Source organism: Bacillus nitratireducens, assembly GCF_001884135.1.
Taxonomy (GTDB): domain Bacteria; phylum Bacillota; class Bacilli; order Bacillales; family Bacillaceae_G; genus Bacillus_A; species Bacillus_A nitratireducens.
On record NZ_MAOC01000021.1, the window covers coordinates 1 to 57,671 of the forward strand.

Genomic DNA, 57,671 nt, shown 5'->3' on the forward strand with positions numbered 1-57,671 from the left:
GGGAGGACAGTATTCCCTGAAAGAGGCTTATCAGTATATGGAGAGTAAGGGTGTTAAGGGTACGGTTGGAGCTAATAACTTTAAATTTGGAGATAATGCTAAAAATCATTTGAAAAATGTTGAGAATATAAGCACTAAGAAAGGGGTTAGTGGTGGACATAACATGGATGAAATTTACAATATTTTTAAAAATAAGGGTGTTGATGTAGAAGACTTAATTACATATAAAAATCAAATTATTAAATTAAATGGATTTATGAGATAGAATCAAAATACCTAGAAAAGATATGGCTGGAAATATTGCAGAACCTGTTTCGTATAAAAATATTAAGGAGCCTAAAACGATATACGATCCAGCAATGATTAGTGATGATAAGATATATCAGTGGGGAAAAGAAGCAATGCAAAAGGGAACAATAAATGGTAGGCTTGTTGAAGGTACTGCTTCAAATGGATTGAAGTTCAGAGGTTATTTAAATGATACTGGGGAGATAACTAACTTTTCCCAATTCTAGACTGATATTATAAGATACAATATTTATAGGAGGATACAATGAATAGTAATTTTGAATTTATTGAAGATAAAGAGAAAAACGATGAATTGATGTCAATATATTTTAACTTTATAAACGGTAAGTACTTGGAAAGAGCTTTGAGTTTTTTTGTAAAAAAAAGAGGGGTTTGGACAAGAAATAGTATTTGTTCATTTTCAGTCTGATTTAGATGAATTTGATATGTCACAGCTACCTACACCTTTAGATGATAAGCATGTGTTAGTTGAATTAGATTCTCCAGCTGTGGAGTCTGAACAACAAGTGTATTTGGACTTTGAAAATTTTTATAATTATTTGGAAGAACATGTGAAAAAAGAAGTGGAAAAAAATCCAGAAAGAAATGGATTAATGGATTTATTAGTACAAGTTAAGAGTAGCTTAAATTTGTAATATCTTATAGCCGTTTTACTAGATTTGAAGGGAAGAAAAATAACTTTTTGAAGAACGCGTTTTTATTAGGATTTTATTATATTTCAATAAGGAAGATTGTCTGATATTGAATAAGTAAAGAGGAAGTTATAGATGAAGAAGACTCAACAAAAGAGACCTCATATTTGAGATCTCTTTTGTTGAGTGTATTGAAAAAATCCCTAATTAAAAATTAGCGTGAGATAACAACTATAAGCGTACGGGTGAATTGAGGAAGCTAGATAACGTTGCGCGAATTGATGAAATTGAAATAAACTTTAATTATAAAACTAAATTCGATTCAGAGAAATTTGCAAGACAGTTAAAGGATTAAGAAAAAGGTATGAATGAATTAACTGTATATGAGTACCAGAAAAATCGAGAGCATTTTATTGATAAAGGTAGAGCAATAGAAGGAAATGCATCTCAACAAGCTGAAAGGGAAAACAATTAAGCAAAAAACAAAAGAACTTAGAAGAGAAGGGCTATCTAGAGAAGAAGCTGAAATAAATGCTAAAAAATGGATGAAGACACAAGCAGCTCTTCATAATCCTGATCAAGTAGCTGGTGGAAATCATTTGAAAATTGGAGGCATGGCGGAAGGTATAGTAAAAATGCACCTGGTAAACCTGTTAATCCAAACTATTTAGAAGAATTTTAATGGAAAGGAGAATAATAGATGAGTAAAATGGCAATTAAAATAAGCTCTAATGGTTTATTTAGTAAATGTGTAGTACCATTAAGAAAGTACACCGGTTTAGGAATTACAGAGATAAAAAATAAAATTGAAAACAAAGATTTTTTTGCCGAAACAGATGCAAATGATATTGATGATATGGAAAATTTAAAGGAATTAGTTGATAACTTGTTGAAGTTAGGTGCGGAAGTGAAAATGTTTGATAGCGATGAATACGGTGAGGGAATTTTCGATTACCAAGAAATTTCTTACGGCGAATTTATAAATAATATTGACCGGTTAAAAGAAATTATGGAAGAATTACAGGATTACGATGATGCTTTGTCTGACGAAGGATAATAAAAAGGTTTCTCATCAAATTTTAATATAGCCCTTGACAGTTATAAATATAACCGATATACTTCATATTAATTTCAAAAGAAAATATATTCTAAATATTAAAATGCATTGAATAGGAGTAGTAAGGTCATGTATTTGTACAGAGAGCTATGGGTTGGTGCGACATAGTCAAATGACATCCTGAACTCGCCTAGGAGCAGTAAGGTGGAACGGAATCACATTCTTAGTAAATCTTAACGGTTAACCTTCGATATTAGGTTTGTAATCAAACGATTACTACTAAGGTGGATTCATAATGGAATCAATAAGGGTGGTACCGCGTTAAGTAAATGGCTTAGCGTCTCTTTATATAGAGACGTTGAGCCATTTTTTTATTTTATGGAAATAGAAATGGAGGGTTTATTCGGATAGGTATATAAAATTTATTCATTTATATAAAAGGATTTAATTAGGAGGAAAATAAGATGAAACAGACGGAGCAATGGACTTCGAAATTAGGTTTTATTATGGCAGCAGCAGGATCAGCAATTGGACTTGGCGCAATATGGAAGTTTCCTTATATTGCTGGAAAGAGCGGGGGAGGAGCATTCTTTTTAATCTTTATATTATTTACTGTATTAATTGGATTACCGCTACTTATAGCTGAATTTATGATTGGACGCAGTACACAGAAACAAGCAGTTGGAGCATTTAAAAGTATCGCACCAAATACAGGATGGCACTGGATTGGGCGTCTTGGGGTTGGGACTTGTTTTATATTACTTTCATTTTATAGTGTTGTAGGTGGATGGGTACTAATTTATTTATTCAGAGGAGTAACTGGACAACTTATTACTCCGGGACAAAATTACGGTTCGTTATTTACTGAAACAATTGGAAATCCGGTTTGGGCTATTACTGGACATTTCGCTTTTATGTTCATTACGATATGGGTTGTATCAAAAGGTGTACAAAACGGAATTGAAAAAGCAAGTAAATATATGCTACCAGCATTGTTCGTTTTATTTGTCGCCCTTATTATTCGTTCATTAACACTGGATAATGCAATGCAAGGTGTGAAGTTTTTCTTACAACCAGATTTCTCAAAGATTACTTCAGAAAGTATTTTGTTTGCAATGGGCCAATCATTCTTTGCGATTAGCATAGGGATTTCGATTATGGTTACGTATAGTTCGTATTTAAATAAAAAAGAAAGTTTACCAAAATCAGCAGTTACAATTGTCGGATTGAATTTATTCGTATCTTTATTTGCAGGTCTTGCTATATTTCCAGCAGTATTTTCATTAGGAATGGAGCCGACAGAGGGGCCGGGCTTACTATTTATTGTATTGCCATCTGTATTTAGCCAAATTCCATTCGGAGGATTGTTCTTAACTGTATTTCTTGCGCTATTTACATTTGCCACATTAACCTCGGCATTTTCTCTACTAGAGACGGTTGTTTCAGCATTAGCAAATGGTGAACAAGAAAGAAGAGCTAAACTTTCATGGATCATCGGTTTCTGTATTTTCTTAGTAGGTATACCATCTGCCTTATCATTTGGAGTATGGAGTGATATTACGATTTTTGGGAAGAATATTTTTGATGCAGTAGACTTCTTATCTAGTAATATATTAATGCCGCTTGGAGCGCTATTCATTAGTATTTTCGTATCATTCAAGATGGAAAAGAAAGTGCTAGAAGCTGAATTTTTTGTAGGTGGAAATTACGGAAAGATAGTATTTACGATCTGGGTATTTTTACTTCGATTTATAGCACCACTTGCGATAGTTATCGTATTTTTAAATGTAATAGGGATTATTTAAGTTTAAATGTTATAATATTCAGTAAAAAAAGAAGGTGATAATCATAAAGAAGAATTTGATTGAAGTTGGGAAATATATGATCATTAGAGGAAAAAAGCTATACGTTGAAACACATGGAAGTCCTAAAAATAAACCAGTATTATTTTTACACGGTGGTCCAGGTGAAAGTTGTTATGATTTTTCATTTCATCAAGCAGAGCGATTAAAAGATTCCTTATATGTAATTATGATAGATCAAAGAGGCGTTTGTCGATCAGAAGGAATTACTGAGGAAGAATCTTTTGGATTAAATGATTTAGTTGAAGACTGTGAGGAAATAAGAAAACTACTACAAATTGAGAAATGGTCTATAATTGGACATTCTTTCGGTGGATATTTAGCATTGTTATATGCAAGGGCGTATCCAAATTCAATAGAGAAAATAATATTCGAAGGGCCGACTTTCGATTTTTCATTAACAAGTAGAGCTTTATTACAAAAGACAGGAACGTTATTAAAAAAGTATGGAAAAGAAGCGGCAGCAGAAGAGTGCCTAGCTTATGCATCTAGTAATGCTAGTTCAGAAGAGTTGTTAGAAGCTTATATAAGATTAAGCGCTGAATTAGAAGAAAAAAGAATGGAGATTTACAATTATAAAAAAGATGAGACAGACGATAGTTTATATAGTGATGAAGAGTGGGAAGTATTTTCAAATCGCTCTAAAATCCATTTCGATAGATTAAAATCAGAGGGAGCATGTCATATATCACTGTTATCAAAAATAAAAGAAGTAAAGAATCCAATGTTATTAATTGTAGGAAAACACGATGTAGTAACCTGTGAAAAACAAATTGAAATATTTAATAATGATGCTTCAAATGGGAAGTATATTGTATTCGGAGAAAGTGGTCATTCACCGCATTATGAAGAAGCAGAGAGATTCGCAGAAACAATCATTCATTTTTTGAAATAAAAAAGAAAGGTGCTTCTAATAATGAGAAGCACCCTTTTTAAATTTCGGGATAAGTGATAGTAATGTTAGGCCATTTGCTTTGCCAATTTTTTTTATTAACCCTATTTTTATACATATGTATTCGTTCTTTCGTTTCAAGAAAATGAGGTGTAGGTTTCACTTGTAATGAAAGTAAATCTTCTATTCCGCACGGGGATGTTAATATGACTTTGTTTTGCTCGTCCAAAGAAACACCAAGAGCGGTTGCTGTTTCAGGAAATTTAGAAATAGCATCAACAGAAGAAGAGTATGGCGGTATTCCATTCACTACATGCATGCGAGTTTGATTTTTTACTGACCAAGGGATAGAGGCATCCAGATTCGTCAGCTTCTGTTCTAATGATTGTTCGTATACCTCATCTTTACGTAATGGATCAAAATAAATGACATCGACGTCGGGGGTAGCTGTTCGCACTTCGTAGTTATGTAAAGAATCCCAAATTTTAGAGCGGACAAATCCAGCGCAAACCCACCAATCGGGTAGCTCTAGTGATTTTGCCATTTGTAATACATTCATCATCCATTCGTCGTTTTCTATTAAGTGAATTACATCTTGCTCTGTTTTTATATTCATTGATAAATACACCTTCCTAGTAGATTAATGCATCAGCTCAATAATCCATAAAATCCAGTAAGCACCTGGTACAAATAAAAGTTGTGCTAATAATGTGCCGAGAAGTCTAGAAATCATTAGCCAACCATACATTTTACTCATTGCTTCAGCACCCTTTTCTGATTGTAAAGCTCTTTCTGTTAAAAGAGCAATGCGTGGATCGAGTAGCACTGTTAATAAAATGGTAGCAAAACCATTAACCAGACCAGAAGCTGTACTTGCATTTGTTGCGTAATCTGGGTTTAAAAAGGAAGCGTAAAGGGCTGAAAGTACCCCCGCTGTATAAATTGCAGTAGCAAACATGTTAATAAGCATAATACGCTTTGGGATACCACCGATCCTCATTCGATGAATCATTTCGAATTTGGGGAAGCGTACATATTTTTTTGTGTACTTTAATTTTTGAATGTTATTCGTCTTCATCATTCGAATGAATGAACCATCTGTTTCAAAGTTTTGAATGACGTATCCAAATATCTTTGTCAAAGTTGGATAGAGTATAATCGCGAGCAATGTACCGACAGAAGCAGATAATAGAACGAGCCGTATAATATGCTCTAAATCAATAGAAGAATCTAGTTTTGCTTCATCGACAATACCACCGATTAAAAAGGCTTGTAGTAAGTTAGATGTTCTTGAAATAAGCAGTACCATTCCTACGACGGATAAGGCAACGGCAATCTTTTTTAAACGTACCCCAGCTAATCGAATACTATAAGAGCTAGTTTCAACCGCGTGGATAACAATTGTGAAAGCCATTATAAAAATTAATGTAATTGACATTTGATTCACCAGTTTCTATTAAATTAAGTATAACTTTTTCACTTTATCATATCTTTTGTGATTTTGTAACTGAAAGTATAAGGGTTAGAAAAAACAATTTTCTGAAAAGTTAAATGGTGATAGTATAGTAAAGGGGGTAAGTAGGAGAATGGCTTTAATGGGGTACATATAAAATCAGTGGGGGAATTAAGTGTGTATAAAACATTTCTATTTGATTTAGATGGAACATTAACGGATCCGAAAGAAGGGATTATAAATTCTGTTCTATACGCGTTAGAAAAAATCGGGATTGAAGAAGTAAATATAAGCGAGCTAGATTCATTTATCGGCCCACCAATACAACAATCTTTTGTAGATAGATATAATATGAACGAAATAGAAGTAGAACGAGCAGTGTTTTACTTTCGGGAATATTTAAAGCAAAGTGGTTTATTAGAGAATAAAGTATACGATGGAATTACAACCCTATTGCAAGAATTAAAGGATGCTGGCAATCGTTTGTTTGTAGCAACATCAAAACCTACTGTATTTGCGAAACAAGTAATAGAGCACTTTCAGTTAACAACTTTTTTTGAAGAGATTGTGGGGAGTAATTTAGATGGGACAAGAATAAAAAAGGAAGAAATAATTGCTCATATTTTACAAACAAATGAAGAACTTAAAAAAGAAGAAATGGTGATGATTGGTGATAGAAAGCATGACGTAATCGGTGCGAACAGTAACGGAATTGCTTCAATAGGTGTATTGTATGGATATGGTAGTGAGATTGAATTGAGTGATGCTGGGGCGATTCATATAGTGAAAGATGTCGAAGAATTACAAAGCGTTTGTATAGAGAATAGTACGATAAAACTATAGAAATAGAACCTAGAAATCCCTTTATAACATATGACGATGAAATCGTTTTTGTTTAAAGGGATTTTACATATGTAATCGAATACTATAATTAGACAATTTTAGCATGAAAAATTTGTAATAAAGTGAAACTTTGATCAGTGGAGGTTTTGTCCATCCTCTACAAATTATCAGCCCTCACCAATCGGGATTTTACGGGCAGTTGATCTCAAGCCTAGCTTCCGCGCATTTGCTGAATTTTAAGGCGGGAGTCTTACTGCCCGCAAATAGCGGGATAAAAAGAGGAGGAATGTCATGAAATAAAATGATTTGAAATCCCGGTAAAAGTTTGTTGTTAAAAGATTGAATATTCAGTTTAAAAGGAGGGTTATAATTGGAGCTAGTTATTATTTTATTAGCACTTAGTTTACTCATGTTTGTAGCATATAAAGGATTTTCTGTAATATTATTCGCACCGATTTTTGCATTATTTGCGGTATTTTTGACAGAGCCTAGTTTTGTATTACCTTTCTTTTCAAATATTTTCATGGAGAAAATGGTAGGATTTATTAAATTATATTTCCCTGTGTTTTTACTTGGAGCAATATTTGGGAAAGTAGTAGAAATGTCAGGGATCGCGGACTCGATTGCAAAGATAATTATAGAGTTAGTTGGTGAAAAGCGTACGATATTAGCGATTGTATTAATGGGTGCTATTTTAACGTATAGTGGTGTTAGTGTTTATGTAGTAGTGTTTGCTGTATATCCGTTCGCAGCTAAGTTGTTTCGACAAGCGGATATTCCAAAGCGTCTAATCCCTGGAACGATTGTTCTTGGAGCAGTAACGTATACAATGGATGCGCTACCTGGATCACCACAAATTCAAAACGTAATACCTACAACCTTTTTTAAAACGGACATTTATGCTGCGCCGATACTTGGTATTGTAGGGGCAATTTTTGTTCTTACATTAGGTTTACTATATTTAGAGAGTAGACGTAAGAAGGCAAAAGAAGCAGGTGAAGGATATTTTGGGTTTAGCGATGGGAATACTGAAATGGCAGCTTCTTTGCAAGTAGAGCAAAAAGATATGCCATTACTTAAAAGTATTGAAATCACAAGAGTACAACAAGTGATTGCTTTTATACCACTTATTTTAGTAGGTGTAATGAATAAAGTGTTTACTATTATGATACCGAAGTGGTATCCGAATGGTTTTGATTTTTCTGCAATTGGTATGAAAGCATTTGGAAAAGTAGAATTAAGTGCAGTAGTTGGAATCTGGTCAGTAGAATTGGCACTTATTATAGGTATTTTAACAACGTTATTATTATATTGGAAACGAGTAGTAACAGGATTCCAAGCTGGATTGAATACAAGTATTGGTGGAGCGCTACTTGCAACAATGAACACAGGAGCTGAGTTTGGGTTTGGTGGTGTTATTGCCGCACTTCCTGGCTTTGCGATAATGAGAGATGGCATCTCTGCAACGTTTACTAACCCATTAGTGAATGGGGCAGTAACGACGAATATTTTAGCTGGAATTACAGGTTCAGCATCAGGCGGAATGGGAATTGTGTTAAGTGCGATGGGGGATAAATTTATTGCTGCAGCAACGCAATATAACATTCCATTAGAAGTTATGCACCGCATTGTATCAATGGCGTCAGGTGGAATGGATACATTGCCGCATAATGGTGCAATTATTACAATATTGACGGTAACGGGATTAACACATAAGCAATCATATAAAGATATTTTTGCTATTACAGTTTTGAAAACATTTGCTGTATTTGTAGTTATCGCATTCTATACTTTAACAGGAATCTATTAATAAGAGTTAACATACGAAAAGAAAAGATTTATCCTAATTAATATTTTATATAATAAAATATTAATTAGGATAAGAAGGGGTGGAGTACTTGCAAGAAGTTGCTGAATTTCGTATGCCGAAGTCTGTATTATATGGAAGAAATTCGCTTGAAAAACTAGGGGAGCAATCAAAGAAGTTAGGGAAAAGGGCTTTTATTGTGAGTGATACAATTATGGAGAAATTGGGGTATGTTGAAAGTTGTATTAAGCAATTAAATGCGAAAGGGATTACTGTTAGTACATATAATAAAGTGAACGCTGAGCCTACAAATATACACGTATTAGAAGCTTTATCTATTTGTAAAGAAGGAAAATGTGATTTTATTATCGGTATCGGCGGAGGAAGTTGTATTGATGTTGCGAAAGCAATTGCAGTGTTATATACAAATGGTGCGGAAATTGAAGATTACGTACAAAAGGATGTTGAAATAGAAAAAGATCCGCTACCGCTTATCGCAATTCCAACAACTTCTGGTACTGGATCGGAAGTAACAAGTGTAGTAGTAATTACGAATAAAAAAACGGATGTAAAAATGATGATAAAGCATCCGAATTTCACCCCACAAGTAGCGATTATTGACCCGATTTTAACACGTTCGTTACCACCTTATATTACTGCAGCAACAGGGGTAGATGCATTATGTCATGCAATTGAAGCTTATTTTTCTAAAGTTTCACAACCTCTTACAGATGTTCTTGCTCTGTCGGCTATTGAAAGCATTATGAAATATTTACGAATCGCATATGAAGATGGAGATAATATGGAAGCAAGAGAAGCAATGATGATTGCTTCATTGCAAGCTGGCATCGCTTTTTCAAATGCATCAGTTACATTAGTGCATGGTATGTCTCGTCCAGTGGGAGCATTATTCCATGTACCACATGGAATATCGAATGCAATACTATTACCTACAGTTTTAGAATATACAAAAGCGAAAGCGGTAAGAAGGTTAGCTGACATAGGACATAACTTAAACAAAGATTTGTATTCTCATTCTGATGAAGAAGTAGCCAACTATACGATTGCTGAAATTAAGAAACTTTGCTTTGATCTTCGTATTCCTAATTTAAGAGAATATGGAATTGGAGAAGTTGAATTTGAAAATGCTATTTCTAAAATGGCGAAAGATGCAATTGCAAGTGGTAGCCCAAGCAATAACCCTAGAGTTCCATCATATGAAGAAATAAAAGAATTGTATCGCAAGTGTTTTGATTATCAATATGAGTCTACTTCAAGAGATGTTTTCTGAATATTCTATAATTATTTCCGTGGAAATGAATAATATTTCTATACATTCGATCGCAATATTAAGGATGGGGATTTGATTTATTATAGTAGTGAAACATTATTTATTATGTATAAATTACAGTATGAATTGTCTGTTTGAAAATATTAATTTAAAGGAGAATATGATGAAATTAATAGGTCTTATTGGCGGAATGAGCTGGGAGTCATCTACTGAGTATTACAAAATAATAAATGAAGAAGTTAAAATGAGATTAGGTGGATTACATTCAGCGAGATGTCTACTTTACAGTGTTGACTTTGAAGAAATTGAGCGATATCAATCTGAAGGGGATTGGGATAAAGCGGGAGAAGTATTGGGAAATGCAGCTTCTTCTTTGGAGAAGGGTGGTGCTGATTTTATAATATTTTGTACAAATACAATGCATAAAGTTATTAAGCATATAAAAAATAGAATCAGTATCCCAATATTACATATTGCTGATGCAACAGCGAAGGAAATAAAACAGCAGGGAATTCAATCAGTTGGTCTACTTGGGACAAAATACACGATGGAGCAGGATTTCTATAAATTACGTATAGAGGAAAATGATATAAAAGTAATCGTACCAACAGAAGAAGATAGAGAGACAGTAAATAAAATAATATATAACGAATTATGCTTAGGAAAAATAAACCAACAATCAAGAGAATATTTTAAAAGTGTAATGGAAGATTTAGTACAAAGAGGAGCAAAAGGCATAATATTAGGGTGTACAGAAATAGGACTATTAGTAAAACAGGAAGATTCATTAGTTCCTTTATTTGATACAGCACGCATACACGCAATTGAAGCTGTGAATATGTCTTTAGAAAGTAAAGATAATTTTATTATGTAAACAATGACCATGTGAGTGGAAAACATTCAGAAAATATTTTATAATGTAAGTGGTTACATTCAAGGGGGGATGCGGATGTTTTCAGTTCAACCAATCGCATTTGTACATAATGAAAGAAAGGAAATAAAAGATGATGAGTGGGGAGATGTAAGATCCTGTATTACTTTAACTGATATGTATACAGAGGAAAGTATACAAGGGATTGAAGACTTTTCCCATATTGAAGTTATTTTCTATTTTCATAAAGTAACAGATGAACAAATTCAATATTCTGCTAGACACCCTAGAAATAATAGTAATTACCCAAAAGTAGGGATTTTGGCACAGCGTGGAAAAAATCGTCCGAACCGAATAGGAGCGACAATTGTTAAAGTGATAAGAAGAGATGGAAAAACAATCGTTGTTGAAGGATTAGATGCAATTGACGGTACACCTATATTGGATATTAAGCCTGTTATGAAAGAATTTATACCGAGAGAAGAAATAAAGCAGCCTGAATGGGCAACGGATATTATGAAACAATATTGGAAGGGGAATAAAGTAAAATGAGAATATATGAGGCAACAATTGCAGATTTAGATGGACTAGCATCGGTTTTTAATAATTATCGCGTATTTTATCGACAAGATTCCGATATTGAAGGAGCAAAAGGATTTTTACGAAATCGAATCGAGAGAAAAGAATCCATTATTTTCGTGGCAGTTGAAGATGGAGAATATATCGGGTTCACGCAACTATATCCATCATTTTCTTCTATTTCGATGAAAGAGCTATGGATTTTAAATGATCTGTTTGTACAAAAGGCGAAGCGCGGAGCAGGAACAGGTAAAAAATTATTAGAAGCCGCTAAAGAATTTGCATTAGAAAATGGTGCGAAAGGTGTAAAATTACAAACGGAGATTGATAATTTATCAGCACAGCGATTATACGCTGAAAATGGTTATTTGAGAGATAATCGTTATTTCCATTATGAATTAACTTTTTGAAATATACATAGTTAAATGAGACGTTTTTACTCTGTAAAATAAAGAATGATTAATGGTTCTCTTTCCTTACTAAGAGTAAAGAACTTATATAATGTTACACATTATATAAGTATTGGTACATTACTTAATGAAAGTGATGTACTTTTTTAATTTTACAGACCTCTACATGGCCTCATTTACAACAACAACACATCCTCATGAAAAGCACATTTACAGCACCAATTACTTTTAGGTATAATAAGAACATGTTTTATTTTTGAATTTTCAATCTAATTTGAGGTGGTTAGATGAAAGTATATACAGTGAAAGAGATGGCGACCGCTTTAGGGAAACACGAAGAAACCATTAAGCGCTGGCTACGCTCTGGCAAGTTTCCGAACGCATTTCGCAATAGCGACAAGCAAGGATGGAAGATTCCTGAAAGTGACCTTGTATATATTAAGCACGGAATAGGATTTGTAAAAGAAGATTCTCGAAAAAGTCCCTCAGTTGCACAACAAGAAGTTGATGAATGGAATTTAGTAAAATTAGCATATGAGGCAGTCACCTTGATATCTCCTACGGAGGAAATTTTTACTATTCTGTCTGATGTTGGGATTAAACGAACCTTAGAAATTCTACTGATTATGCAACAATCCGCTACAAAAGTAAAAAACCCTGACGGGTTTATTAAGAAAGCCATTCGAGAGAATTGGAGTCCAACGACTGTTCCTGTCAAATTATCAAAGAAGCAAAGTAAACGTATCTACGACCTTACCCAACAGGATTACGAGGCAATGTGGAATCAGAAAAAGCATGAATTTCAATCCAAAGTACCTCTTTTCAATTGGTTGGAAGAATGATTTGCTTAGTTCGTCTGACAGGAGATTGTGAAAATGCAAAATAGTTATTACCACTTATATTGTCCAAAAGATGTTCAAAGCCGATACAAATTGCTCGTATTTAACGCTAGTAACGAACCGTTTTTACCGCTAACTGACTTTTATGATGATGTCAGCAGGAAAATCTCAGAAAGTTCGGCTTTGTCGTATCTACAATGCCTTCTACCATTTTTTGGTTGGTTGGATAAATACAGCAATTATCAAGGGAAACGTGTGCAGTGGAGTGATTCTCCAGAATCCATACGAATTGCTGTGGAAGATTATTTGATGGATGAAATGGCTTGTAAAGTTCGAGAAAAGGATTCTTTTCGTTTTATCAATCGTTCCAATAAAAGTCCGAATACGGTCCATCGCTTTCTTTCCGCTCTCAAGTCGTTTTATAAGTCCTTGATTACGCTGAGACAGTATAGCTATCCCAATCCTCTTATCGACTCTCATGCGATATTAGATGATTATAAAACAAATACCGAAGGTGTAAGAGAAAACAAACCGCGAATGTCTGCCGAAGCAGGAACGGAAGACCCGCTTGTGCATAGACGTTTGACAGATTCCTACTTCAAGCTCATTAACGAGGAATGGCAGCCTGAAATCATTGATGATCCTCTTCTCTACCATAAAGTCAAACAGGCTGGCAATCAGGCAAATTGGTCATTGCGGGAGAAGGTCATCGTCCGTATGTTATTTGAGACAGGAGCAAGGGCATCTGAAGTAATTAAACTTATGATTGGGGACTATCGTTCCCGTAAGTCCTTTCAAGAAGTCAGCACGTTTAATAAAGGGAGTCACGGTCGCAGAGTGAAATTTCTTCGCTTTAGCAAAGACACCACGAAACTCCTGTTTCAATATATCAACAAGGAACGGAAAATATTTGACCCTTTAGGGCAGGATTTTGATTCCCTACCTAACGATGCACCCATGTTCCTGACGGAACGAGGAACACCGTTGTCATATCAGACCTGGTATCCGCACTGGAATAAGGTCATGACGTTGATGGACATAAGGTTAAATCCGCACAAAACAAGACATTGGTTTGTTACGACAAGCATGCGTGAAATTTATAATGTCTCCAAAACTGATGCAGAAATTGCCCAACGTAAAGATGAACTTATTACATATATGAAATGGAGACAAAAAGACACGATTGAAGTGTATGAACACCACTTTGACGAGGAAAGGCATCGGGGTTTTCATGACAAGATGTTGGAACATATAGCAGAGAAAGAAAAGGAATACATAAAGCAGCCAAAACAAACAAAAAAGCCAGCTATGACTGTTGTAGACACAGCAAAAGACATAGAGTTAGAAATGGATATACAAGCTCTACTGGATGATTTGGAGGATGCATTATGACAACAATAACGGATTTACCTATCTCCTTATTTTATAATGAATTAATAGGAAAAGTGGATGAACACCTTCTTCATTTGCAGGATAACAGAGGTGTGTTTTTGTTAGATAAATTGGACGAAAAACCTATAAAATATTTTCTCAATCAGTGTCTAAATACACCTTGGCAGAATCAATTTTTATTTGCGATGCTTATTAACGGAGACAGAAACTTAGATGCTAATACCATAGCAAACCTACTTCGTTCATTATGTCCAAGAATCAAGGATATATTCCATGCTTATGATTTACAAACCTTTGCTGATTTTGATACAGAAAAACACATGTATGATTATTTGAAACGTCTTATTTACCCTGAACATTCAAATAATCAAAGATCCGCATTTTTAAGACGGTACAAATCCGTTTCTTACTCGACTAAAAAATGGTTCACGTCAAAATTAAACCAAGAACAACAGGAGTATTTTCAACAATTCTTACTCCCTACACCTATGTTTGATAGCCGAGATTTCTTGTTTTCTAAACAAGCAAGAGAACAAGCTCAAAACACTCGAAAGAGTGAAACGGATGCCATTGTCCCTAATCTTCCTCAGATTCGGGCAGAAGCAAACTTCCGATGGAATCAGATGAAACGATTGCGAGAAGCCTTTCTAGCAGCTTGTAAGCAAGCGGAAAAGAGAGAGATAGCATTACCCATAGAATTCCATTATGATGAACCTGAACGTATCGGAGAGCGGTTTTACTTCCGCTTATGGGACAAACCTTCCTTTGTTCTGTACCACAAAGAGAAATTTACAGAAGTCGTTGTAACATCAGCTGAAAAGCGTACACACGCATATTTGGAGGCCAACAATTATTATTTTGTAGAATTTGTAAAAGCCGAACGATCGGAAGATGATGATGTAGCGGAAGGTCTATGGTTTGCAGAAATCTTACAAGAAGGTGTATTAGGAAAGTGGTGTCAAAATGCGACGGACGAAGAGTTAGAACGGAAACGTGAACTCCTAGTCTCATGGGGATATGGCGAAGAAGGATTAACCAACAATCCTAAACCTTTCGAGTCTTTTCACAAAGGCGTTTTATCTCAAACTACTTTTGTTTCTCAACAAAGAGACAAAGCCGAAGGTATTTTATTCGATATGGAGCCATTCTATGTTGCTTCAACCTTCGGTCTATTGGCGGTAGACATTCTGACGACAACAGGAGCGAGAAGAAATGAACTACTACAAATTAATTCTTCAGAAGATGGTCTACGAGCTATGAGAGTAGGTGGCGATTTAAAATATTCCTTCTACGCTGTCCCAGAAGGACGAGATACGGTTGAGTCTTACACAATTAGCAAGCAAACCTTTGAACTAATGAAGAGAGTTAATAGGATGCTGAAAGAACATTATAATGGAGCAATGCCAAGTGTAAAGTATCGAGGTGACAGGAATCACCTATTTCCAGAGCCAAAGCCTTATTTTTTTCAATACGACAAGAAAGGACTTATGGAAAGAACCATTCATTCATGTCTCCGTTTTCTCTTGCATGGATTGCATTTTGAGACACAAGAAGGAAAACCTGTGGTCCTTAAAACGCACTTACTACGTCATGCGTTCGCAACAGAAGCTGTTCAACGTCAGGAAATTCCCGTTGATATTGTAGCAAAAATCCTCCATCAGCGTGATTTGAATGTAACAAGGTATTACTCTGAACCCACTCCAAGTCAAGTAGCTGAAAAGATTGGAGAATTGCACGGCGTAATTTCAAACTATGTTGACTTAGATGAAGCGATTCTTCGCAGTCCTGAAGAAATTCAGCGGGAATGGGAGGAATACAAAACCAAAGTAGGTGTATATAACAATGTACTGGGCGGTACTTGCGTCACAGATAAAGTATGTCCTGTAAAAATGGCATGTTTGGGATGTGTAGCAAAAATTCCGCAACCTGAGAAGAAACATGAACTCCTTGAAGTGGTTGACTTATCTAAGGATATGGAAAAGCGGTATGCTTCCCTGGGTTTGACAATTGAAGTAAATAAGGCGAAACAGATGCGGAAACTTGCGAGAAACGAATTAAAGGAAATTGAATTGATTGAGAACTATCGGGAGGAACAGACATATGAACCAGACGTTTCCTTCAAAAGATAACCGAACGTGGCTCAAAGAGATTCATGAATCTCGAAGCCAGCGTTCTCTCTTGTTAGGGAAAGAGGCAATTGACCTTCTGGTCAAACAAAATCTCCCTGTTACACTCAAGACTGTATCAGAGAAGTCAAAAGAGATTGATCCCGAAGGGAAAGGGATTCATCGTAACACGATTGGTACAAATCAAGAATTGAATGCGTATTATAAGCAGCACAGCAAAACATATAAACAAAAAATAAATTCTAACAAATCCACACGAAAACATGGTATTGAATTTCTCCCTGTTGACTATCGACGCATAAATACAGAACGCAATATAGAAAATGTCAGGAAAAAGTATATGGAACTCTCAAAAAAAGAGCTTGTACACCGACTAATCTTAGCGGAACAATATATTATAAAAAGCAATCGAACTTGGATAGAAAACCAATTTGAGCAATTTAAGTAATGGAAAAGATATTTAAAATATAATGACAATTTGTAGTGAGGGGATAAAATGAGAAAAATTAATGAGATACAAATGAAATTAGGAGAATTAAATGGCGGAGAATTTCAAAAATTAATGGATACATATTTTTCAAGAGAATATAAAGGTAGTAATTTGTATCCTATAGGTTCTGTATTAGAAAATAATAATACTAAAACAGGTACCCCAGATACATTGATAAAGCCTATTGGTGAAAAATATGTATATATTGAGTATACTGTGCAGAAAAATAATATTGTTTCTAAATTTAAAGATGATATCTCTAAATGTTTTGATGAAGAGAAAACAGGCATACCAAAAAATTTAATTGGAAAAATAATTTGCTGTTGTAACACTAGATTAGGAACAAGTGAAATTGAAGAATTAGTTTCTATAGGAAGAGATAATGACATTGTTGTTGAAGTTATTTCTTTAGATTCAATAGCTTATAAATTAATGGAATTTCCTTTTCTTATTAAAGATTTTTTGGGAATCGCTATTGATACGCAACAAATATTAGAAATAGAGGATTTTGTTAGTATTAATGATAGTGCAAAATTAGCTACGCCATTAAAAGTGGATATTTTTGGAAGGGAAGAAAAAATTGAAAATATATTAAAAGCAATGGATGAAGAGCAGATAATATTAATATCAGGGTTGCCTGGGGTAGGAAAGACTAGACTCGCGTTAGAAGTTATGAAGCGTTTTAAAGAACAACATAATGAGTATAAGTTGAAATGTTTAAGGAACAATGGACAAAATATATATGATGATTTGAATTTATATTTCAGTGAATCAGGTTCATATTTACTTATGATTGACGATGCTAATTTATTAACTAATATTCAACTAATATTAGATTTATTTAGTTGGGCATCAAAAGGGATAAAAATTAAATTAATATTAACTGTTAGAGACTATGCAGAAGAAAAAACGATAGAAAAAATCTCTAATTACTCTTTTAAAACTTTTAAAATAAAGGCTTTGACCGAAGAAACTATTAAGTTATTATGTGAATATTTAGGTGTTTTAAATATAATATATATAGAACGTATTAACGAGATAGCAAAAGGAAATCCAAGGTTAGCAATTATGGGATGTACAACAGCAAAAAAAGAAGATAGTCTAAGCAGTTTATCGAATGTGGTTGATATAGTGGAATCTTATTATCGAGAGATTAAGTCCTATTTTGAAACAGAGTTGCAGAATGAAGAATTATTAAAAGTTGGTGCATTGCTTAGCTTTCTAAATCATGTGAATTTAAAAGATGATGAAAACATAGAGATGGTATGTAGTGTCGTAAATCAAGATAAAGAGACTTTCGTAGAGAATGTATATAAACTACATTCAATGGAAATAGTCGACATATATGAAAATGAACTCGTAAAAATCTCTGATCAAATATTAAGTATTTACATTTTTTACTTATCTGTTTTCAAAAGAAAAGATCTTTTATATAAAACATTGATAGAAAATTTTTATCCATCATTAAAAGGTAGGATAGTTGAAAACTTAAATAGCGTATTTTCATATTTTTATAAAGAAGAAAATTTAAACATTGTAAAGGATGCAATAAAAGAAATTTTTGAAGAAAGTAAACAAAACTTTGAAGAAAATGAAACAGAGGTTTTCTTAATAACCTTTTTGTTTGGACTTGAAATTGAAGGACTATTATATGCGAAAAAGAAAATTGATGCTTTTGAAGTTAACGATTCTATAGATGAGATTAGCTTTGAAATAAAAAATAATAATGAATGTACTAATATTCTTAAGTTGTTAGGGGGGTATAAAAACTCTGAATATTATTTGGAAGCTATAGATTTAATTTTATTATATTTAGAAAAACAGCCTACAGAATTCTCTTCAGTATATAAAGTTTTAATTGATAATTATGGATTTGATGAAAAATCAGATGTTTACGGATATGTTCAACAACTTGAATTATTAAAAAAAATCAACCAAAGTTATGATTTGAAAAAAGATATTCTTTATAAGAATCTTTTAATTAAAATTATTGAATACTTTTTAGAATTTAAGTATGAGTATACAAGGATGAAAAGTAATAGGGGTATGGTTTTTTATAAAATTCCAGTTTATTTAGAGGGGAATTTACCACAAATCAGAAAAGAAATATGGGCTAAACTAAGAGACTTATATAATCAAAATATTAATGTATATGATCTTCATAAAATTTTATATAACTACGGTAGAAACAATTTTGAATCGATTGATGAAAAAGTTCTGAATTTTGATAAGGGATTTATAGAATCGATAATTTATGACATTCAGGAATTAACTTTAGAACAAAGCATAGTATATAACAGATTAAAAGATTTATTTGAAAGATATGAAATCTATTTTGATGGAGAAGTAGAAAAAAAGATAGAAACAAAAGAATATCTTATATATAAGAGAATTTTTAGTGAACCAAAATGCAATGATGAAGATAGACTTATTGAAGAAAAAGAACTAATAGATTGGAGTCAAAACCTTACGGATGAGGATTTTTATGAAATATTTAGAATTTGTAATCAAGTGACCGCTATAGATTACTTGAATTCTAATAGTTATAGCACAAGTGAAAAAATAGAAATTTTACTTTTAAATACTCCTATTAATGAGAGAATAACTATTCTAAATATGTTTTTTGAGGAAAATATAAAGATAAGTTTACATCCTTTAAATATAATCAAGAATGTAAAGGATTTAACTCATCTAGAACAAAGCATTTTAAATGTAGAATTTTATAATAAAAATTATTGGTTATATTGTATCTATAGAGAAATGAGTATTTTGAATCCAAATACTGAGTTGTTAAAAAAGATATATGAATATTTTAATAAACCTGAGGGTGAGGTAGCAGGATATAGTAGAGATATTACTTTTTTAAAAGCATTTATCGATATAGATGAAAATATTTTTGTTAATGTTATTAACTTACTTTTAGAACAGGAAGATATAGTGTTTTTAAGAAGTGTAGAATCTTTTTTATTGTCTTGTGCAGAAAATGAAGAGTATATAACTATCTATTTAAAAAACGATTTAAGTCTATTGAAAACTTTATACTTAAAATTGTTAAGTATTAGAAAGCATTTTGATTATGATTCATCCTTTTTAAAAGTTATAGTAAGAAGAAATTCAGCAATTTTAAAAGAAATATTAGAAAGTATCCTTGTAGATGAAAAAACTACTTATAAATTTAATGAAGAAATTAATTTTGCATTTATTTGGAATGAAGAAAACTGGGGTGAATTAGCGGATTTAGTAAGTGAGATTGTTGAAAAGTATGTATATGAAAAAGGAAAATATTATGCTGCTAAGGACTTGTTGGAAAAATTATTAACTTTAGATGGTGAAAATAGTAAAAAACTTTATAAATGGATTGAATCAAAAATTATAGAATGGGCAAAAAATGAAGAGTTGATTATAAGTTTATATGAATGTTTAACTAAGTTTGAGAATGAAAAGCAAATAGAATGGATTGTGAAATTAATACAAATAAGAATGGATTTTGTATTCTTTAAAAGGATACCACTTTTACCACGTAGTTATTCGTGGAGCGGAAGCGAGATACCAATTTTACGAGAGCATCAGTCACTTTATCAACAACTTAGTGATAAGGTACAAGGAATTCAATTTCTGGAACATAAAAAATGGTTACAAGAGAAAATAGAGTATATAGAGAAAAAAATTAAAAGAGTTAAGGTTAAGGAATTAGCAGAAGATTTATATTGAATCTTTTAATCAAACTTTTTATAAAAATCAAACTTAAATCTGCTGGAGAAGAATCCATTTTGATCAATCTTTTTTCAAAATGGATTCTTTTTACTTATCATGAAATACGGGTTTACGAGGTATTTTGATTAAACTTTATTTCACAGCTACATTTATAAGAGTCAATTGTACAGTGAAAATAAAGTTGTTTCATTTATAATAAATTCGTTTAAAAGTTAATAAAGATGTTTAATTTTAATGCTTTTTAGAGAAGGATAGTTTAATAAGATGTGATATGTTTAAATAAAAGCAGGGTTTTTAGGGGGGGTATATGAAATATACATGTCCATGTTGTGGTTATAAAACCTTAGAAGAGGAACCACCAGGTACATTTGACATTTGCAGTATCTGTTTCTGGGAAGATGATAACGTTCAATTTGATGATCCTGATTATGAAGGCGGAGCGAATGAGGAGTCTTTGAGACAATATCAAAAAGCCTTTTTAATGAGGCATGTTAATCGAAACCTAACCAATAGAAATGAACGTGATCCAAACTGGAGATCGCTTTTCGAAAAGTAATGTTTGTTACACTCGTCAACTAATAGATACCTTTGTTCCATACGAATTGAGTTTTAAACGACTTTATTATTGCTGATTTTTTCAAAATTAGAGAAGGATAAATAAAATTAAACAATTATTTTAAACATCGTTTGATTGTTCAGACGGTGTTAAGCGTGTTTATAGCGTAGAAATTAAACAACTTTATTATCATTACACATCAATGAGAGCATTAAGTTGATAACAAGTCGACAGCCAATACAAATGTTGTGGTAAATGAGGTCATTTGTGGTACAAAAAAGGATAGAACATACAGAATTATTCTGCCTGTCACTATCCTCTTCTTTTATTCTTATATAATGTGTAACATTATATGTCTATTCTTGTTAAAACAAAGATTAATTCAAATTTCTTGAATCTAAATAAAACAAAGTGAAGACGTCTCATTTAATTTTTTATTGATGGTTTAAAATCCAATTTGTAGCATCTTCAAAGTTTTTTGCAATGTAGTTTGGTTCAATATGTGCCCATTTATCTCGGAACGTATGTAAAGCATCATATCCAGCGCCAGTTTGAACTAATATAGTCGTTGCATTTACTTTTTCCCCAGCAACAATATCCGTCCAGCGATCACCGATTACCGCGCATTTTGTTAAATCAAGCCCATGTTTTTCCGCTGCTTTTAGGAGCATACCTGTGCTCGGTTTGCGACATTCACATCCATCACCATGTTTATGAGGGCAAAGATAAATATCATCAAAACCAAACTCTTTTAATTCTTTCGCAAAATCATTCGTAGTTGCTTTTCCATCCGCGATACCTGGTTGATTCGTAAAAGAGAATAGTTTAATATTTTGGGCTTTTAACTTTTGTAAAGATTTCTTTGTAAAAGGAAACAATGTGAAAGAACCAGGATAATGTATTGTAGTATCACCGCCAATTGTTCCGTCACGATCAATGAAAATAGCTTCAATGTTTTTCATAGTTACAGTCCTTTCAATTTAAATTAAAATCTACAAACATTAAGTATTCTCTTGAAATATGGTTTTTCCTGCTATTGAAATAAATAAGTCGGCAAATGGTATAATAATATGTTAAGAGGAATATTTTACTATTTTTCTTGGTTGTAATGTAAATGGAAAGAAGGGAAATGTATGCTAGAGGTGAATATCCGCTCAGCTGGATATGAAATTGGTGAAAAGACAGTTCATGATATTGCATTTGCAATTGAAAAAGGCGAGTTAGTGGCTCTTATTGGTGCAAATGGCGCAGGAAAGAGTACGACAATTAAATCGATGCTCGGTTTGCTTGTCAATATGGATGGTGAAATCTCGTTTGGAGAAAAGAAAAATCCATATGCATATGTACCGGAGCACCCCACTTATTATGATTACTTAACTTTATGGGAGCATATTGAATTGCTAATGGCTGCCCGCGGAAATGAAGTGGGAAATTGGGAGGAGAAAGCAAGGGAATTATTACATACGTTTCGAATGGAAAAACATATACACGAATACATATCAAAGTTTTCAAAAGGTATGAAACAAAAGTCGATGCTTATATTAGCATTTTTAACAGAGCCAGATTTTTATATTATTGATGAGCCTTTTATCGGTTTAGATCCAGTAGCTACGAAAGAATTTTTGAATTACTTATATAAAGAAAAAGAGCGAGGAGCTGGAATTTTACTTTGTACGCACGTACTAGATACAGCTGAAAGAATTTGTGAAAGATTTTTACTCATTTCGCAAGGTACATTAGTAGCAGATGGGCATTTAGAGGCGATACAATCGTTAGCAGAAATGCCGGGAAGCACACTGTTAGATTGCTTCGATGCAGTTGTAAGGCGAGAGCAGCATGATTAAACAACAGTTTAATAAAAGGTTACGTCATGAATTGCAAAGAAAATGGAAGTCGATTCGTTCTGTAACAGATTGGACAGTAGAATTATATATCATTATACCCGCACTTATATTTATGGGAATATATTATCGTTCATTATGGGTAAAAGAACTATCAATGGAAGAGACCGTTTATTTTGGATTAGGTCTACTTATATTTTATTTTGTTACATTTTCAAGAGGGGTTCGCTCATTCTTTGAACAAGCAGATAGTTTATTTTTAATTTCGTATCCAAATCATATGCGAAGATTAATGAAGCTTGGCATGATATATACGTTAATTCGGATTGCAATAACGAATGTAATTGTTGTATTCATTATGTTGCCTATATTGATGAAAAGTATGGGAGCGACAATTATACAAATCGTACAGTATTGGATTTTCTTTACTGTTTTTCGATTTATGTTATCGTTGTTGACGAGATTTATTAATGTACGTGTAGGGAAACGATGGGTTTTATTGATTATAAAAGATGTTATATTTTCTTTAAGTTTAATCTATTTTGGAATCAGTGTATTTTTTATTTTTAATAATCCATTGTATTTCATATTATTTACCGGCCTAGTAGCTGTACTTACTGTAGTCTTAGTAAAAGAAAAGATGGATTATAAAAATTACTTTTTTAAAGAAGTTGAGAAAGAGAAAGCAGAAAGTATGCGCTGGACGAGTGGGATTATGCAAGTTGGTGGTCATACAGCTAAACCGAGTAGTTCGAATAAAAAACCGTGGATGTTTCCTCGTTCTAAAAAGTTTTTAGGGAAGAAAAAGGATTCTCGTATTGTGGAATCCTTTTTAAAAGAATTTTTCCGTACAAGTAGTGCACGAATATTTTATATTCAAATTGTATGTATAAGCACTGTCAGTATTATCATGAGTCCGAGGTGGATTGCAGCTATTATTCTTGCATTTGCTTTAGTTGGAATTTCTCGTTATGCGCGCGATTATTGGAATGAATTTACGAAAAAAATGTTTCTTCATTTATATTGTGATAAAGGAAAATTACTATTGTTAAGATGGAAGGCAGATCGTTATTTGCTCTTTCCAGCCGTATTCATATACGGGACAGTTATCCTTTCTCAGTTTTATTTATTGCCAGCAGTTATTATTGGGTTTATTTTTATAGTATTCATTGGTTGGATTGTATTTTCACCATAGAAAAAGAGCCGGAAACGGCTCTTTTTCTAGTCTGTAACACACTGATAAATAAAATATACTAAAAGGAGTATGCTTGCGGCGGAGTACAGGGCATCTAAAGTCATCTGATTGCCTCCTCGTTGTTGTTGTATTTATAGTGTATGAAATCTTACAATTTCATATTCAAGTGAAAAATATGTGAACGTTAACAAAATTGTAAAGTGCAAAAATTACAATCATTTTGTATAATAGAAGAAACAATCGTTATATAAAATATAATGAGCGAAAGGGGAGGGAACATAAATGCCAAATTGGTTTAGAAAAACCTTAGTCGCATTAATTACCGTATTTACATTTGGTTTAGTGACGCCTCCTTCCATATTACTTGATAATGCCAAAGCTGCGGACAAGCCTACGAGCACAGCTGGGCAACAAAATTTGGAGAGTACGTCCTATACATATGAAGAAACGAATGATAGGTTAACCACCGATACATTTATTAATTATGCGATGCAAGAAGCAGAGAAGCAATCTATGCAAAAATTCGGCTCTAAAATTGGACCTGTAATTGAAGATGAATTTAAAGATGTTGTATTACCTAAAATTGAAGAGGCAATTGCGGAACTTGCCAATGATGTGCCAGAAGAATCGTTACAATCATTAGCGATTTCTCAAAGACCAGCTGGCGGAAATAATGAAAAGATTTTTCATGTTTATGATACGAAATCAGGAAATGACTTACTGAGATTTCATGTGAGGAGAGATCATCCGCCGCAAGATGGATATTATTTTAATTTCCACTATCATCGTTTTGATGATGGATACTCAGGACACCATGAGTTAGGAAATATTTATTGGAATACAAATGTACCGCCGAAATGGCTGTCTTAAAAAAGAACAAGAGAAAATCTTGTTCTTTTTTTATATTTATGAAAGGGTAAGACATTTATGTTGTTGAATAACATATGTTTAGGAAAAAAAGCAAAGGGAGTAAGGGAATGCAAAAATATATCGTTTTTGACTTTGATGGCACATTAGTAGATTCACAAAATATATTTGTACCGATTTATAATCAACTTGCTGAAAAGCACGGATATAAAACGGTAAGGGAAGAAGAAATTGAGTATTTACGTAAATTAACGATGCCAGAGAGATGTAAACAACTCGATGTACCACTGTATAAACTACCGATATTAGCGCTGGAGTTTTATAAATTGTATCAACCTGCTATAAAAGATCTCATTTTGTTCCATGGGATGAAGGATGTATTAGATGAACTACATAAAAAAGGCTACGGAATTGCAGTCATATCATCGAACTCAGAAGAGCATATTCGGGCATTTTTACACAATAATGATATAGAAAATATACAAGAAGTGTATTGCTCTAAAAATTTGTTCGGGAAAGATAAAATGATAAAAAGATTTTTAAAATCGAAAAAGATAACAGAGAAAGATATGTTATATGTCGGTGATGAACAGCGAGATGTAGCCGCTTGTAAAAAGGCAGGGGTGAACGTAATTTGGGTATCTTGGGGGTATGATGTCATTGAAACAGTGAAAAAAGATGCACCAGATTATATGGTCAATACACCAATGGAAATTGTGCAAGTAGTACAAGGGGCGTATTCTTAATATGAATACACTTCGAGCAGGTATTCATCATATAGAATTTTGGGTAGCAAATCTAGAGGAATCCATTTCTTTTTACGATCCGAATGGGTTTATTATAGAAGTGGCGTTTACACCAAATGTAGAAATGTAAGGGGAATAAATATGAAAATAATTACAGCATGGCAAAACAATATACAAATACTAAAAGATGCAGCAAATATTGAAGAAATTTCTAAAGGTTTCTCTCCTGATAAGAAATATATAGTTACGACAATTGATGATGAAAAATATTTGTTACGGATTGGCGATATACGAGAGTATGAAAGAAGGAAAATAGAATTTCAAATTTTAAATGAAATGGTAAAACGTAACGTACAGGCACAAAGGCCGATTGAAATAGGTATATTGGAAGAAGAAGGTGTATATAGTATTTTCTCATATTTAGAGGGGGAAGATGCGAAAAAATTGTTGCCTACATATACACCAAAAGAACAATATGAAATTGGTATAGAGGCAGGAAAAGATTTAGCAAAAATGCATACATATGAAGCTCCTAAGGACATACTTCCATGGTATGAAAGAGCAATGAAAAAACATCGAAAATATGTAGAGGCATATAAAACATGTGGAATAAAAATAAAAAATGATGATAAAATCATAAAGTTTATAGATGAAAATGAAATATATGTAAAGAACCGCCCAAATCGATTTCAACATGACGATTTTCATTTAGAGAATATAATTGTACGTGATGCGAAATATGTAGGTGTTGTTGATTTTAATGGCTACGACTGGGGCGATCCACTTCATGATTTCGTAAAAATTGCACTATTTGCAAGGGATATTAGTATTCCGTATTCAATCGGACAAATAGAAGGATACTTTAATGGGAGAATACCAGAGGAGTTCTGGAAATTATATGCGGTGTACGTTGGTATGACAGTTTTCTCATCAGTTGTCTGGAGTTTACGAGCAGCACCGCATATGTTAGATGATACGTTAGAACGTCTTACTATCGTTTTAGAGGATCATAAAAACTTTGAGCTATTAAAGCCAATCTGGTTTCAACCAGAAAAGATTGATATGAAATAGAAAAGGTAGGTGTGATTCACATCTACCTTTATTTTTTTACCATTCTTCGTTTTGAAGCAGTTGTAATGCTAACTTTAAATCGACATCTTCTTGTATACCAATTCCGGACATTCCTTTACCTTTATCTATAATGAGAAACTTGACGACTCCATTATAATAAAAAAGGGGGTGGATTATTGAAATTCAGGCAAGGTAAATATGAAGAAATAAAATTACGTGCTAAAATTCCAGGAATGGTTGAATATATAGAAGACACAATGTTACCTACTGGTTTTCACTATTATATTCCTCCGCACTGGCATAGAAGTATTGAAATTAGCCTAGTCGTATATGGAGAAGTTTTCTTGTATGTGAATGGGCAAAAAAAGAAAGTATCTGCTGGCGAATTTATTTTTGTAAATAGTGGAGATGTTCATGAATTTGAAAAAGTTGAAAATACAAGTTGTGCAGTAATGATGTTAATTATTTCTTATGAATTTCTTAAAGAGCTAAATGAAGATTTTGATAAATATAGATTCAATATAAAGGAATCAGTTGTTCAGAAAACTAACCTCCAGCAAATGTTTTATGAATTAAAGGGGTTAGTCACAAATTCTGATGATTTAACTTACATAAAAATTAATAGTTTAATTTATGAAATTGTTTATATTCTATTGCGATATTGCAAAGATGGGGAGAATATAGACAATGATTTTCAACTTGGAAATAGACAGAAAGAAATGATTACGTATATTTACAAACATTATGATGAGGAACTAAAACTGAAAGATGTGGCCAAACATTTTTTTGTAAGTGAAGAACATTTTTCACGTATGTTTAAAAAATCGTTCGGATCAAATTTCACCACTTTTTTAACGAGATACAGGCTCTATAAAGCGTATGAAGATATTATTAGAGGTACAAATTCTATACAAGATATAGCGCTGAAACACGGATTTCCAAATGTGAAATCATTTATTTCACAGTTTAAAGACAAATATGGATATACACCATTACAGTATAGGAAAAATAGCACATCAAAAAATGACAATAATCGAATCAGATATGAACAACAATAAAAATACGTTCCATGGTACATTTTGTACATGGAACGTATTTTTATTTAGTAAACGGGAAGTTATATAATCCCGAATAATGAAAGCGCTTGAATTTAGAAGGGAGAAATATTAGATGACTAGAAAATATGACTTAGACTTATTAGAAAAAATGCAAGAAAAACAAGAAATCATTAATGTGCAGGGGGCAAAAATCTTAGTAAAAAACATACCAGATTGTGATGAAAAAGGTGCTATGGATCCACGTCTTTATAAGGATATGAAGGTTCAAATGAATGTAATGAGGTTTATGCCTAAAAATATGATGAAAATGGATGCTTCTGAAAAATCAGTAAAGAATATGCGAAAACAATTTAATGGCATTAAAAGTGTTCTCATTGTCACTAAAGACATAAATATTACGCATAAAACAGTGAAAGCGGAAGATGGATATGATATTCCGGTAAGAATTTATAATAGTAGTTCTAAACAAGAGAATGCACCAATTCTATACTTTATTCATGGTGGTGGATTTATGGCAGGTTCACCAGATGTAGTAGAAGAACTTGTGAAATTGATAGTGGAAAAAACAGATATATTAGCTGTTTCTGTGGATTATCGATTAGCTCCAGAAAATCCTTTTCCAACTGGGCATACAGATTGTTACACTACCTTAAAGTGGATTTATGAGAATGCTGGCACATTAGGCGGTGATAAGAATAATATCTTTGTGGCAGGTGATAGTGCAGGAGGGAACTTAACACAGTATTGTACAACTAAAGATTTGGAAGATGGTAGGAAGTATGTGAAGGGACAGTTGCTACTGTATCCTACAATTAATATGTGTGATTATGAAGATGAATTTTATTCTTGGAGTATAGATAAATATGAAATTGCTCCAAAGTATAAAAAAGGATTAGAAAAAATGCTTAATATTATGCATTCAATGGTTGGAGGTATGTCAGAAGTACTGGGTACGAAAGAAATTAATTCTAAGTATTTAAGCCCATATGTTGATGTATCCCCAGATTATCCAAGTACATTTATTACGGTAGGAGAGCATGATTTTCTAATGATAGAATGTTTAGCGTATGCAGCTAAATTAACTAACAAAGGCGTTGATACTGAAACAGTCCTTTATCGAGGTTTAGGGCATGCTTATGGAGATAACGTAGGTGTTTATCCTCAAAGTGAAGATTTAGCAATTGAAATGGGGAATTTTATATTAAAGCATAGTAGAAAGTAGGGAGAATGATGAAAAATAGAAAAGTGATATTAATTGTTAGCTTTGCTATTTTACTATGTATCTTTGCGTTTACAGATTTACAAATATCCAATAGTTTATACGAACCAACTAATAAGATCGCTCTTTTTTTACAAGCTATAGGAGAAATTCCTGCTATGCTTATTGCTTTATTTTCTAGTATATATTTATTTGAAACTAGAAAGAATACAGGTTCAAGGGGATATTATCTATCTGGAATTGGCTATGGTATAACCAGTCTCTTATTTGCTTTTATTGCTTCATTTATGCTAGTGCATTATTTAACCATTTCAAAATTTTTAATTCCAATTTTTATGCTTTGCTTTATTGTGGCTTGTTATATGATTTCTAAATCATGGAGTAAATATGATGATGCAAGATTGAGAGACATTGCATTAATGGGATTGTTAAGTGTAGTTATTGTATTAATTACATTTAATTTAATAAAATTAGGATGGGGTAGAGAACGCTATCGTCATATGGTTTCTATTGGATCGTTTGAAGGGTTTTCAAAATGGTTTGTACCTCAGGGAATCGCTAAAAGTGATGAGTTTATGTCGTTTCCATCAGGTCATAGTGCCAATGCTGCGTTAATCATTTGGTTTAGCTTGTTACCGGAATATTTCGCTTCATTAAAGAGAAAGAAAATAGGTGTGTGGATTCTCATTCTGTTGTGGATGATAGTGGTGCCAATTAGTCGTATTATGGTAGGGGCTCATTTTGCCTCGGATGTTACAGTTGGAGTCGCTATCTCGGTAACTGTATTTATGTGTTTGAAAAAAGTTGTTTGGAGAGATAAGAACACTAAATTCGCCGATAACAAGGATGTTATTCCATATTCAGTAAAATGATAATAAGAAAACAATGCTTCATGAAGGATTATTTTGAGATTATATAATGATGAATGGTTTGAGTAGTACTAAAATATCATTAATTTAATTAGATAATCAAATTAATAGTTGTAGATGGGATTTCTACTTGTGAAAAAATAGAGGGAAGCGAAAGCTTCCCTCTATAAAATTAACTATTCAATTTTAGTAAATGTAAGAGGTTGGGTACTTAGCATTACAGGTACATGTAACTGCAGCGATGGGAATTCACCACTTACATTCATTTCATAAGAGAATAATAAACTCATTTTCATTTGGAATAAATCAACTTCTGCAGAGAATATGTCGTAATGATGATGCCCTAATTGAATATCCATCTCCATAAATTGTACATATAACGAATCATCTCGTTTGTATACTTGTAATGTCCCGTAAGCAGGATGTTCAAACGTACCAGTGTAGTCCTCTAACTTGTGAGAAGGTGTAGTCCCTTTCATTTGATCAGGGATGGATTCGGTTGCTTCTTTCATCATTTCCTTCATTTTTTCACTATCTTCTACAGCACGTTTATGCCAGTCGATGGACCCTAATCCGATTATCTCGTCGTAAATTTGGTTTGCTAGATAAATAGGAAGTAATGTACCTCCAGCATTCGTTAATATAACAAGACCTACATTTTCATTTGGCATAAATGAAACAAACGCTGAAAATCCATCGATATTACCACCGTGATGAATCATTTTATAACCACGATAAGCGCTAATAAACCAACCAAGCCCATAACTATTTAATGGAGATTCGGGAAGTGATAAAGCTGGTTGATCTGGAATTGAATTATGTGGTGTACACAGTTGTTGTAATAATTCAGGAGAGATTAGTTCATGGTCTCCAAATTTCCCTTTGTTTAAGTGAAGAAGTACCCAATTTGCCATATCTTCAATTGTAGAATTAATACATCCAGCAGCGCCAACTGTATCAATATTACGGAATGGAACTTCTTTTATTTCACCCTCGTTTTCAACGTAAGGTAAAGCGTAATCATCTGTATTTTGTGAGTCTGTAACAGAGAAGTTTGTTTGATCCATATTTAAAGGCTCTAAAATATGTTCTGTAACATATTGTTCCCATGTTTGATTCGTAATGTTTTCTACAATATAACTAATTGTCGCATACATTAAGTTGTTATAAAGAAATGCTGTACGGAACGGAGCATCAAGTGATAAATGTTTTATTTTTTCTACTATATCTTTTCGAGTTAAAGAAGAGCTGTACCAAAGAGCATCATGACGACTTACCCCAGTACGGTGAGAAGCTAAGTCTCGTCCAGTAACTTGTGAGCTAGCAAGTAGTTCAGATAAAGAGAATTTAGGTATATAAGTCTGGACAGGAGTATCCCAATTAAACTTTGTTTGCTGTGCTAATAAACTTAAGGAAAGTGTGCCAAAAGCTTTCGTTGAGGAACCAATTGCGAACCGAGTACTCGGTGTAACAGCCTCTTTTGTCTCTATATTACGATAGCCGAAACCTTCTGAAATAATAACTTCACCATCTTTTATCACAGCTACAGCAGCACCAGGAACATTTAGATCCTTCATCATTTTTTCAACCGTTGTTTGTAAAGAAGTTATAACAGGAGTTTCAATTTTAGACATACTTCTAACCTCCAAATATAAATTTTGTTCTACCGCACTATACTTTCGGTAATAGAAAATGAAAACCTTTTTAATTATGGAAAGTTAATAATTTTGTAAGAATTATTGAAATGAAATTTTATTAATCAAGATTATTAAATTCACTGTTTTTCATGTTATGATAAATTTCATATACGACTGAAAGAAGGTTTTACTACATATGAAACATGCTGAATATGAATATTTAAATTTATGCCGTCATGTAATGGAGCATGGTACGAAGAAAGAAGATCGTACAGGGACAGGCACTGTATCTGTATTTGGATATCAAATGCGTTTTGATCTAAGTAAAGGTTTTCCTTTATTAACGACAAAGAGAGTACCGTTTCGCCTTGTAGCAAGTGAACTGCTTTGGTTTATGAAAGGTGATACAAATATTCGCTATTTATTGCAACATAATAATAATATTTGGAATGAATGGGCGTTTAAGAGCTGGGTAGAAAGCGATGAGTATACTGGCCCTGATATGACAGATTTCGGTCTTCGCTCACAACAAGATGAGGAATTTAAAGTGCAATACGATGAGCAAATGGAATTGTTTAAAAAGAGCGTTTTAGAAGACGATGAATTCTCAACGAAGTTTGGATATTTAGGAGACGTATACGGAAAACAATGGCGTGCTTGGAAAACGACAGCTGGTGAAACACTTGATCAGCTAAAAGATGTAATTGAAATGATTAAGAAAACGCCAGATTCACGTCGCTTAATTGTTTCTGCTTGGAATCCTGAGGATGTACCAAGTATGGCTTTACCGCCTTGTCATACGCTATTTCAATTTTATGTAGCGGACGGAAAACTTTCTTGTCAGCTATATCAAAGAAGTGGAGATATATTCCTTGGAATTCCATTTAACATTGCAAGTTACTCATTGCTAACACATTTAATTGCACATGAATGTGGTCTTGAAGTAGGAGAATTTGTTCATACAATTGGAGATGCACATATTTATACGAATCATTTTGAACAAGTAGAAAAGCAATTGGCACGTGAACCACGTCCATTCCCGAAACTTACATTAAATCCAGATGTAAAATCAGTGTTTGATTTTGAAATGGAAGATTTAACTATTGAAGGATATGATCCGCATCCAGCAATTAAAGCACCGGTTGCAGTATAATTGTAGAGGAGATGACAAAATGATTGTTTCATTTATGGTCGCAATGGACGAGAATAGAGTAATTGGGAAAGATAATAACTTACCTTGGCGTTTACCGAGTGAATTACAATACGTGAAGAAAACGACGATGGGCCACCCGCTTATTATGGGAAGAAAAAACTATGAAGCGATTGGTAGACCGCTTCCAGGAAGACGTAATATTATCGTAACACGTAACGGTGATTACCATGTAGAAGGTTGTGAAGTTGCTCATACCGTAGAAGAAGTGTTTGAACTATGTAAAAATGAAGAAGAGATTTTTATTTTTGGTGGAGCGCAAATTTATGATCTCTTTTTACCTTACGTAGACAAATTATATATAACAAAAATCCACCATGCATTTGAAGGGGATACATTCTTCCCAGAAATGGATATGACAAATTGGAAAGAGATTTTTGTAGAAAAAGGTTTAACGGATGAAAAAAATCCGTATACGTACTATTACCATGTATATGAGAAGCAACAATAATAATAAAGATTGATGTGAACATTCACATCAATCTTTTTATTTGTATTCATTAATATAAGTTTATAGATGATATTCAATAGTGCTATAATGAAATCTAGCATGTGAAAATGCTAAAATTTTCAAAAGTATTCATATAGAAAGAGGAGGAGAATCGATTGAGAAAGATATGGGGGATTCTATTTCTTTGCTTAACATTCATGTTAGTCGGATGCGGTAAAGAAGAAAAACCACAAGAAGCGTTTGATACATATGCAAAAGCATGGAATAAACAAAAATTTGCAGATATGTATGATCAATTATCAGAAAATGCAAAAAAAGATATTTCAAAGAAAGAGTTTACTGAGAAATATGAAAAGATTTATTCTGGTATCGAAGTGAAAGACTTAAAGGTAGAAACAGGGGAAGTAAAAGAAGATAAAAAAGATGAAGGCCCTGTTCCTTTTAAGGTAAGCATGGATACTGTTGGTGGTAAAATCACTTTTGGCCATGAAGCAAAAATGGTGAAAGAAAAAGATGGAGATAAAGAATCTTGGAAAATAGATTGGACTCCTGATTTTATATTCCCAGGTATGACAAAAGATAGTAAAGTGCGTATGCAAACGACGCAACCAAAACGTGGAGAAATATATGACCGTAACGGTAAATATCTTGCGGTAAATGGTAAAGCTTCTGAAATCGGAATGATTCCTGAAAAGTTAGGGGATGCTGCTCCGCAATCGAAAGAAACGGTAGCGAAGTTGTTAAATATGTCTGTAGAAGAAATTGATCAAAAACTAGCTGCTAAATGGGTAAAACCAGGGTATCTCGTACCAATTGGAATTTTACCTGAAGGGGCAACTCAAAATACGTATCTTGATTTACCTGGTGTTGTAACAAAACCTGTAAATGTTCGTACATATCCGTTAGGAGAAGCAGCGGCGCATCTTACTGGCTATATTGGAAAAGTGAATGCTGAAGACTTAAAAACGCTACAAAAGAAAGGCTATCAAGCCGATGAGCCAGTTGGTAAAGCTGGATTAGAGCAAGTATTAGAAGAAAAGCTGCGCGGTAAAAAAGGTGGCCGTGTCTTTGTAGAAGATGCGCAAGGAAAAGAAATTAAAAATTTAGTGAAAACAGATGCTGTTGATGGAGAAAATGTAACATTAACTATCGATAGTGCTGTTCAAGAAAAAACGTATAATGAAATGAAGGGCGAAGCTGGTTCAAGTGCAGCAATTAATCCGAAAAGTGGAGAAACAATTGCACTTGTAAGTAGTCCAGCATATGATCCTAATTTAATAGCACGAGGCACATCGAAAGCACAACGTGAAGCTTGGAATAATGATCCGAAAAAACCGATGACGAATCGATTTACACAATTATCGGTACCGGGTTCTGTATTTAAGCCAATTACAGGTGCAATCGGTCTTGAAACGAAAACAATTGATCCAAAAGAAGAGTTGAAAATTGAAGGATTGAAATGGACAAAAGATTCTTCATGGGGCAATTATTATGTAACGCGTGTGAAAGATGCGAATCCGATTGATTTTGATAAGGCGATGAAATACTCGGATAATATTTATTTCGCGCAAGAAGCTATGAAAATCGGAAAAGACAAATTTATGAGTGAAGCAAAAAAATTCGGATTCGATGAGAAATTACCAATTGAATATGGATTCCCAGCTTCTAAAATCGCAAATGATGGTATTAAAAATGATATTCAAATGGCAGATACAGGTTATGGACAAGGACAAGTATTAATGACTCCTCTTCATTTAGCTTTAACGTATGCGCCAATTGTAAATGATGGAACGATTCCGTCACCGTATATCATTAAAACAGATAAACAACCAAAAGCTTGGAAAGAAAATGTGATTTCTAAAGGAACTCAAGATATATTGAAAACAGCATTAACGAAAGTAATTAACGATCCAGATGGTACTGGAAAAATTGCTAAAATTGATGGTATGACTCTTGCTGGTAAAACAGGAACAGCAGAATTGAAAGTATCAAAAGAGGCAGAAGGAAAAGAACTAGGTTGGTTCGCTGCGTTTGATTTAAATTCACCTGATATGGTCATTACAATGATGATTGAAGACGTAAAAGGTAGAGGTGGAAGTAATATTCCAGCTGAAAAAGTTAAACATGTTTTTCAAAAATAGAAAATGATGAGAGCTACCTCCATGGAATATGGAGGTAGTTTTTTATTTCGTCAGAAACTTAATATATTAGTATTATTTATTAACTTACGAAAAAAAAGTAGCTATTTTTATTGACAACAATTAAAACTTTTCGTATTATACTTACATAAGGTAAGTTATTTACTTTCAAATTATAAATCTTGAATTAAAGATAAATTAGAAAAAGGGAGAGAATACAATGACAAAAGTACTATTTATCACAGCAAATCCAAATTCAGCAGAAGGTTCTTTCGGTATGGCAGTAGGAGAAGCTTTCATCGAAGCTTATAAAAACGAGCATCCACAAGACGAAGTTGTAACAGTTGATTTATTCAATACTACTGTACCAGCAATTGATGCAGATGTATTTGCTGCTTGGGGTAAATTTGCAGCAGGTGAAGGCTTTGAAACTTTAACAGAAGTTCAACAACAAAAAGTTGCAGCAATGAACACAAACTTAGAAACATTTATGCATGCAGATCGTTATGTATTCGTAACTCCAATGTGGAACTTTAGCTATCCACCAGTAGTAAAAGCATACTTAGATAACTTAGCGATCGCAGGTAAAACATTCAAATATACTGAAAATGGTCCAGTTGGCTTATTAGAAGGCAAAAAAGCACTTCACATTCAAGCGACAGGTGGCGTTTATTCTGAAGGAGCATACGCAGCTGTAGACTTCGGTCGTAATCACTTGAAAACAGTATTAGGATTCATCGGTGTAAATGAAACTGAATATATTGCAGTTGAAGGTATGAATGCAAATCCTGAAAAAGCACCAGAAATTAAAGAAGCAGCAATTGCTAACGCACGTGAATTAGCAAAACGTTTCTAATATAGACTACTTAAAGATGTCCAAACACTTGTTGTTTGGACATTTTTTCTTCTTTTTCCTTCGTTTGTCTAGTATAATGAAGGTCGGAATGATAATAGGTGGGGGTTCTGTATGATTCAAACGTTTTTTAAAATCTTTTATTTAATTTTAATCGTAATTGCGATTACACCGAGAATGTGGCGTCTTAAAAAACAAGTAAATACGATGTCACCGCAAGAAAAAGATAATGCTGTGTATAAAACGACAAATTGGTTTGGTAAAAAAATGGTACGTGTAGCTGGTGGGGCAGTAGAAGTAAAAGGGCTTGAAAATGTTCCGAAAGACAAGCCGGTACTAGTTGTAAGTAATCATCAAAGTAATATGGATATCCCTGTTTTACTAGGTTACTTAAATAAACCAATTGGATTCGTTTCAAAGGCAGAGATTAAGAAATTTCCAGTTGTACCAACTTGGATGGAACTTATGAATTGTGTATTTATGGTTCGTAATGATCGTCGTCAATCTCTTCAAGCGATTAAAGATGGAATTGAACTATTAAAGAATGGACATTCTATCGTAATTTTCCCTGAAGGAACGAGAAGTAAGGGTGGAGAAATTGGAGAGTTTAAAGCTGGTAGTTTTCACCTAGCAGTAAAATCTGGTGTAGCAATCTTACCTGTAACGTTAGATGGTACATATAAAATGTTTGAAGCGAATGGAAATCGTATGAAATCAGCTCATGCAACAGTAACAATTTCTAAGCCGATTACACCTGAAGAGTATGCGAATATGGATATTAAAGAGTTAACGAAGCATACACAGGATGTTATCGCATCACAATTACATAAGTAATAAAAAAGGTTTCAGCTTAATATAAGCTGAAACTTTTTTTATTACGCTGCAGGTAAGACGTAAAAGAGTACACAGAAGAACATCATTGCACTACCGCCTAAAACGAAGAGGTGCCAAATGGCATGGTTGAAAGGTAGTTTTTCCCAAAGGAAGAAGATTGCCCCGACTGAATATAAAATGCCACCTGCTAAAAGTAGTGAAAAACCATGTCCAGTTAGATTTTCATAAAGTGGTTTAATAGCAACGATTATGAGCCATCCCATAATGATATAACATAAAGTTGATGCTTTTATAAAGCGACGTACAAAGAAAATTTTGAAGACAATACCGCCAATTGCAAGTGTCCATATAATAGCGAGTAACGTCCAGCCTAAAGGTCCACGAAGTGTAATAAGTAGAAACGGAGTATATGTGCCAGCGATTAATAAATAGATGGCTGAATGATCTAAAATAGTAAATAATTTTTCTACCTTTGGATGGTGAATGCTATGTAGCAACGTTGAAAATAAGTACAGTAAGAACATGCTTACACCATAAACAGTAAATGCAACAACAGCAGATGCAGTACCATGTTTAGAAGCATGAATAATTAATATAATTAAGGCAGGGATGCTTAAAATGGCACCGATACCATGTGTAATTGCATTTGCAATTTCTTCTTTCACAAAATGTGTCATTCGTGTCATTTTTTCAGTCATAATGCAAATCCTTTCTACTATCATAAAATAATATGTCGTTTCCCTTACCATATCATACACAAAGACAATAGAAAATGAAATTTGTATAATTGATTATATTTTTGAATTTTTTTGACAAAAGACAACGGACTTGTTGACGTTTTCAAACTTTTTTGACAAAATAAAATTATGTAATAGTAGGACAAGAAATCTACTAAAAAAGGGGATGGGGAAATGTTTTCAAATATTGGCTTTCCAGGGTTAATTTTAATTTTAGTAGCTGTACTCATTTTATTTGGACCTAAAAAATTGCCGGAAATCGGGAAGGCTTTAGGGGAAACGTTAAAAGAATTCAAAAAATCAACGAAAGAATTGACTGATGATGCATTTCAAGAGAAGGAAAAGAAAGAAAAAATGTAATGAATTTTCCTTGTAATGGATAAATAAAGTGTGGTGAACGAGATGGAAGATCGGGAAATGAGCGTAGTAGAACATATAGTTGAGCTTCGCAAACGAGTAATATATACAGTGCTATCCTTTGTGATATTTTTAATTATTGGATTTACTTTTACGAAGGATATTTATTTTTGGCTTGTAAAAGATTTACCAATGAAATTAACTGTTCTCGGTCCAAGTGATGTATTGTGGATTTTTTTCTCGATTGCTACAGTATTTGCTATCGTTTGTACAATTCCTTTTGCTGCTATACAAATTTGGTTATTTGTAAAACCGGGTTTACATCCAAATGAACAAAAGATGACAGTGATGTATATACCGGTATTGTCTATATTATTTATTGCAGGTTTATGCTTTGGATATTTCATTGTAATGCCGTTTTTATTTCATTTTTTAACTACGATAGGTAATGAAATGTTTAATACGATGTTTACGACAGAAAAGTATTTTCATTTTGTTCTCAATTTAACAGTTCCATTTGCTGTAATTTTTGAATTGCCTGTAGTAGTAATGTTTTTAACGAGTATTGGACTGTTGACGGCGGAATTTCTAATAAAAATAAGAAGGTATGCATACGTAGCCTTGATTATCATTGCATCGTGTATATCGCCGCCTGATTTTTTATCACATAGTTTAGTAGCGGTACCGCTTATTTGTATTTATGAAATTAGTATCGCTCTATCAAAGATTGTTAGTAAACGCAAAAAGAAAAGAGAAGAAATACAGTCGAAAAGTGCCTCTTTATAAAGGCACTTTTTAATTTATTTGTTATACTCTAGATATAATCGTATACAATATATAGAAGAAAAAAATTATAGAATCTCCAAAATTTAGACAAACTTTTCACTTTTATAAGTTTATACTGAAGTTATCTAGATATATATGGGTAATAAGACTCCCGTCTCAAGGGATATATAGGACAGGGGCCGAATTAGGTGGATATAAATGAAGTATTAACTTCTAAACGGGGGCCGCTTAAGAATATTTTAGTTTTCATAGGAAACCTACACTTGAAAAACGTGTTAAAGAATAAAGTGGAGGAAGTTCAAAAATCCAACGAAAAAGAGGATTGATATTGTGATTACGAAAAGTTTTTATTTCACTCATGCAACAGGGAGTTGTATTAAAATATTTGAAATCCCTGTCCTACAAACACAGCATCCATTAGCGTTTCTAATTCAGTCTCGTCTTCAATTGTTTATTGCAAAAATTCAAAAACATAAAAATCCAAGATTCTCGTACTCTTTCCGTGAATATTTACAAAGTTGTTTGAAGTGGAATGATTATTCAAATGTATATAAAACAAATACTCTGGAAAAGAATGCATAATATACAGCAGGGACAGAGTTAAATAGGCTCTGTCTTTTTCATTTTAGGTATAAAAATATAATTAATTTGGTGAAATTTGTTCTAAATTGTTGAAAGCACTGGGAATGCTAGTATAATAACAGGGAGAGCGTATTGGAAAGGGAAGAATATAATATGCAAAAAATTAAAATTGTAACAGATTCAACTGCAGATTTAGCGCAGGATGTAATCGAAAAGTATGGCATTCATGTGCTACCATTATCAATCTCTGTAAATGGACAAACATATTTAGATCGTGTTGATTTACAACCTGATGAATTTATTGAAGAAATGATCAAATCAGAGGAATTACCAAAAACATCACAACCGGCAATGGGTACATTTGTAGAAATGTATGACAAGTTAGGTGAAGATGGAAGTGAAGTACTTTCCATTCATATGACAAGTGGAATGAGTGGTACTGTGGCAACTGCCAATAGTGCTGCATCAATGACCGATACAAAAGTAACAGTTGTTGATTCTCAATTTATTACACATGCTTTAGCATATCAAGTAGTTGAAGCTGCGAAAATGGCAAATGAAGGACGCTCACTAGAAGAAATTTTAAAACGTGTAGATGAAGTGAGAAAGAATACTCGTTTATATGTAGTAGTAGATACATTAGAAAACTTAGTGAAGGGTGGGCGTATCGGTAAAGGAAAAGCGTTTATCGGTTCGCTACTTAATATAAAACCAATTGCTAGCCTTGAAGATGGTGTTTATAACCCTGTAACGAAAGTGCGTAGCCAAGGTCAAATTGTAAAAACGTTAGCTAAGTTATTTGAGGAAGATACAGCTGGAAAAGTTGTAAAAACTGTTGCAATTCCACATGCGAAAGCAATTCCTTTAGCTGAAAATGTAAAAGCGGCTGTAGAAAAAGTGAGTGGATTTGCTCAATCAGAAATTTTCTATACAACGCCTATTATTAGTACTCATACAGGTCCGGGAGCAATCGGATTTATGTATTTAGCAGAGTAATAAAAAAGCTACTTGAAATGAATTTTCAAGTAGCTTTTTTATGTGAAAATAACATAGGAAATGAGAAGGGCTATACAGGCGCTACCGCTAATAATATAGCGAGTCTGTAAATAATTTTTCATAGAAATCACCCTTTTCGATTTTCTAAAGTATATGATAAATCATTTAAAAAAAGTAGCGTAGTTATACATGAGTGGTTTCTGTGATTTTTTCTGTTCTTTCCTCTGAAATAATAGGGCTATAAGTGAAAGTTTGACCTAAAAAGAGAACATGTAGTTGTTCCCATGGTAGTATTCGTAAATTCCAGTTATTTCGTAGTCTTGTTATTGCTTCTCTTGGTGTTTCATCTGCTAAAGCAAAAGTACCGTAGTGCATTGGAATGAAATGTGTAGCTTTTATATCTAAATAGGCTTGCACAGCTTCTTCAGGTGAAACGTGGGACACTTTCATAAACCATTCTGGTTCATAGGCACCAATTGGCATAAGTGCAATATCAATTGAAAAACGGTTTCCGATTTCTTTAAAACCTTGGAAATAACCACTATCACCACAAAAATAAATGGTTTCTGAAGAAGTCATATTATCAATGATCCATCCTCCCCAGTGAGATGTATTCATATCAAATAAGGATCTTCTCGTCCAGTGCTGGGCGGGTACGAAGTGAAAGGAAACATCATTAATTGTTGTGTTTTCCCACCAATTATACTCTTCTACGTTAGTGAATTTTTTGCGAGTAAATAATTTTTTCAGCCCAATAGGTACAAGGTATAGAACATCATTATTTAGCTGGCGAAGAGATGAAAAGTCTAAATGATCGTAATGACCGTGTGAAATAAGAACGATATCAATTTTCGGTAGTCCTTTTATAGAGAGCCCTGGCTCAGTAAGTCGTGGAACCAACTTTAATTTATTTGCCCATACTGGATCTGTTAAAATATTTAAGCCGTTCGTTTGAATGAGAAAAGTGGAATGACCAATCCATGTGACAGTTGTTTTTTCAAAGTTATTAAGCAAAAATTTACTTTGTTTAACAGGTGATTGTTCTACTAGAAAAGAAAAGTCTTTTTTGTTTTGCTTTCTCTCTTTACGCCAGCGTAGGAAGGAGCGAATCGATTTTTTTGTACTTACATTATCCATATTTTCATAGCGCTTAGCCATGAACATCACCTCATTTAAAATCGTTGTAGTTGTATTGTACCGAAATGTTGTTAAGGAATACAGTGTTTAACATGGATTAATGTTTAAGTAATTGTAAAAAAACAGGGGATAGGTATTTACAAATTTAACAATGAACTTTGTTTCGTACATAATGTTAAGAGAAATAATAGTAGTAAAATATATTTTGTCTAGTAATTAGCTTTAAATAAAGAAGTAACATACGTAAAATCGTACGATTTCGTGAACAAATGACGTAAACAATTTTCTCATAGTGTTTACTTTTGTTATGATATACATTACTTACATAAATTAAGGAAAGAGAAAAGAGGTTTAATAATGAAGCGTTATCAAAAGTTAATTGGTCTTATGGTTGTATTTTGTCTCTTTGTACTTGCAGGTTGTAGCAGTTCAGGTTCAAAATTACGTAAACCGTTAAACTGGGATTTAGAAACTTTCCAATTTACAAATCAAGAAGGAAAGCCATTTGGTACAAAAGATTTAAAAGGGAAAGTTTGGGTAGCGGATTTCATGTTTACAAACTGTCAAACAGTTTGTCCGCCAATGACTGCTAATATGGCTAAATTACAGAAAATGGCTAAGGAAGAGAAACTGGATGTTGAGTTTGTTTCGTTTAGTGTAGATCCTGAACTTGATAAACCAGAAAATTTGAAAGCTTTCATTCAAAAGTTTACAGAAGATACAAGTAACTGGAACTTGTTAACAGGGTATTCACTGGAGGAAATTACAAAGTTTTCAAAAGATAACTTCCAATCGCTTGTAGATAAACCAGAAGATGGGCAAGTAATACACGGTACATCTTTTTATTTAATCGATCAAAATGGAAAAGTAATGAAAAAGTATAGTGGCATTAGTAATACGCCATACGAAGATATTATACGTGATATGAAGCGATTAGCGGATTAAAAAGAAGGGTGCATAGCACCCTTCTTTTTTTACATTAGTCTATGGATAAAATGTCATGCTGCTGTGGAAGTTTTGGTGCACGAATTTCTAATACGCCGTTTTGATAAGAAGCTTTCGCTGCTTTTTTATTAATTGAGTATGGTAACTTAATCAATCTTGATGCTTCTGAAATGGAACGTTCTCGGCGATAATAGTTATGAGATGTTTGTTCTTCTTCCTCATCAAGTATCTCTTCTTTTACAGAGACTTTTAAGTATTCACTTTGTATTTCAATTCGAATTTGTTCTTTTTGTATACCTGGTAGTTCAGCTGTAACAACGAGTTCTTCACCAACTTCATATAAATCTACAGGGAATGTTAATAAACGGTTTCCTTTTTGGAAAAAATGATTTAAATCAGCGATTACATTGCGAAGTGGTGTTTGCTCGAAGAAATCATCAATTTGCTTTAAATAATTGCGAACCGGTGGGCGAGAAGAATCTTTTTTTTCTTCACTCATGGTATTCCCTCCTAGAAATCAATATGCAATATCATATGACAAAAGCGGAGAAAGGTGATTGCCTAGTTTTCATGTTTTCATAAAAAATTGTTAAAAATGTGAAATGGAGTGATTTTTTTATAGTTTTTGGTCGCCATATTCAGTTGATTATGCTAGTATAAATAGGGTTGATATAGTAGTATAGAGACAGAATGAAAACTGAAAGAGGGTAAGAAGTATGTGTGGTTTTGTAGGATGTTTATGTGAAAACCCTAGAGAGTTTTCAGAAACAGAAAAACATCAATTTGAAAATATGAACACGATGATTTTCCACCGCGGTCCAGATGACGAAGGATATTTTCGTGATGAACATGTACAATTTGGCTTCCGCCGTTTAAGCATCATTGACTTAGAGGCAGGACATCAGCCGCTAACTTATGAAAATGATCGATATGTAATTATTTTTAATGGTGAAATTTACAATTATGTAGAATTACGTGAAATGTTACTTGAAAAAGGCGCAACGTTTGCAACGCAATCTGATACAGAAGTTATCATTGCATTGTATGCACATATGAAAGAAAAATGTGTAGACTACCTTCGTGGTATGTTCGCATTTATGATTTGGGATCGTGAAGAAAAGACACTTTTCGGTGCACGTGACCACTTTGGCATTAAGCCTTTATACATCGCACAACAAGGTGATACTACATTCTTCGCATCTGAGAAGAAAAGTATTATGCATGTAATGGAAGACAAAGGGGTAAACCCAACGTCACTACAACATTACTTTACGTACCAATATGGTCCAGAGCCAGAAACATTAACAATTGATGTTAATAAAATTGAGCCTGGTCATTACTTCGTAAAAGAAATCGGTAAAGAGATGGAAATCCATCGTTACTGGAATCCTTATTTCAACGCTTCAAGCGCAACGAAAGAGGAACATATCCAAGCAATTCGTGATGTATTATACGATTCTGTAAAAGTGCATATGCGTAGTGATGTACCAGTAGGTTCATTCCTTTCTGGTGGTATCGATTCATCTATTATTGCTTCTATCGCAAGAGAAATGAACCCAAATCTTTTAACATTTTCTATTGGTTTTGAGCAACGCGGTTTCAGTGAAGTTGACGTTGCGAAAGAAACTGCTGAGAAATTAGGAGTTAAAAACCATAACGTATTCATTTCAGCGCAAGAGTTTATGGATGAGTTCCCAAAAATCATTTGGCATATGGATGATCCTTTAGCAGATCCAGCAGCTGTACCATTGTATTTCGTTGCGAAAGAAGCACGTAAACATGTAACGGTTGTTCTTTCTGGTGAAGGTGCAGACGAGCTATTTGGTGGATATAACATTTATCGTGAGCCAAACTCTTTAAAAATGTTCTCTTACATTCCTAGCCCAGGAAAGAGCGTTCTAAAGGCATTAAGTGGTGCTCTTAAAGAAGGATTTAAAGGGAAAAGCTTCTTAGAGCGTGGATGTACGCCAATTGAAGAGCGTTACTATGGAAATGCGAAAATCTTCCGTGAAGAAGAGAAAGCTGAATTAATGAAGTATTACGATGAAAGTGTTAACTATATGGATATCACGAAACCATTGTATAACGAAATTAAAGATTATGATGATGTAAGTAAAATGCAGTACATTGACATGTTCACATGGTTACGCGGCGATATTTTATTAAAAGCTGATAAAATGACGATGGCAAATTCATTAGAACTTCGTGTACCGTTCTTAGATAAAGAAGTATTTGACGTTGCATCTAAAATTCCGACTGAATTTAAAATTGCTAACGGAACTACGAAAGCTATTTTACGTGAAGCAGCACGTGGCATTGTTCCAGATCACGTATTAGATCGTAAAAAGCTTGGATTCCCAGTACCAATTCGTCACTGGTTAAAAGATGAAATGCACGATTGGGCTATAAATATTATTAAAGAAAGCAAAACGGATCATTTAATCGACAAACAGTATGTATTAAACTTACTGGAAGCACATTGTGCAGATAAAGGCGATTATAGCCGTAAAATTTGGACTGTACTTGCGTTTATGGTATGGCATCAAATTTATGTTGAGCATAAATACGATACGAATAAGTTCCACGAAGAAACAAAGCGTGCGTATAGCTTAGTTTAATAAAAAAACCTTAAGGTCGTATTCGGCTTTAAGGTTTTTTTCATAAATTGTAATTATAATTGATACAATAATAGTAAAAGGATGGACAACATATGATTACGTTTGAGAAAGTAAATACAGAAAATGAAAGCGTTGTAAAAGAAATGTTTCACTCACACAGCTTAGATATGAAAAAGGTTCAGTATTGTGTAAAAGTTGATGATACATATATTGGTGTAATAGATTATAGTGTCCAAGAAGAGAGTGCTATTTTGTCACAGTTAATTATTCATTTTGATTATCAAGGTTATGGATACGGGACGAATACGTATTTTACATTTGAAGAAATAATGAAACAGAGAAATGTGAATGAAATAAAAGTATTGCAAGAGGTGTTTACGGAACAAGCTAAATCTTTCATAGTGGGATCTGGTTTTATTGAGGAAAATGGAATATATGTAAAGAAAATATAGTGAATATTGGTCACTTGATGAAATGAATATGGGGCAGGTGAATGTATGACAATGACTGCTGGTCTTGTATTAGTTGGAAGTTGTTTTATTGTAGCAGAACTATGCCAGATTTTTATTCGAAAAAGAATGTATAAGAAGAGAAGACCATATGAATTACAATATGTACCCGTGTTTGTAATTTTGTTTTGCATGTTATTTGCATTACAAAACGCAATTCATTTTTCACCTCTTTTGAACATCTTTTTAAAGTTTGGGTTGTTATACAGCGGTGTTGGAATAGCTCTCATATGTATTTTGTTTTGTATACGTTACATCCACTATCAATCGTACATATTCATTTTAAATTGGTTAAAGAAAAGTGATAGAAGCCGCCTTACATAAGGGGGTTTTTTCTTTGTATTTGTAACGGAACTTGTACAACTAACATAAAATAGGACGAGTAGAAATGTAAGCTTATTACCTTAACGAAAGGAACGAAAAAGATATATGAAACTTGTTATAGACGCAGGGCATGGTGGATATGATTCTGGTGCTGTTGGTAATGGGTTAGTGGAAAAAGAGTTAACACTTCAAATTGCTAGACGTGTACGAGATATTTTATCTGCAAATTATCCAATCAATATTAAAATGACACGTGACAGCGATGTATTCATCTCTTTATCAGAACGTGCTAATATTGCTAATTCATTTGGTGCAGATTATTTTATCTCATTTCACATTAATAGCGGCGGTGGCACTGGATTTGAAAGTTATATTTACAATGCGCTATCTAATAGTAGTTCCGCATATGAAAAGCAACAAAAAATGCATGCAGCAGTCAATCCTGTATTAACTAAATATGGTCTTCGTGACCGAGGAGCCAAAAAAGCAAATTATGCGGTACTAAGAGAGACTGCAATGGATGCAATTTTAACTGAGACTGCTTTTATTGATACAACGTTTGATGCTAATTTATTGAAAAATCCACAATTTATTGAAGACTTAAGTCAAGCGTATGCAAATGGGATAGCAGCTATTTTTGGAGTTGCTCCAAATCCACAACCTCCAAACCCCCAGCCAACACCACAAACGAAGGGGATCGCCTATATACTTGGGAAAAATGTGAATTTAAGAAGTGGTCCATCAACGTCTTCTTCAGTTATTCGTCAACTAAACTCCCCAGTGTCGTATATCGTATATCAGGAAAGTAATGGATGGTTGGACTTAGGAAATGGACAATGGGTGTATAATGACCCTTCGTACATTAATTTTGTAAAGACGAGCAATAGTGATGGAAGTGCAATTGGTGTCGCATATATACAAGGAATGAATGTGAATTTAAGAAGTGGTCCATCAACATCTTCTTCAGTTATTCGTAAATTAAATAATCCAGAATCTTATTTAGTATATATGAATCAAAACGGTTGGTTGAACCTTGGTGGTAATCAATGGGTGTACAATGATCCATCATATATTAAATATAAACAATATTAGGAAATGAATTTATAATGTAATACGAATGCGTATTTATGTATAACGTAGATACGCATTTTAAGAACGTTTATTATTTTCATACGTATACACTTTATTTTAAAAATAAACATTTGAATAGCGGATAGAATCTAAATTGTATATATTAAAAAAGTTTTCTGATATACATTGACAATGTATGTAATATACATTAACCTTTAATTGTTAATGATAATCGATTTCATCTAGGGAGGACATATGGTACATAGTAAAAAAATATTTATGTTCTGCATTATGATACTTATGGTAATAATCGCAGGGTGTAGCAAAGAAGAGAAAAAAGAAAATGATACATCAGCTAAAGCAAAAGATTCGTATACTGTAAAGCATGCAATGGGTGAAACAACAGTAAATGGTACACCTAAAAAAGTAGTTGTTTTAACAAATGAGGGTGCGGAGGCACTTTTAGCTGTTGGAGTAACACCAGTTGGAACTACAAAACCACGTGCTGGTGATGAATGGTATCCTCATTTAGCGAAAGATTTAAAAGATACGAAAGTTGTAGGAACTGAGCGTGATATTAATTTAGAGGCAGTTATGAAACTTAAGCCGGATTTAATTATCGGGAATAAAATGCGTCATGAAAAAATATATGAGCAATTGAACGAAATAGCGCCAACTGTATACGCTGAAACATTGCGCGGGGATTGGAAAGAAAACTTTACACTCTATACAAAAGCTGTAAATAAAGAAAAAGAAGGGCAAAAGGCTCTTGAAGATTATAAAAAACGTATTGAAGGAATGAAAGAGAAGTTAGGAGATAAATTGAATTCTAAAGTTTCTATTATTCGCTTCGTACCAGGTGATGTTCGTATTTATCAGAAAAACTCATTCTCAGGTGCTGTTTTAAATGATGTTGGATTTAAGCGACCACCACTTCAAGATAAAGATGAATTTGCGATAAAAGGAATTACAAAAGAGCAAATTCCGAATATGGATGGGGACTACATATTCTACTTTACATCTGATAAAGATGCAGATAAGAATAACGAAGGAAATACGTTAGCAAAAGAATGGACAGAAGATCCACTCTTTAAGCAGCTACAAGCTTCTAAAGACAATAAAGTATTCCAAGTGGATGAAGTAATTTGGAATACAGCAGGCGGTATTAAAGCTGCAAATTTAATGTTAGATGATATTGAAAAATATTTTCTGAAATAAATGAATGGTTGAGTACATCACTTTAAATAGGTGATGTACTTTTTAATTTATTTAAATACAGAAAATTCCTTCTTTAGAGTGTGGATAAGTTGTACAATAAAATCAATCATGGAATAAAGGAGTGGGAAGGAATGAAAGCTACTCATAAAGATTGGATTTTGTTTAACGGAAGAATTGTAAATACGAAAGAAGAACAGCCGATGGTTGCGTTAGAAGAGCGAGGACTCCAATTTGGTGAAGGCATATATGAGGTATTTAGGCTATACGATGGGAAGCCTCATTTATTAGACTTACATTTGGAACGCTTTTTTAAATCTATGAAGGAAATAAATATTGTTCCTCCGTTTACAAAGGAAGAGTTAGTTGAAGAACTTCATCAAATGATTGAAAGAAATCAATTTCAAGAAGATGGGAATGTGTATCTTCAAATATCACGTGGAGCTCAAGCTCGAAATCATGTGTATGAAAAAGATTTACAGCCAACATATTTTGCGAATATTGTTTCGTTTCCAAGACCTATCGCTACTATGGAACAAGGAATAAAGATTACAGTAGAAGAGGATATACGCTGGAAGTTTTGCCATATAAAATCTTTGAACCTTCTACCTAATATCATGATTAAAAATAAAATAAACGAGCAAGGGTATCAAGAAGCGATATTAGTACGAGATGGAGTTGTAACAGAAGGGTGTCATTCGAATTTCTTTATGGTGAAAAATAATAAATTAATTACACATCCAGCTGATAATTTCATTCTACACGGCATTACTCGTCACTACGTTATTACATTAGCGAAAGCGTTACATATAGAGGTAGAAGAGCGTGAATTTTCATTACAGGAAGTGTACGAATCCGATGAGTGTTTTTTCACAGCGACACCACTTGAAATATTCCCAGTTGTTCAAATTGGTGATGAGAAGTTTGGAAGTGGTGAAAGAGGACCAATTACGAAAAAACTACAAGCTGCATATGAAGAAAGTATTAGTTTGTTTAAAGTGACAAATTAATAATGAGGAAAAAAGCTGGTATTCCTCCAGCTTTTTTTCATGATATAATTCAACCATAGGACAAGTTTTGAAAACGCTGTAAAAAGGGGATTTAATATATGAATTATGAAGATTTTAAAGAAGTAATTCACGGTAGACGAAGTGTTAGAAAGTTTACAGAACAAGAAGTATCCACTAGTGATATAAAAGAAATTATTGATTGTGCTCGTTATGCACCGAGTGATACGAACTCACAAACGTGGGAGTTCTTGGTCATTATGAACAGAGAGAAAATTAAAGAAATTGAACAAATGACATGGGATGCATTACATAAACTTGCGGCAAAAGCAGCAGAAAATGGAGAAGAGAAAGCAGGGAAATTACTTACACGTTCTTTCGGACCGTATGCGACAGCTTTCTCTGAGGCGCCAGTATTAATCGTATGTTTGGCAACACCATATGAATCAAAGTTCCGTGAAAAGATATTTGATCCAATTGCCTTCGTTCCTGATTCAGTATGGGAAGAAGAAGGAATTAAGAGTAGCTGTTTAGCGGCACAAAACTTAATGCTGGCTGCACATGCGAAGGGTCTTGGTACGTGTCCAATGACAGGACCTGTATTGTTAGCTCAAAAAGAACTACGACAATATTTACAAATTGAGACCGAAAAACAAATTAATATGGTAATTTCACTCGGTTATCCGAAAGATAAACCGAAGAAACTTCCAAGAAAAGAAGTAGATGAGATTACAACATTTATTTTTTAATCGCTATATAGAAAAGACATTGAAATAACAATGTCTTTTTATTTTGGACAGGTATTTTATTAATCTGTTGGGCTAAAATGATAAATAAGATGAAATTACTATTTATTTCATTAAAAAAAATTAATGTTCTATTAAGGAAAGTATGGTACAGTAGTCGTGAGCAAGCTACTAGTATTTGTTCATGAAAGTGTTAAAAATAGTTTTAAAATTAATAAATTATTTTTGTATAATAAATTATAATGAAATTACAGGGGGGATGAATTTTGAAGAAATTCATAATCGCTGGATTGTCTGTATTGTTATTAGCAGGCTGTGGTGCTCCAAAGGAAAAAGAGGATGCACAGTCAAATCAGGAAGAACAAGTTGTAAATGCAAGTGATGAGAATATGGTTGTATTTCCTGAAGGGGCAATACCAGTTGGAGAAGGGAAAGTAAAAGTCATTACACCAGATGGTACTTCTGAAAATGGAAATATACCGACTGTATTTATCAAAAAAGATACTTTAATTCAGCAAGTCGAGTTAGAACTTTCTAATTTTCAAAACGATAAAGAAACATTCGTATTTGTAGATCAAATATTTGCAGATAAACATCAAGTAACTAGTACAACACAGACAACAGTACAATTAAAAGAAAAAATGCTTGAGACAGGTAGTCATACGATTACCGCAGCCCAGTTTGAAAACAATGACCCGAAAGGAAAAGTCATCAGCTTTAATCAAGCGACATTTGAAACGAAGCCTGCGTCTTAAATAGGGATAAAAAGTACATTGCTTAAAGTGGTAGTGTACTTTTTAATTTGGATAGAATTAGGTTGTTGAGAATAATATGTTTCACTTTCTAGTACGAATGAATAGTAAGAAATTACTCTTTACTACTACGACAGAGAAAGTGGTTGATGATGTGAATCGGTTTGTTCGTATCTTTTTGATTAGTATGATAATGTCAGTAGTTTGGCTTACTATACAAGAGGTTATTCAAATGACGCTCAATTATCAAATCCATGACATGCTAATAGGATCTGTATGTTTTGTCATTGTGTACCGATTTCATGATAAACTCGGATTAAGGTAAGTATTAAGTTGGAAATGTAGGGATTTCATTTGAAATGTCGAATAGTACATACGATGTCGTAATAACAAATTTTCTATTGTTTACTGTGAAACAGAAGAAGGAGAGATAGTAGTAATGAAACGAGCTCTTATTAATATCGACTATACATATGATTTTGTAGCTGAAAAAGGTGCTTTAACTTGCGGGAAGCCAGGTCAAGAAATTGAGAAAGAACTTGTGCATGTAACGAAGCAGTATATTGAAGAGGGAGATTATGTAGTGTTTGCGATCGATAAACATGAAGACAATGATGTATATCATCCTGAAGCCAAATTGTTTCCACCTCATAATATAGCAGATACAAATGGAAGAGACTTATTCGGTGAATTACAAGATGTATACGAAAAATATAAAAATGCTGAGAATGTATATTACATGGACAAAACACGATACAGTGCATTTGCCGGAACAGATTTAGAGATGAAGTTAAGAGAACGAGGAATAGAAGAAGTTCATCTTGTAGGTGTTGCTACCGACATCTGTGTTCTTCATACAGCAGTAGATGCTTATAATAAAGGATTTAAAATTGTCGTTTATGAAAAGGCGGTTGCATCTTTTAATGCGCAAGGACATGAATATGCACTTGGACATTTTAAATCTTGTTTAAATGCAGAAGTGAAGTAAAAAAAGAGGCCTTCGAAAAGGCCTCTTTTTTACATTTATATAGAAACGACTTGTTTTTGAATTAACTTTTTAATGAACGGACTAATCTTTTCTGGTAGTCGGTTTAAATCGAAAAATTGTACATGCAATGATTCAACTCCGTCTGCTTTTAACAAGCCACATGTAAATTCTGTAATATTTATCCTTGTTCATTGAAAACAGCTACTCCAGCTAAATTGAGTGGTCTTGATCCAATAACTTCTCTTAGTTCTTCGATATAGCCCATTGTTAGTAACCTTCGCGAGTCAAAATATTTTCAAATGAACTATTCGGTGTCATGTGAATGTTTTCCTGTTATTAAGATGAGTAGTGCAGTCTTAAAATAAAGTCATTTAAAAAATTTTCAATTGTCAGCTCCCTTTAGATAATGAAAAAGGTTATATTTATAGAAGAATGTATAACAAGTTTGAAGGGAACCAAAAAGTAATACAATAAATCAGTTTTGCATGAAATTTTCATTAGTAAGGAAGTGGATGGATGAGTTTATTAACGTATACTGAGGAATTTTTTAATTATGTAAGGGAATTTTTACTTTTAAGATTTTTACTATTTGCTTTAGTTCTTATCATTATTTCTTTTGTCATAAACCGCATTATTGATTGGTTTTTTAAAAAATCAAGCTTTTTTGATGAAGAGGTAGAGCAGACGATTCAAAGTGTTATTCGATCTATTTTTAGATATATCATTATCATCAGTCTGATCATATATTTAATTAGTCAATTTGTAGATATAAAAAGTATTATTGCAGGTGCAGGGATAGCGGGAGTCGTCATCGGTTTTGCTGCACAACAGATGCTAAAAGATGTCATATTAGGCTTCGCAAGATTAGCGGACAAAGAGTTTCGTGTTGGCGATTTTGTAACTTTTAACGGAACAAATTCAGGAACTATTGAGGAAATTAGTATTCGTTTTATGCAAATTCGTGAATGGTCAGGGAAACTCCTTACCATACCACATGGAGAGATTAGAACGATACAGAATTTTAATAAAGGGTGGATGCGAGTTATTGAACGCATCACGGTAAGTTATCAGGAAGATCCTACAAGAGTTAAGGAATTGTTAGAAGAAGTATGTGTTATTTGTAATGAAAAATTGGACCAAAATCTTTATAGAGTAGATGATGAAGCTGTTGAACCATTTAAATATGTTGGAGTTACAGACTTAAATCCTAACCTTAAATATGTTGGATATGAATTTTGTATTACAGGTTTGATTAAACCGGAAGATTATTTTGAAACTTCTAGACAAGTAAGATTTGAATTAATGTCTATGTTCCATAAAAATCAAGTGCAAATGCCAGCAGCGAATATGTTCGTTAACACTGAAAGTTTACAGCATATTCATAGAGGACAATCTTTATCAGACAGTTAAAGAAAATTAGCTGATTTCTGTTTTTATTTAGAATTTGGATTTGAATGAACTGTATGGGATATCTCCTGAAAAAGAGCTGAAGGAATTCAGTTCTTTTTTTGTTTATAGTATTTAGAAATTTCTTAATGTTATAATGATAGTTGGTGATGAGAATGAACATAGATGAAAAAGAGATGCATCGTTTAGAAGCATTAAAAAAAATTGCTGAGTTACTGAATGAAGCGACAAACTTACAGGAAATGTTAGAAAAAGTGTTACATACATTATTACAAGTTATGAATTTACAAACAGGGTGGATATTCTTTATTGATGAAAGTGGAAAGCATCGTATGCTTGTAGACCAAAACTTACCACCAGCTCTTACGTGGCAAGAAAAGAAGCCGATGTGTGAAGGAGATTGTTGGTGTGTAGAACGTTTTGTGAATGGAAGATTGGAAAAAGCGACAAATATTATTGAATGTAAACGAATAGAGGATGCGATTGAATGTAATTGGGGAGAGACTGAAGATGTTACACATCATGCGACAATCCCACTAAGATCTGGATCAGAGAAATTTGGTCTATTAAATGTTGCCTCGCCCCATAAAACACATTTTTCTGAGGAAGAGTTAGCGTTATTAGAAGCGATTGCATTTCAAATTGGAACGACAATACAACGTATTCAATTAGTTGAGAAAGAACGGAAATATGTAGTTGTAGCTGAAAGAAATCGACTTGCACGTGACCTACATGATTCCGTTAAACAATTGTTATTTTCAATTATGCTAACAGCGAAAGGGACTCTAAATATGACGAAGGATAGAGACTTGCAAGAGTTGTTAAGTTATATTGGAGAGTTATCACAGGAAGCATTACAAGAGATGACACTTTTAATTTGGCAATTAAGGCCTGAAGGATTAGAGAAAGGTTTAGCAGAAGCGATACAAAATTACGGAAAACTGTTAGGGATTCAAGTGGAAGTTCGAATTGATGGAATGGTTTTAATTGAAGATGAAATAGAAGAAGTTTTATGGCGTATAAGCCAAGAGGCATTACATAATTGTAAAAAGCATGCTTCGTGTGAAAAAGTATGTGTTCATTTAAGGATTGAAGAGAATAAGCTGCACTTTTACATAGAAGATAACGGAATAGGATTTATACAGGATCAAGTAAGAGAGTCCGCACTGGGTTTGAAAAGTATGAAAGAACGAATTGAATTAATGAGGGGAATTTTTCGAATAAAAGCAGAACCAGAAAAGGGAACGAAGATAGAAATTCAATTACCGGTTTGAGAGGGAGAACGTCTGTGAAAATTAAATTATTACTTGTAGAAGATCATCATATCGTTCGAAGGGGACTTGTATTTTTTTTGAAGACGAGAGAAGAATTTGAAATTATTGGGGAAGCAGAAAATGGTGAAGAAGCATTAACATTCGTCCAAACAGAAAGGCCAGATGTAGTATTAATGGATTTATCAATGCCGAAAATGGATGGTATTGAAGCGACAAAACGTATAAAACAATACGATGAGACGATAAAGATACTTATGCTCAGTAGTTTTTCAGAACAAGATTATGTTTTACCAGCAATAGAAGCGGGAGCAGATGGTTACCAATTAAAAGAAGTGCAGCCAGATCAGCTTGTTGCGTCAATCGTTGCAGTATATCAAGGGAATGCAAATTTTCACCCGAAAGTAACACCTGCACTATTAGGACGATCAGCAGCCAAGAAAAAAAAAGAGAATCCTTTTTCTATGTTAACAAAAAGGGAGCAAGAAGTACTTCGTGAAATTGCGAAAGGAAGAAGCAATAAGGAGATTGCAGCAGAGCTTCATATTACAGAACAAACTGTGAAAACACACGTTTCAAACGTATTGGCTAAATTAGAAGTAGATGATCGTACACAAGCTGCATTATACGCAGTAAAGCATGGGGAACACTAGAAATAAGTATGAATAATTGTGTCATATGTTACGGTAGAATACATAGGAGCAAATAAAATCGCTAAATAAAGGTGTTTCTTCTTTCGATTATTAGGTACAATATAGCTACTATGGAAGGGGAAGATACGATATGCCTGGTACAAAAAGTGGGATTGGAAAGATTCAGGCTTCGTTAAATGGTCTATCACCGAAATTACGAAGTATTGCCGAACATATTTTGAAACATCCACAAGATGTTGTACATAAATCGATTACGGAGTTAGCTGAAGTTACGAATAGTTCTGAAGCAACGATATTCCGCTTATGCAAACACCTAGGTTTTCAAGGGTTTCAAGACCTGAAAATTACATTAGCTCGTGAGATTGTACATACCCCGATGCAAAATATTCATGAGGAAGTATCGGTAGAAGATAATATGGTCACTGTCGCTAAAAAGGTTTTTCATTCACATATTACAGGACTGCAAGATACATTACATTTGTTAAATGATAACGCGTTGGAACAGGCAGTAAGTGCGCTGAATGAAGCGAAACGAATTGAGTTTTATGGAAATGGTGGTTCAGGTATTATTGCGATGGATGCTTATCATAAGTTTATGAGAACGGGTATTTCTTGTATTGCTCATACGGATTCACATTTTCAAATTATGGGAGCTGGCTTGCTGACAAAAGAAGCAGTGGTCATTGCAATTTCTCATTCGGGCAGTAATAAAGGATTACTTGAAGCATTAGAAGTAGCGAAAGCAAGAGGGGCTCGCATTATTGCGATTACAAGCTATCAAAAATCGGCATTAAGCCAACTTGCTCATATAACGCTATATACTTCGACGCGTGAGACGGAATTTCGTACAGAAGCAAGTTCGTCACGATTAGCGCAGCTTAGTTTATTAGATACTTTGTATGTGGGATTGTCATTGCAGCGACAAGAGGAAACACTACAAAATTTACAAAGTATACGTGAAACAATTTCAATGAAGCGAATATAAAAAGCTCTTCAAATGAAGAGCTTTTTATATTGGCGAGTAGTCTGTTGATATACCCTCTAGATCTACTTGTTCTAAGTGTCTATATTACCTATAGTAATAAGCTCTCATCTTTTAGACCATTCATTTGTTAAATCTCGATATTTTGCATATGAAATTTAAGAAATAGCTTGATACATCAAAATACGTATTTGGTAATAATTCAAATATTGTTCAATATTTCACAATAAGCTTATGAAATTCCATGTTATGATGAACCTGTAATGATGATTGAACACTTAAATTTGGTACAATAATTAGCCAAAATAGTGAGGACAGTAGTTGTGAGATAAACTCATTAAAACTCTAAAACACTAAAGGGGAGATCACATATGAAAGCAGTAGTAGTTAATAAAAACAGCAAAGCAAACATTGAAGTTATTGAAAAGGAATTACGTCCGTTACACTCGGGTGAAGCGCTTGTAGATGTAGAGTATTGTGGAGTTTGTCATACTGATTTACACGTTGCAAATCATGATTTCGGAAATACAGATGGCCGTATTCTTGGTCATGAGGGTGTAGGTATTGTTACTAAAATAGCTGATGATGTTACTTCACTAAAGATAGGTGACCGTGTAAGTATTGCATGGATGTTCCAATCTTGTGGACGTTGTGAATATTGTGTAACGGGTAGAGAAACATTCTGCCGTGAAGTGAAAAATGCTGGTTATTCAGTAGATGGTGGTATGGCTGAACAATGTATTGTTACAGCTGATTATGCGGTGAAAGTACCAGAAGGATTAGATCCTGCTCAAGCATCATCAATCACATGTGCGGGCGTAACTACATATAAAGCTATAAAAGTATCAGACATTAAACCTGGTCAACCTATTGTCATCTATGGCTGTGGTGGATTAGGTAACCTAGCTATCCAATATGCTAAAAACGTATTTGGTGCAAAGGTAATTGCAGTAGATATTAATGACGATAAATTAGCTTTAGCAAAAGAGGTTGGTGCGGATATGACTATCAATCCAATTTCTCAAGGTCCTGCTGATAAGATTGTTCAAGATGAGTTTGGTGGTGCTTATGCTGCTGTAGTAACAGCCGTTTCTAAAGTAGCATTCAACTCAGCAGTTGATGCAGTACGTGCTTGTGGTAAAGTCGTTGCAGTCGGTTTACCAGTAGAAACTATGGATTTAAACATTCCGCGACTTGTACTAGATGGAATTGAAGTAGTTGGTTCTCTAGTTGGTACTCGTAAGGATCTAGAGGAGGCATTTATGTTCGGAGCAGAAGGAAAAGTAGTGCCGGTTGTTCAAACGTGTTCTCTAGATAAAGTACAAAATGTATTCGAAGAAATGGAACAAGGTAGAATTCAAGGACGTATGGTAATCGATTTTAAACAGCATAATTGTGATTGTAAATAATTCACTTTAAATATAAAAAGCATGAGTCTAGCAAAGGACATGTAAAAAAGTTAGACGGCATGCAGAA

The 57,671-nt window shown here is 33.5% G+C and carries 56 protein-coding genes, 5 pseudogenes and 1 other annotated feature; of the genes and pseudogenes, 53 read left to right on the forward strand and 8 right to left on the reverse strand.

The window, feature by feature from the left end:
- The 7 genes and pseudogenes from BAU23_RS31005 to BAU23_RS08165 form a co-directional block, all read left to right on the forward strand.
- Window positions 1-265: pseudogene (locus BAU23_RS31005) on the forward strand (CdiA family toxin C-terminal domain-containing protein); the annotation flags it as partial.
- Between the two features lie 22 nt (window positions 266-287).
- Entirely contained in the window at window positions 288-515 is a 228-nt protein-coding gene (locus BAU23_RS31010) for a CdiA family toxin C-terminal domain-containing protein (RefSeq protein ID WP_071734040.1), read from the forward strand.
- 38 nt (window positions 516-553) lie between these two features.
- A pseudogene (locus BAU23_RS08145) lies at window positions 554-944 on the forward strand (hypothetical protein).
- A gap of 361 nt (window positions 945-1,305) precedes the next feature.
- Window positions 1,306-1,612 (forward strand): annotated as a pseudogene (locus tag BAU23_RS29700) (polymorphic toxin type 15 domain-containing protein).
- 29 nt (window positions 1,613-1,641) lie between these two features.
- A complete protein-coding gene (locus BAU23_RS08155; protein ID WP_029438100.1) occupies window positions 1,642-1,998 on the forward strand; it encodes a hypothetical protein in 357 nt (118 codons plus the stop codon).
- A gap of 99 nt (window positions 1,999-2,097) precedes the next feature.
- Window positions 2,098-2,346 (forward strand) — a binding site (T-box leader).
- Between the two features lie 116 nt (window positions 2,347-2,462).
- Entirely contained in the window at window positions 2,463-3,803 is a 1,341-nt protein-coding gene (locus tag BAU23_RS08160) for a sodium-dependent transporter (protein ID WP_071734042.1), read from the forward strand.
- 76 nt (window positions 3,804-3,879) lie between these two features.
- Window positions 3,880-4,755 carry an alpha/beta fold hydrolase gene (locus BAU23_RS08165; RefSeq protein ID WP_071734113.1) on the forward strand — a complete coding sequence of 292 codons (876 nt, stop codon included), beginning with the start codon at window positions 3,880-3,882 and terminating at the stop codon, window positions 4,753-4,755.
- A 37-nt stretch (window positions 4,756-4,792) separates the two neighbouring features.
- On the opposite strand, the gene BAU23_RS08170 is transcribed toward BAU23_RS08165, so the two are convergent.
- Together BAU23_RS08170 and BAU23_RS08175 are read right to left on the reverse strand one after the other, a co-directional pair.
- Window positions 4,793-5,368 (reverse strand): nucleotidyltransferase family protein, encoded by a 576-nt coding sequence (locus tag BAU23_RS08170; protein WP_071734044.1) that lies wholly within the window; start codon window positions 5,366-5,368, stop codon window positions 4,793-4,795.
- A gap of 24 nt (window positions 5,369-5,392) precedes the next feature.
- A complete protein-coding gene (locus BAU23_RS08175) occupies window positions 5,393-6,190 on the reverse strand; it encodes a lipid II flippase Amj family protein (RefSeq protein WP_000028913.1) in 798 nt (265 codons plus the stop codon).
- A 192-nt stretch (window positions 6,191-6,382) separates the two neighbouring features.
- Here BAU23_RS08175 and BAU23_RS08180 point away from each other — a divergent pair, with 192 nt between their 5' ends.
- The 12 genes from BAU23_RS08180 to BAU23_RS08240 all read left to right on the forward strand — a co-directional run bounded on the left by BAU23_RS08180 (window position 6,383) and on the right by BAU23_RS08240 (window position 21,123).
- Window positions 6,383-7,048 carry an HAD family hydrolase gene (locus tag BAU23_RS08180; protein WP_071734046.1) on the forward strand — a complete coding sequence of 222 codons (666 nt, stop codon included), beginning with the start codon at window positions 6,383-6,385 and terminating at the stop codon, window positions 7,046-7,048.
- A 370-nt stretch (window positions 7,049-7,418) separates the two neighbouring features.
- Complete coding sequence (locus BAU23_RS08190) at window positions 7,419-8,858, forward strand: GntP family permease (RefSeq protein ID WP_071734050.1); 1,440 nt, start codon at window positions 7,419-7,421, stop codon at window positions 8,856-8,858.
- A gap of 88 nt (window positions 8,859-8,946) precedes the next feature.
- A complete protein-coding gene (locus BAU23_RS08195) occupies window positions 8,947-10,146 on the forward strand; it encodes an iron-containing alcohol dehydrogenase (protein ID WP_071734052.1) in 1,200 nt (399 codons plus the stop codon).
- A 163-nt stretch (window positions 10,147-10,309) separates the two neighbouring features.
- A complete protein-coding gene (locus BAU23_RS08200) occupies window positions 10,310-11,020 on the forward strand; it encodes an aspartate/glutamate racemase family protein (RefSeq protein WP_071734054.1) in 711 nt (236 codons plus the stop codon).
- Window positions 11,021-11,095: 75 nt separating this feature from the next.
- Window positions 11,096-11,569, forward strand: a complete 474-nt coding sequence (locus BAU23_RS08205) for an SAM-dependent methyltransferase (protein WP_000493231.1) — start codon at window positions 11,096-11,098, stop codon at window positions 11,567-11,569.
- Entirely contained in the window at window positions 11,566-12,006 is a 441-nt protein-coding gene (locus BAU23_RS08210) for a GNAT family N-acetyltransferase (RefSeq protein ID WP_071734056.1), read from the forward strand. Before BAU23_RS08205 ends, BAU23_RS08210 begins: the two co-directional genes overlap by 4 nt.
- A 287-nt stretch (window positions 12,007-12,293) precedes the next feature.
- The gene (locus BAU23_RS08215; protein ID WP_071734058.1) at window positions 12,294-12,848 is read left to right on the forward strand and encodes a helix-turn-helix domain-containing protein; all 555 of its coding nucleotides are present in this window, start codon (window positions 12,294-12,296) and stop codon (window positions 12,846-12,848) included.
- Between the two features lie 33 nt (window positions 12,849-12,881).
- The gene (locus BAU23_RS08220) at window positions 12,882-14,237 is read left to right on the forward strand and encodes a tyrosine-type recombinase/integrase (RefSeq protein WP_071734060.1); all 1,356 of its coding nucleotides are present in this window, start codon (window positions 12,882-12,884) and stop codon (window positions 14,235-14,237) included.
- Window positions 14,234-16,366 carry a site-specific integrase gene (locus tag BAU23_RS08225; protein WP_071734062.1) on the forward strand — a complete coding sequence of 711 codons (2,133 nt, stop codon included), beginning with the start codon at window positions 14,234-14,236 and terminating at the stop codon, window positions 16,364-16,366. The genes BAU23_RS08220 and BAU23_RS08225 overlap by 4 nt, the downstream gene beginning before the upstream one ends.
- Entirely contained in the window at window positions 16,338-16,811 is a 474-nt protein-coding gene (locus tag BAU23_RS08230; RefSeq protein WP_071734064.1) for a hypothetical protein, read from the forward strand. The genes BAU23_RS08225 and BAU23_RS08230 overlap by 29 nt, the downstream gene beginning before the upstream one ends.
- A 48-nt stretch (window positions 16,812-16,859) precedes the next feature.
- A complete protein-coding gene (locus tag BAU23_RS08235; RefSeq protein ID WP_071734066.1) occupies window positions 16,860-20,564 on the forward strand; it encodes an ATP-binding protein in 3,705 nt (1,234 codons plus the stop codon).
- 310 nt (window positions 20,565-20,874) lie between these two features.
- Window positions 20,875-21,123 (forward strand): CPCC family cysteine-rich protein, encoded by a 249-nt coding sequence (locus tag BAU23_RS08240; protein ID WP_071734068.1) that lies wholly within the window; start codon window positions 20,875-20,877, stop codon window positions 21,121-21,123.
- Between the two features lie 434 nt (window positions 21,124-21,557).
- On the opposite strand, the gene BAU23_RS08245 is transcribed toward BAU23_RS08240, so the two are convergent.
- The gene (locus BAU23_RS08245) at window positions 21,558-22,085 is read right to left on the reverse strand and encodes an HAD-IIIA family hydrolase (protein ID WP_071734071.1); all 528 of its coding nucleotides are present in this window, start codon (window positions 22,083-22,085) and stop codon (window positions 21,558-21,560) included.
- Window positions 22,086-22,256: 171 nt separating this feature from the next.
- On the opposite strand from BAU23_RS08245, the gene BAU23_RS08250 reads away from it, so the two are divergent.
- From BAU23_RS08250 to BAU23_RS08290, 9 genes and pseudogenes are all read left to right on the forward strand, one after another.
- Window positions 22,257-22,967, forward strand: coding sequence for an ABC transporter ATP-binding protein (locus tag BAU23_RS08250; RefSeq protein WP_071734073.1), 711 nt, complete (start codon window positions 22,257-22,259; stop codon window positions 22,965-22,967).
- Window positions 22,960-24,159 carry an ABC transporter permease gene (locus BAU23_RS08255; RefSeq protein WP_071734075.1) on the forward strand — a complete coding sequence of 400 codons (1,200 nt, stop codon included), beginning with the start codon at window positions 22,960-22,962 and terminating at the stop codon, window positions 24,157-24,159. The genes BAU23_RS08250 and BAU23_RS08255 overlap by 8 nt, the downstream gene beginning before the upstream one ends.
- A 282-nt stretch (window positions 24,160-24,441) precedes the next feature.
- A complete protein-coding gene (locus tag BAU23_RS08260; protein WP_001134410.1) occupies window positions 24,442-25,029 on the forward strand; it encodes a YpjP family protein in 588 nt (195 codons plus the stop codon).
- Between the two features lie 107 nt (window positions 25,030-25,136).
- A complete protein-coding gene (locus tag BAU23_RS08265; protein ID WP_001174998.1) occupies window positions 25,137-25,772 on the forward strand; it encodes an HAD family hydrolase in 636 nt (211 codons plus the stop codon).
- 1 nt (window position 25,773) lies between these two features.
- Window positions 25,774-25,869 (forward strand): annotated as a pseudogene (locus BAU23_RS08270) (aminoglycoside phosphotransferase); the annotation flags it as partial.
- A 44-nt stretch (window positions 25,870-25,913) separates the two neighbouring features.
- Entirely contained in the window at window positions 25,914-26,843 is a 930-nt protein-coding gene (locus tag BAU23_RS08275) for an aminoglycoside phosphotransferase family protein (protein WP_071734079.1), read from the forward strand.
- 176 nt (window positions 26,844-27,019) lie between these two features.
- On the forward strand, window positions 27,020-27,901 hold the full coding sequence (locus BAU23_RS08280) for an AraC family transcriptional regulator (RefSeq protein WP_071734081.1): 882 nt from the start codon (window positions 27,020-27,022) through the stop codon (window positions 27,899-27,901).
- A gap of 112 nt (window positions 27,902-28,013) precedes the next feature.
- Window positions 28,014-29,123 (forward strand): alpha/beta hydrolase, encoded by a 1,110-nt coding sequence (locus BAU23_RS08285; RefSeq protein WP_071734083.1) that lies wholly within the window; start codon window positions 28,014-28,016, stop codon window positions 29,121-29,123.
- Window positions 29,124-29,131: 8 nt separating this feature from the next.
- Window positions 29,132-29,992 carry a phosphatase PAP2 family protein gene (locus BAU23_RS08290; protein WP_000797320.1) on the forward strand — a complete coding sequence of 287 codons (861 nt, stop codon included), beginning with the start codon at window positions 29,132-29,134 and terminating at the stop codon, window positions 29,990-29,992.
- Window positions 29,993-30,165: 173 nt separating this feature from the next.
- Here the strand turns inward: BAU23_RS08290 and BAU23_RS08295 are convergent, their stop codons facing one another.
- Window positions 30,166-31,623 carry a serine hydrolase gene (locus BAU23_RS08295; RefSeq protein WP_071734085.1) on the reverse strand — a complete coding sequence of 486 codons (1,458 nt, stop codon included), beginning with the start codon at window positions 31,621-31,623 and terminating at the stop codon, window positions 30,166-30,168.
- 199 nt (window positions 31,624-31,822) lie between these two features.
- On the opposite strand from BAU23_RS08295, the gene BAU23_RS08300 reads away from it, so the two are divergent.
- From BAU23_RS08300 to BAU23_RS08320, 5 genes are all read left to right on the forward strand, one after another.
- Window positions 31,823-32,779, forward strand: a complete 957-nt coding sequence (locus BAU23_RS08300; RefSeq protein WP_000679625.1) for a thymidylate synthase — start codon at window positions 31,823-31,825, stop codon at window positions 32,777-32,779.
- 19 nt (window positions 32,780-32,798) lie between these two features.
- A complete protein-coding gene (locus BAU23_RS08305; protein WP_000637210.1) occupies window positions 32,799-33,287 on the forward strand; it encodes a dihydrofolate reductase in 489 nt (162 codons plus the stop codon).
- Window positions 33,288-33,442: 155 nt separating this feature from the next.
- The gene (pbpC, locus tag BAU23_RS08310; protein WP_071734087.1) at window positions 33,443-35,428 is read left to right on the forward strand and encodes a penicillin-binding protein 3; all 1,986 of its coding nucleotides are present in this window, start codon (window positions 33,443-33,445) and stop codon (window positions 35,426-35,428) included.
- 217 nt (window positions 35,429-35,645) lie between these two features.
- Window positions 35,646-36,281 carry an FMN-dependent NADH-azoreductase gene (locus tag BAU23_RS08315; RefSeq protein WP_000170036.1) on the forward strand — a complete coding sequence of 212 codons (636 nt, stop codon included), beginning with the start codon at window positions 35,646-35,648 and terminating at the stop codon, window positions 36,279-36,281.
- Window positions 36,282-36,392: 111 nt separating this feature from the next.
- Complete coding sequence (locus BAU23_RS08320) at window positions 36,393-37,112, forward strand: lysophospholipid acyltransferase family protein (protein WP_000616567.1); 720 nt, start codon at window positions 36,393-36,395, stop codon at window positions 37,110-37,112.
- Window positions 37,113-37,153: 41 nt separating this feature from the next.
- On the opposite strand, the gene trhA is transcribed toward BAU23_RS08320, so the two are convergent.
- On the reverse strand, window positions 37,154-37,810 hold the full coding sequence (gene trhA / locus BAU23_RS08325) for a PAQR family membrane homeostasis protein TrhA (protein WP_000136879.1): 657 nt from the start codon (window positions 37,808-37,810) through the stop codon (window positions 37,154-37,156).
- A 213-nt stretch (window positions 37,811-38,023) separates the two neighbouring features.
- Between trhA and BAU23_RS08330 the strand changes: the two genes are divergently transcribed.
- From BAU23_RS08330 to BAU23_RS08345, 4 genes are all read left to right on the forward strand, one after another.
- On the forward strand, window positions 38,024-38,209 hold the full coding sequence (locus BAU23_RS08330) for a twin-arginine translocase TatA/TatE family subunit (protein ID WP_000492443.1): 186 nt from the start codon (window positions 38,024-38,026) through the stop codon (window positions 38,207-38,209).
- A gap of 42 nt (window positions 38,210-38,251) precedes the next feature.
- A complete protein-coding gene (gene tatC / locus BAU23_RS08335) occupies window positions 38,252-38,992 on the forward strand; it encodes a twin-arginine translocase subunit TatC (protein WP_071734089.1) in 741 nt (246 codons plus the stop codon).
- Window positions 38,993-39,322: 330 nt separating this feature from the next.
- Entirely contained in the window at window positions 39,323-39,574 is a 252-nt protein-coding gene (locus BAU23_RS08340; RefSeq protein ID WP_000629009.1) for a DUF2535 family protein, read from the forward strand.
- A 153-nt stretch (window positions 39,575-39,727) separates the two neighbouring features.
- Window positions 39,728-40,570: a DegV family protein gene (locus BAU23_RS08345; protein ID WP_071734114.1), complete on the forward strand. Its 843-nt coding sequence runs from the start codon at window positions 39,728-39,730 to the stop codon at window positions 40,568-40,570.
- 183 nt (window positions 40,571-40,753) lie between these two features.
- Here the strand turns inward: BAU23_RS08345 and BAU23_RS08350 are convergent, their stop codons facing one another.
- Window positions 40,754-41,728: an MBL fold metallo-hydrolase gene (locus BAU23_RS08350; protein ID WP_071734090.1), complete on the reverse strand. Its 975-nt coding sequence runs from the start codon at window positions 41,726-41,728 to the stop codon at window positions 40,754-40,756.
- Window positions 41,729-42,064: 336 nt separating this feature from the next.
- On the opposite strand from BAU23_RS08350, the gene BAU23_RS08355 reads away from it, so the two are divergent.
- Window positions 42,065-42,652 (forward strand): SCO family protein, encoded by a 588-nt coding sequence (locus BAU23_RS08355; protein WP_000833350.1) that lies wholly within the window; start codon window positions 42,065-42,067, stop codon window positions 42,650-42,652.
- Between the two features lie 34 nt (window positions 42,653-42,686).
- Here the strand turns inward: BAU23_RS08355 and BAU23_RS08360 are convergent, their stop codons facing one another.
- Complete coding sequence (locus BAU23_RS08360; protein WP_001288090.1) at window positions 42,687-43,151, reverse strand: Hsp20/alpha crystallin family protein; 465 nt, start codon at window positions 43,149-43,151, stop codon at window positions 42,687-42,689.
- Window positions 43,152-43,368: 217 nt separating this feature from the next.
- Here BAU23_RS08360 and asnB point away from each other — a divergent pair, with 217 nt between their 5' ends.
- From asnB to BAU23_RS08410, 10 genes are all read left to right on the forward strand, one after another.
- Window positions 43,369-45,270 (forward strand): asparagine synthase (glutamine-hydrolyzing), encoded by a 1,902-nt coding sequence (gene asnB, locus BAU23_RS08365; protein ID WP_000333827.1) that lies wholly within the window; start codon window positions 43,369-43,371, stop codon window positions 45,268-45,270.
- Between the two features lie 92 nt (window positions 45,271-45,362).
- On the forward strand, window positions 45,363-45,722 hold the full coding sequence (locus BAU23_RS08370; RefSeq protein WP_000627497.1) for a GNAT family N-acetyltransferase: 360 nt from the start codon (window positions 45,363-45,365) through the stop codon (window positions 45,720-45,722).
- Between the two features lie 45 nt (window positions 45,723-45,767).
- A complete protein-coding gene (locus BAU23_RS08375) occupies window positions 45,768-46,103 on the forward strand; it encodes a hypothetical protein (protein WP_002075769.1) in 336 nt (111 codons plus the stop codon).
- Window positions 46,104-46,208: 105 nt separating this feature from the next.
- Window positions 46,209-47,195, forward strand: coding sequence for an N-acetylmuramoyl-L-alanine amidase (locus BAU23_RS08380; RefSeq protein ID WP_071734092.1), 987 nt, complete (start codon window positions 46,209-46,211; stop codon window positions 47,193-47,195).
- 234 nt (window positions 47,196-47,429) lie between these two features.
- The gene (locus BAU23_RS08385; RefSeq protein ID WP_000233707.1) at window positions 47,430-48,392 is read left to right on the forward strand and encodes an ABC transporter substrate-binding protein; all 963 of its coding nucleotides are present in this window, start codon (window positions 47,430-47,432) and stop codon (window positions 48,390-48,392) included.
- A gap of 131 nt (window positions 48,393-48,523) precedes the next feature.
- The gene (gene dat, locus BAU23_RS08390; protein WP_071734094.1) at window positions 48,524-49,399 is read left to right on the forward strand and encodes a D-amino-acid transaminase; all 876 of its coding nucleotides are present in this window, start codon (window positions 48,524-48,526) and stop codon (window positions 49,397-49,399) included.
- A gap of 98 nt (window positions 49,400-49,497) precedes the next feature.
- On the forward strand, window positions 49,498-50,145 hold the full coding sequence (locus BAU23_RS08395; RefSeq protein ID WP_001105303.1) for a nitroreductase family protein: 648 nt from the start codon (window positions 49,498-49,500) through the stop codon (window positions 50,143-50,145).
- A 263-nt stretch (window positions 50,146-50,408) separates the two neighbouring features.
- Window positions 50,409-50,897: a putative periplasmic lipoprotein gene (locus BAU23_RS08400; RefSeq protein ID WP_000713447.1), complete on the forward strand. Its 489-nt coding sequence runs from the start codon at window positions 50,409-50,411 to the stop codon at window positions 50,895-50,897.
- Between the two features lie 76 nt (window positions 50,898-50,973).
- Window positions 50,974-51,219, forward strand: a complete 246-nt coding sequence (locus BAU23_RS08405; RefSeq protein WP_000468367.1) for a hypothetical protein — start codon at window positions 50,974-50,976, stop codon at window positions 51,217-51,219.
- 114 nt (window positions 51,220-51,333) lie between these two features.
- Window positions 51,334-51,882, forward strand: a complete 549-nt coding sequence (locus tag BAU23_RS08410; protein ID WP_071734096.1) for a cysteine hydrolase family protein — start codon at window positions 51,334-51,336, stop codon at window positions 51,880-51,882.
- A 35-nt stretch (window positions 51,883-51,917) separates the two neighbouring features.
- On the opposite strand, the pseudogene BAU23_RS30525 reads toward BAU23_RS08410, so the two are convergent.
- Window positions 51,918-52,147, reverse strand: a pseudogene (locus BAU23_RS30525) (hypothetical protein).
- 251 nt (window positions 52,148-52,398) lie between these two features.
- Here BAU23_RS30525 and BAU23_RS08420 point away from each other — a divergent pair.
- The 5 genes from BAU23_RS08420 (at window position 52,399) to adhP (ending at window position 57,604) form a co-directional block, all read left to right on the forward strand.
- Window positions 52,399-53,292, forward strand: a complete 894-nt coding sequence (locus BAU23_RS08420) for a mechanosensitive ion channel family protein (protein ID WP_000055423.1) — start codon at window positions 52,399-52,401, stop codon at window positions 53,290-53,292.
- A gap of 152 nt (window positions 53,293-53,444) precedes the next feature.
- Window positions 53,445-54,563 (forward strand): GAF domain-containing sensor histidine kinase, encoded by a 1,119-nt coding sequence (locus tag BAU23_RS08425; protein ID WP_001017799.1) that lies wholly within the window; start codon window positions 53,445-53,447, stop codon window positions 54,561-54,563.
- Between the two features lie 14 nt (window positions 54,564-54,577).
- On the forward strand, window positions 54,578-55,213 hold the full coding sequence (locus BAU23_RS08430; RefSeq protein WP_000694635.1) for a response regulator: 636 nt from the start codon (window positions 54,578-54,580) through the stop codon (window positions 55,211-55,213).
- 130 nt (window positions 55,214-55,343) lie between these two features.
- Complete coding sequence (locus BAU23_RS08435) at window positions 55,344-56,198, forward strand: MurR/RpiR family transcriptional regulator (RefSeq protein ID WP_001119626.1); 855 nt, start codon at window positions 55,344-55,346, stop codon at window positions 56,196-56,198.
- A 368-nt stretch (window positions 56,199-56,566) separates the two neighbouring features.
- A complete protein-coding gene (adhP, locus tag BAU23_RS08440) occupies window positions 56,567-57,604 on the forward strand; it encodes an alcohol dehydrogenase AdhP (protein ID WP_000649118.1) in 1,038 nt (345 codons plus the stop codon).
- The last annotated feature ends 67 nt before the right edge of the window (window positions 57,605-57,671 follow it).

Coding starts and splice junctions, on each gene's coding strand:
- BAU23_RS31010 (WP_071734040.1), top strand. CDS start 288: ATGGCTGGAAATATTGCAGAACCTGTTTCGTATAAAAATATTAAGGAG.
- BAU23_RS08155 (WP_029438100.1), top strand. CDS start 1,642: ATGAGTAAAATGGCAATTAAAATAAGCTCTAATGGTTTATTTAGTAAA.
- BAU23_RS08160 (WP_071734042.1), top strand. CDS start 2,463: ATGAAACAGACGGAGCAATGGACTTCGAAATTAGGTTTTATTATGGCA.
- BAU23_RS08165 (WP_071734113.1), top strand. CDS start 3,880: ATGATCATTAGAGGAAAAAAGCTATACGTTGAAACACATGGAAGTCCT.
- BAU23_RS08170 (WP_071734044.1), bottom strand. CDS start 5,368: ATGAATATAAAAACAGAGCAAGATGTAATTCACTTAATAGAAAACGAC.
- BAU23_RS08175 (WP_000028913.1), bottom strand. CDS start 6,190: ATGTCAATTACATTAATTTTTATAATGGCTTTCACAATTGTTATCCAC.
- BAU23_RS08200 (WP_071734054.1), top strand. CDS start 10,310: ATGAAATTAATAGGTCTTATTGGCGGAATGAGCTGGGAGTCATCTACT.
- BAU23_RS08205 (WP_000493231.1), top strand. CDS start 11,096: ATGTTTTCAGTTCAACCAATCGCATTTGTACATAATGAAAGAAAGGAA.
- BAU23_RS08210 (WP_071734056.1), top strand. CDS start 11,566: ATGAGAATATATGAGGCAACAATTGCAGATTTAGATGGACTAGCATCG.
- BAU23_RS08215 (WP_071734058.1), top strand. CDS start 12,294: ATGAAAGTATATACAGTGAAAGAGATGGCGACCGCTTTAGGGAAACAC.
- BAU23_RS08220 (WP_071734060.1), top strand. CDS start 12,882: ATGCAAAATAGTTATTACCACTTATATTGTCCAAAAGATGTTCAAAGC.
- BAU23_RS08225 (WP_071734062.1), top strand. CDS start 14,234: ATGACAACAATAACGGATTTACCTATCTCCTTATTTTATAATGAATTA.
- BAU23_RS08230 (WP_071734064.1), top strand. CDS start 16,338: ATGAACCAGACGTTTCCTTCAAAAGATAACCGAACGTGGCTCAAAGAG.
- BAU23_RS08235 (WP_071734066.1), top strand. CDS start 16,860: ATGAGAAAAATTAATGAGATACAAATGAAATTAGGAGAATTAAATGGC.
- BAU23_RS08240 (WP_071734068.1), top strand. CDS start 20,875: ATGAAATATACATGTCCATGTTGTGGTTATAAAACCTTAGAAGAGGAA.
- BAU23_RS08245 (WP_071734071.1), bottom strand. CDS start 22,085: ATGAAAAACATTGAAGCTATTTTCATTGATCGTGACGGAACAATTGGC.
- BAU23_RS08250 (WP_071734073.1), top strand. CDS start 22,257: ATGCTAGAGGTGAATATCCGCTCAGCTGGATATGAAATTGGTGAAAAG.
- BAU23_RS08255 (WP_071734075.1), top strand. CDS start 22,960: ATGATTAAACAACAGTTTAATAAAAGGTTACGTCATGAATTGCAAAGA.
- BAU23_RS08260 (WP_001134410.1), top strand. CDS start 24,442: ATGCCAAATTGGTTTAGAAAAACCTTAGTCGCATTAATTACCGTATTT.
- BAU23_RS08265 (WP_001174998.1), top strand. CDS start 25,137: ATGCAAAAATATATCGTTTTTGACTTTGATGGCACATTAGTAGATTCA.
- BAU23_RS08275 (WP_071734079.1), top strand. CDS start 25,914: ATGAAAATAATTACAGCATGGCAAAACAATATACAAATACTAAAAGAT.
- BAU23_RS08285 (WP_071734083.1), top strand. CDS start 28,014: ATGACTAGAAAATATGACTTAGACTTATTAGAAAAAATGCAAGAAAAA.
- BAU23_RS08290 (WP_000797320.1), top strand. CDS start 29,132: ATGAAAAATAGAAAAGTGATATTAATTGTTAGCTTTGCTATTTTACTA.
- BAU23_RS08295 (WP_071734085.1), bottom strand. CDS start 31,623: ATGTCTAAAATTGAAACTCCTGTTATAACTTCTTTACAAACAACGGTT.
- BAU23_RS08300 (WP_000679625.1), top strand. CDS start 31,823: ATGAAACATGCTGAATATGAATATTTAAATTTATGCCGTCATGTAATG.
- BAU23_RS08305 (WP_000637210.1), top strand. CDS start 32,799: ATGATTGTTTCATTTATGGTCGCAATGGACGAGAATAGAGTAATTGGG.
- BAU23_RS08315 (WP_000170036.1), top strand. CDS start 35,646: ATGACAAAAGTACTATTTATCACAGCAAATCCAAATTCAGCAGAAGGT.
- BAU23_RS08320 (WP_000616567.1), top strand. CDS start 36,393: ATGATTCAAACGTTTTTTAAAATCTTTTATTTAATTTTAATCGTAATT.
- trhA (WP_000136879.1), bottom strand. CDS start 37,810: ATGACTGAAAAAATGACACGAATGACACATTTTGTGAAAGAAGAAATT.
- BAU23_RS08330 (WP_000492443.1), top strand. CDS start 38,024: ATGTTTTCAAATATTGGCTTTCCAGGGTTAATTTTAATTTTAGTAGCT.
- tatC (WP_071734089.1), top strand. CDS start 38,252: ATGGAAGATCGGGAAATGAGCGTAGTAGAACATATAGTTGAGCTTCGC.
- BAU23_RS08345 (WP_071734114.1), top strand. CDS start 39,728: ATGCAAAAAATTAAAATTGTAACAGATTCAACTGCAGATTTAGCGCAG.
- BAU23_RS08350 (WP_071734090.1), bottom strand. CDS start 41,728: ATGGCTAAGCGCTATGAAAATATGGATAATGTAAGTACAAAAAAATCG.
- BAU23_RS08355 (WP_000833350.1), top strand. CDS start 42,065: ATGAAGCGTTATCAAAAGTTAATTGGTCTTATGGTTGTATTTTGTCTC.
- BAU23_RS08360 (WP_001288090.1), bottom strand. CDS start 43,151: ATGAGTGAAGAAAAAAAAGATTCTTCTCGCCCACCGGTTCGCAATTAT.
- asnB (WP_000333827.1), top strand. CDS start 43,369: ATGTGTGGTTTTGTAGGATGTTTATGTGAAAACCCTAGAGAGTTTTCA.
- BAU23_RS08370 (WP_000627497.1), top strand. CDS start 45,363: ATGATTACGTTTGAGAAAGTAAATACAGAAAATGAAAGCGTTGTAAAA.
- BAU23_RS08375 (WP_002075769.1), top strand. CDS start 45,768: ATGACAATGACTGCTGGTCTTGTATTAGTTGGAAGTTGTTTTATTGTA.
- BAU23_RS08380 (WP_071734092.1), top strand. CDS start 46,209: ATGAAACTTGTTATAGACGCAGGGCATGGTGGATATGATTCTGGTGCT.
- BAU23_RS08385 (WP_000233707.1), top strand. CDS start 47,430: ATGGTACATAGTAAAAAAATATTTATGTTCTGCATTATGATACTTATG.
- dat (WP_071734094.1), top strand. CDS start 48,524: ATGAAAGCTACTCATAAAGATTGGATTTTGTTTAACGGAAGAATTGTA.
- BAU23_RS08395 (WP_001105303.1), top strand. CDS start 49,498: ATGAATTATGAAGATTTTAAAGAAGTAATTCACGGTAGACGAAGTGTT.
- BAU23_RS08405 (WP_000468367.1), top strand. CDS start 50,974: ATGTTTCACTTTCTAGTACGAATGAATAGTAAGAAATTACTCTTTACT.
- BAU23_RS08410 (WP_071734096.1), top strand. CDS start 51,334: ATGAAACGAGCTCTTATTAATATCGACTATACATATGATTTTGTAGCT.
- BAU23_RS08420 (WP_000055423.1), top strand. CDS start 52,399: ATGAGTTTATTAACGTATACTGAGGAATTTTTTAATTATGTAAGGGAA.
- BAU23_RS08425 (WP_001017799.1), top strand. CDS start 53,445: ATGAACATAGATGAAAAAGAGATGCATCGTTTAGAAGCATTAAAAAAA.
- BAU23_RS08435 (WP_001119626.1), top strand. CDS start 55,344: ATGCCTGGTACAAAAAGTGGGATTGGAAAGATTCAGGCTTCGTTAAAT.
- adhP (WP_000649118.1), top strand. CDS start 56,567: ATGAAAGCAGTAGTAGTTAATAAAAACAGCAAAGCAAACATTGAAGTT.